Genomic DNA, 56,284 nt, shown 5'->3' on the forward strand with positions numbered 1-56,284 from the left:
GGAAATCGTCTTAGTGAATGCCGCTCCTGCTTTTGTCGCAAGCGGCAAGGCCAAAACGTTGAAGGAGGGGTACGACCGCGCCGCAGAAGTGATTGACAGTGGCGCCGCACAGGAAAAACTGGAAAAACTCGTCGCGTTTACCAATCAGGGCACCGCATGATTCTCGATCGAATCCTCGAACATAAAAAGGCCGAATTGCGTCGTAAAAACAGTCGCGGCTACCTGACGAGCCTGAAGAGTAAAATTGCCGACCGTCCGGGTCCGATAGGGTTTATCAATGCCTTAGAACAAGCCTATACCCCCGATTCCCCAGCCCTCATCGCCGAAGTCAAAAAAGCATCTCCAAGCCAGGGTCTCATGCGTCCGGAGTTTAAACATCGATTTGACCCCGTAAAAATCGCCAAAATTTACAAAGATCATGGAGCAGCAGCAGTCTCGGTCCTCACCGACCAAGAATTTTTCCAGGGATGCTTGGATTACTTGTCTCAAGTAAAGGATGAAGTGGGATTACCCGCGTTGAACAAAGAGTTCATGATTGAAGACGTCCAGTTCTATGAAGCCCGTGCCTATGGCGCCGATGCCATCCTGCTCATTGTCGCGGCCCTCGACCGATGGCAACTCGAAGACTTTTACGCAACGGCACAAGGATTACACTTGGATGTGCTCATCGAAACCCACAATGAACGCGAACTCGATACCGTGCTAGAACGGATTCCGAATGCTCCCCTCATTGGGATCAACAATCGGGATCTAAAAACGTTTACCACGGACTTAGGTATCACCGCTAAACTGGCTGCACGCATGCCCAAGGATAAAGTCATTGTCAGTGAAAGCGGCATCCATAAGCGAGAAGATGTACTCCAGATCCTAGAAGCCGGTGCAAAAGTCATGCTCGTGGGAGAATCACTCGTCCGCGCAGATGATATCGGAGCCAAAATTCAAAGCCTCTTGGCCCCTCCAAAAAGCGACGAAGAAAAGGAGGAAGCCGCCCAAGGCACTCGCTGGATATAAGAATATTCCTGTTCGGCGAAATCCTCCACTCCACTCAACATGAATAGCGTTAAAATTAAAATCTGCGGTATTACCAATCCGATTGATGCCCATCAAGCAGTGGATGCCGGCGCGGATGCCTTGGGCTTTGTCTTCTACAAAAATAGTCCACGGTGCGTAAGTGCGAACGTGGTGAAATCCATCATTGCCAATCTCCCACCCTTTGTATTGCCGGTCGGAGTCTTTGTGAATGAAGACGCAGCAACTGTTCGAACCATCATGGATGATTGCGGCCTGGCATTCGCTCAAATCCACGGAGATGAAACCGCCGATTTTTGCGAAGGCTTGGGACGGCCAGTCCTCCGGGGGATTCGCCTTCGTGACCAAAACACTCTCATGGCCATGGCTGAGTATAAGGGCCGTGCCCGAGTGCGAGCCTTTGTCCTGGACGCCTTTTCGGATACTGCATATGGAGGAACAGGAAAGACCGCAGATTGGACGTTGGCTAAGGAAGCCGCCCAATCCTTTTCGTTTCTCCTCGCCGGCGGGTTAACCCCTGACAATGTCCAAGAGGCCATTCAACAGGTTCAGCCCTACGGAATCGATGTGAGCAGCGGCGTGGAGGCCTCACCAGGCAAGAAAGATCCCGCCAAAGTCCAGGAGTTTATTCAAGCAGCGAAGCTTAATTCCAATTAGGGATATTGAACTATTCTCCCCCGGTATTACTTCTTCCCCCAACAAATCATCTATCCTTCCCCCACTAGAATCGAACAAGAACCATAGCCATGGTTTTTGCGCAGGAAGACATATGCCAGAGAAACGGTTTCCTATTGTGAAGTTCAATACAGTCCAGGAATGTGGGAAAAAAAGAAAGCGAAGGGCCCTTTTTTCTTGATGAGACAATACAAGACCTAAACCATAAGACACTACTCTCATCCAGTAATTGAGTTTAAGTGAATTCACTTTTTTGTTATCAATGAAATACTCCCGGCCCCTTTCTTCTACTTTTTTCTTCCTAGCGATTGGTTAGATTAATACCTTTTTCAAACGATCATATTTAGCCGCAATGAGTGTGACCCCACTCGAGAACAAGAAAACCAGGCCCACGTACACTATCTCCCATGCCGGACTCGATAATTGTTTATCGATATGCATAAGTAAGTCAATGAAAACAAAATGAATACCATATATGCCAAGTGTATACTTCCCAATACTTGAAGCACTTGTAATTTTCAAAAATGGATGACCGGACAATGCCATCCAGGACGCCCCTAAACCAACAAGAACGGTGCCTACAACATAATCATGTGAAGCTGGAGACACCCCGTAGGTAGAATACAAATAATATATTTCGCAAAAATGGATGCCATAGCCAAGGGCCAAAATCATCAAACCATAAGCAAAATATTTTTGCGAATAATTTATGTAAGACAAAACATATCCAAGAACAAAAAATATTGTGCTAAAAAATGGACCATTTCTTGTGTTGAAATCGATGTGAATACCAAGGGGTGTTTCCGAATAAGACTTGGCCAGCAGCCCAAAAATATACAGCGCAACCGAAACAATGATGAGGGGAAGCAGCGGGTTTGCTTTCCAATAACGAAGAAACAATGTGACAATTATTACAGAGTTGGCAAGGCTGACCAAAAACCATAGGTGCCCCTTGGAACCCTCAAAAACCAACCTCACGGGATCGGATATAATGTTTTCCAAATTCCAATAGACCATCTTAACAGGTCCAGCCACCCCATATTCAAAAACTGAAAATAAATCGTATGGCAGAATGTAGACCATACAGAAAAATAGCCATATCAATCCAAGCCGCTTGAGGATTTTTTCTGCCACTGGCAGCACTGAGTCTCTGACACTTGTTTTTTTTGCGAAAAAAAATCCGGAAATTATAAAGAAAAAGGGAACTGCAAAACGAGATCCTTGATTGATAGCAACACAAAAATAGTCGTAGGCATTTTTTAGCTCGTCGCCTTTAAATCGCGTGGTGTGAATGACAATCACCCCGAGTATGGCGAGAAACCGAAACGCATCGATACTTTGAATCCTACGCATCCTCTATACTTTTCCTGTAATAGTTAAGTCTATTGGTCGGTGTAGCTGTACACCATGTTGCAGCAAATTCACCCTAGAACAAGTAAGGTTTTTCACTAATCCATCCTGTTTCCATCAGCTAGGAACATCTTCCCACCATGGAAAAGGACAAACACTGCAAACCTGGCCGGTTTCGCAAAAGGAGTGGGGGAGTCTAGCGGCCTTGCCAGTCCAATGCAAATTTGAAATAAGGGGTCAGGAGTCATTTATGCACCACCCAAAATGTGAAAAATGACGTTCGTCCTCCTTTGAGAAATGCGACTCCTTTCCTTAATAGGCCATCCAACAGGTTCAGCCCTACGGAATCGATGTGAGCAGCGGCGTGGAGGCCTCACCAGGCAAAAAAGATCCTGAAAAAATCCAGGCCTTATCTCAAGCCGCGAAACTTGTTTCCACCGCCACCCAATAGTTATACTCCACTTCTTTCGAAAACGCCGTCATGCCAAATATTTTCGCCGGGATCAGAATTCAGTCTAACCGTTTTTCTATAGAGCCCCATGCCATCCATTCCTGACAAACGCGGTCGATTCGGCAAGTATGGGGGACAATACGTCCCCGAGACTCTCATGCCAGCCATGTTGGAACTTGAGGAAGTCTATGCGCGCGTACGCCGTGATCGGGCTTTTCAAAAAGAACTTCAAGATATTTTAAAACAATACGTCGGACGTCCGACTCCCCTATATTTGGCCAAACAGCTCACCAAAACTCTTGGCGGCGCCAAGGTGTACCTCAAACGCGAAGATCTCTGCCACACCGGCGCGCATAAAATCAACAACGCCGTTGGGCAAATGCTCATGACCAAGTACATGAAAAAGAAACGGATCATTGCCGAAACCGGCGCCGGGCAACATGGGGTCGCCGTGGCCACCGTCGCCGCCAAGCTTGGGCTCGAAGCGGAAATTTACATGGGCACGGAAGACATGGAACGCCAAGCATTGAATGTCTTTCGTATGCGGCTGCTCGGTGCAAAAGTCACCGGGGTCGACGCCGGGAGCCGGACCTTAAAAGATGCCATCAGTGAAGCTATGCGTGATTGGACCACGAATGTTCGCACGACCCATTACTTATTGGGTTCAGTGTTAGGGGCCCACCCCTACCCGATGATGATTCGTGATTTTCAATCCGTCATCGGACGCGAAGCTCGAAAACAAATTCTCGCGGCAGAAGGACGTCTTCCTCACTGCCTCGTCGCCTGCGTCGGGGGAGGTAGTAATAGTATCGGCCTGTTTTATCCTTTTGTGAATGACAAAAAAGTAGAAATGGTCGGGGTCGAAGCTGCTGGACGTGGAGTGGCCAGTGGCAAACATGCGGCTCGTTTTTCAGGGGGAAGCCCAGGGGTATTACACGGCACCATGACCTATCTCCTGCAAGACCCGGACGGACAAGTGAAACTCACCCATTCCGTGTCGGCCGGTCTCGACTATGCAGCGGTTGGACCCGAACATAGCATGCACCATGACTCTGGGCGCATTCGGTACACCTCTGCCACTGACCAAGAAGCCCTTGAAGCCTTTGATTTGTTGTCTCGCGAAGAAGGCATCATTCCAGCCTTGGAAAGTGCCCATGCCGTAGCCGAAGTGATCAAACTCGCACCGACCATGAAGAAAAACCAAATCCTCATCATGAACCTCTCCGGGCGTGGCGACAAAGACGTGAACCAAATTGCCCGCATGCGCGGCATCCCCTTATAACCATGCTTGCTACCGCTAACCGAATATCCGCAACCTTTGAACAGCTCGCGGCCAAGGGAGAAAAAGCCCTGATTCCCTATATCATGGCCGGGGACCCTTCATTAGCGGATACTGAATCGCTCGTGCTGGCTTTGGAAAAGGCCGGGGCGGATCTGATTGAATTGGGAGTTCCCTTCTCCGATCCGATTGCCGATGGTCCGGTGATTCAAAAAGCCGCGGAACGTGCATTGCTATCCGGCACGTCACTCCGCCGTATTCTAGCTATGGTGAAGACCTTACGGACCAAGACGCAAATTCCGCTAATTCTCATGACCTACTACAACACGATCATGGCCATAGGGGAAGAAACATTTTGCCAGGAAGCCGTCGCCGCCGGAGTCGATGGCGTCATCGTTCCCGACATGCCCCCTGAAGAGGCCGACAATTTGCACAAGGCCGCCCAAGCCCACGGGCCTTGCCTCATTTATCTTTTGGCACCCACGAGCACATCCAATCGCAAAACGGAAGTCATCCGCCGAACGCAGGGGTTTATCTATTATGTGTCGATCACCGGCATCACGGGCGCAAAGCTTGAAGGCTTTGCAGACATTGAAAAAAATGTGCGGGCCCTGCAAAAGAAAGCCAAAAAACCCATTGCCGTGGGGTTTGGCATTGCCACCCCGGATGATGCCCGACGTATGGCGGCCTTCGCTGACGGGGTGATCGTCGGAAGCGCCCTAGTCAAAAAAATTGCCGAGTTTCAACAAAGCCCTGAACTCATCCAGGAAGTTTCCCGATTTACCGAGCAACTTAAATCGGCGATTCGACCAAACGATCGTGCAGCCTGATACTGGCATCATCCTGTTCACTTCTCCATTCCTTTCATATCTTGACATTCCCTTGATGGGGAGTTAGTTCTTCACGTCCAGGCCGAAGTATCGAAGCTGGCGATTCTATCTAAGGGAGAGGAGAACCAACATGCCTACACGAAAGACAACACCATCAAAAAAGAAAAAAGTCTCCTCCTCTCAGCGACAAAGAAAATCCACCTCGCCGAAGAAAGCCGCGCCTTTTACCATCCAGAATCATTGTCTGATTGGCCCAAAGGTCAGGCAAAAAGAGACACCCAATAAAAGTGGAGAAATCACGCCAAAATATTTGGTGTTTCACTATACCGCCGGGCGGAGCGCACAGAGCTCCGTCAATTGGCTCACCAACCCCGCATCAAAAGCCTCGGCTCATTTAGTACTTGGACGAGACGGAAGCATCACCCAACTCGCGCCCTTTAATGTCAAAACCTGGCATGCGGGAGTCAGCAATTGGGATGGGGTGAAATTTCTGAACCAATGCTCCATTGGCATTGAAATGGACAATGCCGGTCCACTTCAACAGGTGGGAACCACCTTCAAGGCTTGGTTTGGAAAGGAATATCCTACCTCACAAGCCCTGCATGCCAAACACAAGCTTAATGAAGAACCGTGCTGGTGGCACACCTATACCGAGGCGCAAATTGATGCCGCGCTGGAGTTGGCTCGTTTGCTCACGTCGACGTATGGGTTAAAAGAAATTGTGGGGCATGAAGATATTGCCCCTGAACGAAAACGTGATCCGGGTCCGGCCTTTCCCCTGGCCCACATCCAATCCGCCGGGATGGGACGGAACACCGAAGCCGAAGAAGAACATGATGAATGCTACCGCGTCACGGCCAGCGCCTTAAATATTCGAAAAGGTCCTGGCCGAGATTTCGAAGCCGTCTCCGCCCCTCTGCCCTTGGGAACGATGGTGACATTGTTGGAGAAACGCGACCGATGGTACAAAGTTGAAACCAACGATGAACAGGACATTGAAGGGTGGGTCTTCAACAAATTCCTTGAAGCGGTCTAACACATCTCGTCTTCCTGTTGCGGCAGCATTTATTACCGCCGCCGCTCCTCATAAAAGGTTACTGCCCCTTGGCCATTTCCCTTGAACACCTTTCACAAGTTCTCTCTGAACTCAAGCCAGCCTTGATCAAGGGAAAAATTCAAAAGATCTCGCAACCGTTGCCCGAATCAATCTCTTTTGAAATCCGACGACCTGGCCAGACCGTCACCCTCTATATTTCGACACATCCACAAACCGCACGCATTCATGCCCTAACCCAACGGCTGCCTAATCCAACCACACCACCTCAATTTTGCCAGTATTTACGAAGCCATATTCTTGGCGCTCAGATTGAACACGTCGTACAAGTCCCGGATGATCGAGTGGTGTGGTTTGAACTGTCAGTCAAACACGTCACACAGTATCTGGTCATCGCGTTAACGGGACGCTCGGCAAATCTTTTTCTCGTGAATCACAAACACGAAGTCGTCCGATCATTAAAACCCGACAGCCAGAGCGCACAAAGAATACAGAACTATTTCAATACCGGGCAGAAACAAAACCGAGAAGATCCGGATACTGATTCCCCCTCCGAAGCATCATCACGGTCTTTCCCCATCTCGGCAATGCTCGAACAGACCTTTCATGATCTCGAACAAAACCAAGCACAACGGCAACTTCAAGAGCAACAACTTGCAGCCTTGCGCAAAGCCATGAAAAAGGCACAACGACGAGTGAATTCCCTCACACAGGATCTTGAGAAAGCACAGCGTTACTGCGAATATGGGAGGTATGGAGAACTGCTCAAGGGTCAACTTGGGCAGATCAAAAGAGGACAATCCCACGTTACCCTCATCGACTATTATGACGAGCATCTCCCAGAACTCACACTTCCCCTTGATCCCACGAAAGACCCAACATGGAATCTCAATGACTATTTTCGCAAATACCGAAAGTTCACAGGAGCCCAACGCAAAGTTCTCCCGCGCCTAGAACAAGCCCAGGCTGAACTCGCGAAACTGACCGAAGATTTTCAAGCAGCCGAACGTGGTGAAATGAAACCGCCGGAATTTCCAAAACCCAAGCCGCCCACATCTCCCCGGGCATCAAAAACTCAAAAAACCGCGTTGCCCTACCGGCGCTATATTTCGGAAGATGGATTTTCCATTTTGGTTGGGAAAAGCGCCAAAGACAATGATGCCGTGACCTTCAAAGTATCTAAGCAAGATGATATGTGGCTGCATGCCCGAGGAACACCGGGGTCGCACGTAATCATCGAACTAGAAAAGAAAAAACAGGTCCCGCCAGAAACCTTGAAAGATGCCGCGACACTGGCCCTGTTTTATAGCGATTTAAGAAAAAGCGGAAAAGGCGAGGTCATCTACACGTTGAGAAATAATGTCCGAAAACCCAAAGGCGCAAAACCAGGTTCAGTCACCGTCACGCAAGAGAAAACTACTTGGGTCTATGTCGATGAAGCCCGTCTGAAGCGTTTAAAGGATTCAGTTCCTTCTATGATAACAGACTGACAAATCTGCCAAGATGTCAATACTAATTCTGAATCCTATTAGCGACATGGCACTCCATTAATTGGTGTCGATCCCTAATTATTCCACACAACTAACGCAAACAAGGAAAAGCAAAAATGAACAACATGAAAGCAATGCTTATTCATGCCTATGGCGAAGACGCCGTATTTGAACCGGCAGAAGTTGAAAAACCTGAAGTGAAAGCCGGTCATGTTTTAATTAAGATCGCGGCATCAAGCGTCAACACGGTTGATACCATGATTCGCAAAATGGGGAAGGAGTTACCATTAGCCCCCGAGACACCGGCCATTTTAGGAATGGACGTTGCCGGCACGATTGAGGCAGTCGGCAATGGTGTGAAAGATTTTTCCATTGGGGATGAAGTGTATGGCTGTGCAGGTGGGTTAGCAGACTTACCCGGCACATTGGCTGAATACCTGGTGGCGGACAGCACCTTGATCGCCCAGAAGCCAAAGAATTTGTCGATGCCAGAAGCCGCGGCATTGCCGCTGGTTGCGATTACCGCCTACGAAGGCTTGACTCGTGCGGGCATCAAGCAAGGCCAAAAAGTTCTGGTGCATGGTGGCTCTGGTGGCGTTGGTCATGTCGCGTTACAACTGGCAACACATTTTGGTGCCAACGTGTATTCTACTGGCGGGGGTGAAAAACAAATAGCATTAATCGAACGGCTCGGGGGGATGGCCATCAATTATAAAACCGAAACGGTTGAGCAGTACGTGGCCAAACATACAGGTGGAACAGGATTTGATGTGGTGTTTGATTCTGTTGGCGGTGCAAACATGGCAAACTCCTTTAAGGCGGCTACACTCAATGGCCAAATTGCTTCGACAGTGGCCTTATGTGAGCTGGATTTATCTGTGGCTCACTTTAAGGGATTGTCGCTGCACGTCGTGTTCATGCTGATTCCCATGCTTCATAACGTGAAACGAGAAGAGCATGGGGAGATTTTGCGCAACGTCACTCGGATTGTTGAGTCTGGCGGATTGACACCTGTGCTTGATGAAAGCCGCTTTTCGCTTGACCAAGTTGGACAAGCGCACGCTCGACTGGAGAGTGGACAAGCGATAGGCAAAGTGGTACTGGCGGATTGGGCCTAGCCCGTTCACGAAACGAACCTCAGAAGAGGGTCCCACCTATGCAAAAAATCATTCTTGTAACCGGTTCGACAGATGGCATCGGGTTGGAAACGGCCAAGATGCTGGTCTCGCTGGGTCACTATGTGCTGCTACACGGGCGCAGCGCAGCAAAGCTGGAGGACGTGGAACGAACGCTCTCCGCGTTACCGGATGGCGGTCGTGTTGAACGCTACGTCGCTGATCTGTCGCGCATGGCCGACGTCGAGGCACTTGCAAAGGCAGTGGCGGACAAGCACGCGAAACTTGACGTGCTGATCAATAATGCAGGCGTCTATACAACACCGGATCCTGTCACGCAGGACAGGCTTGATATACGGTTCGCGGTCAATACGATTGCTCCCTATTTGCTGACGCAACGGCTGTTGCCGTTGCTCGGGAAGGCTGGACGGGTAATCAATGTGTCCTCCGCAGCTCAGTCTCCAGTCAATCCGAAATCGCTAGCCGGACAAGTCAGCTTGTCCGACGGCGCGGCGTATGCGCAAAGCAAACTCGCGATTACCATGTGGTCTCGCACTATGGCGCTTTCACTCAAGGATAACGGACCGACGATCATCGCAGTGAATCCCGGATCAATGCTCGGCAGCAAGATGGTGAAAGATGCCTTCGGTGTGGCTGGCGGCGATATCGGCATCGGCGGTGAAATGCTTACGCGCGCGGCACTGTCAAAGGAATTTGAAACGGCTTCAGGGAAGTATTTCGACAACGATTCAGCGCAGTTTGCCTCGCCCCACCCCGATGCACTCGATCCACAAAAGTCCGAAGAGGTTGTCCACGCTATCGAGACGATTTTGGAAAAAGTCACAGCGCAATGAGGGGCAGGTTTCTAATGGGGAATAAAAGAGGGGGAACTGAGGGTCAAGTCTTGCATAAACACATTTATAGTGTTTCAAACTTAAAGGCTACTGTATCCCCAAGAACCAAATCTTTAAATATCAAGAGAAACAGAAACCTATTCCCCTACCCTCACCAACATGCCACGCTCTTTACACACGGAAAATGTGTATTGATAAATGGTAATGATGATCAGGAGATAGAGCGCGTTGAGGCCTGTGGCCCAGCCGAGGTGTTCCCAAGGAACACTTTGATTGAGCAACACCCCCCGCATGCCTTCAAATACATGAGCGGCGGGGTTGGCCAAGGCGACAGGTTGCAGCCAGGTGGGCAACACGGACACTGGATAAAAGACGCAGGATATCGGCTGAAAGAGAAACACCAATCCCCATGCCAGCACTTCGGCTTGCTGGCCAAATCGCATAATCACCGACATCGTCAGAATGCCTATGATCCAGCCTGCGGCAATTAAATTTAACACAAAGGGAATCAGTGTCAGCCCCATGATGAATACGTTGTAGGAATAAAAGAAGAGTGCGGAAAAGGCCATAATGATTGAGACGGCCGCGACTTTGAAGACACTCATCGCCATGGTGGCGGTCAAAAACTCTCCGGCGGTCAGGGGACTCGCAAAGAGGTTCATGAGATTACGAGACCAGATTTCCTCGAGGAACGAAATGGTGACGCCCTGCTGAGCTCGAAATAATATATCCCAAAAAATCAGCGCGCCGAGAAAAAAGGTCACCGCGCCATGCATGCTGTTTCCTTCCTGCGCCAGATACACGGTAATGAATCCCCACACGACTAAGTCCAACAAGGGCCAATAAAAGATCTCCAATAACCGAGGAAAGCTTCTTCGGTAGAGATACATGTGTCTGGCGATGAGGGCGGAGATGCGTCCAATATTCATGGCAGTCTTAATAACTTAGGTTGTGCAAAGAGATACGATGAATAAATCCTAAACTCGAATATCGAAATTCGAAACAAATTAGAATGTTCAAATGGACGAGAATAAAATAAAAATACCCCTGTTTATATAAGTCGGTATACTCTGTTTGGAGCATTCGGGTTTTGGATTTCGGATTTGTTTCGGATTTCGATATTCACATTTCGAGTTTATGGCACGTTCAACCCCTCCGATCCATTCAACATATTCCCTTATCGATCCCGAGCGATTTTCAGAAACACTTGTTCCAGATCATCTTCTCCATACTGGGTGACGACCTCTTGAGCCGTGCCTTGCGCCACGATTTTTCCGCGTTGGAGAAATATAATGCGGTCGGACATTTCTTCCATTTCTCGCATGTTGTGGGAGGTATACAACATGCTCAATCCAGAGGTATCCCGATATTCTTTTAAAAAAGCCTTGATCTTATGGGCAATGTCCGGATCGAGGCTCGCCGTGGGTTCATCCAAAAATAATATTTTCGGTTCAGTCATGACGGCTTTGGCTAACGTGAGCCGAGACATTTGCCCGGAGGACAGCTTCCGAGTGAGCTTGTGTCGAATATCTTCCATTTCAAGTTTTTTCACGACATCATCGATTCGACGGCTAATATCGGGCAAGCCGTATAACTTCCCTGTGACGCGAAGGTTTTCTTCCACGCTTAACGCATAGGGCATGGAAATGTACGTGCTAGAAAAATTGACCTGTCGCAGAATGGTTTCCCGATGTTGCATCAGATCTAAGCCAAACATCTGAATAGACCCTGCCGTTGGCGTGACGACTCCCAACAACATCTGAAACGTCGTGGTTTTTCCTGCGCCATTTGGTCCCAGCAGGCCGACGGTCTCCCCTGGCTGGATCTCAAATGAGACCTGATCCACCGCGGTAAAATCGCCAAACCGTTTGGTCAATTGTTGAACTTGGACAATAGGAGAAGACATAGGCGAACGTGGAGTTAAAACAGAAAGTCCCCAATTTTATCGGGCAGATGACAAGTTTCGCATTCCTTACTCAGCACCTTCCCGGCATGCGTGGATTGCCCATCATGACACCGCGCACAATCGGCCAGGGCTGATTTCCAGAGCACGGAACCCTCTGGATGATCGGGATAATGCGGTTGTAAGTCAACCTCGATATGTCCACGAGGAATGACAATAGGATACCCTTTTACCGGTTTTCCATGGACCACACGACTATGACAGGTCGTACACCCTTCTCCCTGGCCACGGTCCTGAAAGGCTTCCATATGTTTCCGGTGACTCATGACTAACCCCACCTCTTTGACAGGTGACGGCAAATCCCGAGGAGGCTTCTCAGACACTCGGAGGATGGCACGATGACAGGAAAGGCACACGTCTGAATCCACATGGGCTTGGAGATTATGGGGTTCGGTGGGGGTTCCAAAGAATGTGATCGCCACATCGCCTAGCCCCGCCAGCACCTTGTCCTCAATAAATCCATGAAGCCCTGGCCGAACGTGACAATCCACGCAGGTCACATCTTTATGTGAAGAGGTTTTCCAACTTTCCACGGAAGGGCGGATGGTATGACAGGAGCCACAAAATTCAGGATGATTGGTGAGGGGAATGGCAGCGGTCCCAGCGACGGCCAAGACGCCTATAGCCACCACCAGGAAAGTCACGGTCCTTCGATTCATCAGTTATGTTGACGATGGTTTTGGATAGTTTCGTATAATCAGTTGAGCGATTCCTTCGATATCATCACGATCAAAACATGGGACCGGTGCCTCGATGGGCTTCATGGAGACAATGGCGAGCAACCCATCCAACGAGGTATTCAATTCATTCAGTGCTTCACGAACGACGGCGATCTTGGGATAGCCTTCGGACTTCCATCCCTCGGCAATAATCAGATCGATCTGGGAATCTAAAAATCGATCCCGAACCTCCTCCACTTTCATTTCCTCCGACACATCCGCAAACATGGCCATACTACCCTTGGAAAGGACGACCACGGCACTGGCCCCGGCTTGCTTGTGGCGCCAACTATCTTTTCCCTCGGTATCTAATTCAAACCCATGCCCGGCATGCTTGACCGTCGCGACGCGATAGCCTTCACGAACCAAAGCCGGAATCACTCGTTCGATGAGGGTGGTTTTTCCACTATTCGAGCGGCCCGCAAAACTCAAAATCGATGGCGCCATATAACAACACTTTTCTGGAACAGATCAGACTTATGAAATGAATAATCGCTGTACCAACTGTTCTCAAGACACAGCGAAAAGCATCAGCCGGAAGTTAGGTAATACGGCTCAACACCTGTACTTTCACCATATCACCGGGATTCACCTTCTCAATTTCCTCAGCCACATCGATGAGACCGTTGGCTTTGACCATGGAGGTTAAGATGCCCGACCCTTGAGGTCCGGTGGTTTTTACCGTCAGCTGGCCATCTTCATGGGCCACGATCCCTCGTAGAAAATGTCGACGATCTGGGTGTTTGGAAAACTTTTCCTTAAACACGGCATTCACGGTGGGGCGGTACAGCTGCCGATGCCCCCCCATTTTCATCATGGCGACGCGCACGAGTTGCTCAAAGGTCACCATCGAGGAAACCGGATTTCCGGGAAGGCCAAATGCCAACTTCCCCTGAATCTTTCCAAAGGCTAATGGCTGCCCAGGACGGATCGCCAATTTCCAAAAATGCATATCCGCGCCCAATTCCCCAAAGACGACCTTGGTGAAATCATAATCCCCCATGGACACCCCACCCGATAACACAATGATGTCGCATCCTAACCCTTGGGAAATTTTCTCTTTCAAAGATTCTGGAGTATCTTTGGCAATCCCCAACAAGACCGGAATGCCTCCGGCTTCTTGCACACCCGCGGCAATTCCGTAGCTATTGGAATTGACTATTTTGTTCTCGTCGAACTTTTCATCGAGATCGGCCAGCTCGTCACCAGTGGAAAGAATAGCCACTCGCGGGCGTTGATGCACCAACACAAACGACTTGGCTAAAATCGCCAGCATGCCAATCTCGCCAGGCCCAAGTTGCGTACCCTTAGAGATAATGCACTCCCCTTCCTTGACATCTTCACCCTTGGGGCGAATATTCATACCCTTGGGCTCAGGCTGAAAAATCCGCACGCTGGTTTCCGAGGGTTCGGTATATTCCACGCGGACAACGGTATCGGCACCATCAGGAACCGGAGCCCCGGTCATGATCCGAATGGCCTCACCAGGCCCCACGGATTTGGTCGCCACTGCTCCTGCCGCGACATCCTCGATAATTTTCAACTCCGCCGGCTTGGTAATTTCATGTTCCTTCTTGATGTCATCCCAACGAACGGCAAACCCGTCCATGGCCGAATTATTCCACGGTGGATTGTCGCGGGGCGCAATAATATCTTCACCCAAGACACGACCAATAGCCTCCAGCAGACTGACCTTCTCACAGCCAAGGGTCGTGGTGGCATCTAGCACAATTTTCTGAGCGTCACGAAGGAGTGTTAAACCAGACATAAGAATGGAATCTCTTTTAAAAAATTATTTTGTGACTTTTTTAAACGGACTTTTCGTCGCAATTTGAACCAGGGAACCTTTTTTCTTACAGAAATCATCCACTTGATTTGCAATACTGTGAAAAGCTTCTGCGGTCGGCAGATCAGAATTAAACATGGCGTAGGGTTCACCAAAATCACTTTGTTTCACAATATCGGGATCGAGCGGAATTCTTCCTAAAAATGGCACACCCATATCATGGGCAGATGCCTCTCCGCCGCCCTTTCGAAACACCTCTATCTCTTTATGGCAATGCGGACAATCCAAACCACTCATATTTTCGACAATCCCAATAATGGGCAACTCGCTGTCTCTGGCAAAGGTCACGGATTTCCGTGCATCCAAAAGGGCCACTTCCTGGGGTGTCGAGACAATCACGCAGCCTGTTACTTCACCGATCAAATCTATGGTGGTCACCGATTCATTCCCCGTTCCCGGCGGCAAATCCACAATCAGAAAATTCAGGTCTTGCCATTCCACGCCACCAAGCAATTGATTGATAAATTCGAATTTATAGGCGTCTCGCCAAATAATCGGGTCATCGGAGTTCTGAAGCAAAAAGGACATTGACGCAATTTTCATATTGTACGCCTGGAAGGGAATAATCCCGCCACCTGTACTAATCTTGAGTCGTTCGCCTTCCGCGCCCACCATTTTAGGAATATTGGGGCCATGGATATCCATGTCACAAATACCGACTTCATAACCCTTTAATGCCAAGCTCACTGCTAAGTTCGTGGAAACGGTGCTTTTTCCCACTCCTCCTTTATTACTCATGACTAGGATCTTATAATCGATCCGTTCCATGCGCTTGTTCACCAGCCAGCGGCTATGACCTTCTTTGTCTTTTTGACAAGTTTCGTTTTCATCGCAAATGGCACACGCCCACATGTATGTGCAACTGTCTTCCGCACTGGGTGCGGGCTGAAACATTTTCAAATCGCCAGGCATATATCCCTCCGATATCCCAAAAGGCTAATAACGTAAACTATAAATCCAGTCTTGCTTATCTTATCTCCACTTAAGAAATGGGTTGCGTGATCTTCGAAATTTTTTCCACCGTATGCTCAAGGATCGGGATAAAGGTTGCGAGATTCTCTTTCGCCGCCTTGGGGCTTCCAGGAAGATTCACAATGAGTGTCGATCCACGAATACCGGCTGTTCCTCTCGATAACATTGCGGTTTTGACTTTCTTTAGACTTTCAACTCGCATCACCTCGGCGATTCCGGGAATCTCTTTGTCAATGACCTCACGAGTTGCTTCGGGGGTCCAATCCGTAGGACGAACGCCTGTTCCACCTAACGTGAAAATCACTTGAGGGACAATCGTGAGGCAGTTAGACACTAAACACTCGCGAATCTCTTTCCGATCATCGGGGACGATTTCATAGGCCACCACCTGGACATCATGATCACTCAAATATTGTTCAAGATCGGCACGTCCCTTATCCGGTGAATCCCCACTATAAACTTTACTGCTCACAACAATGATCGCGGCTCGAATCATTTACTCATCTCAATTATCTGATGCTACGGGACACCCACATAATCGTCGTCGCCACCTGATGAAGTCCCAGCAGTAGCCGATTGTGGACGTAATCCACCAGACCCACTTTTTGGAGTGGTTGCCGGGGGTTGAGCGCCAACTTCCTCTTCGGGTTTAGGCTTTTTAAAGAATCCCGCGCTTATAATGCCCACTTCATAGAAAAAATACATGGGCAAGGCCATAAGGCATTGATTAAAGGGATCAGGAGTGGGCGTCAAAATGGCCGCGAATAAAAACGCCCCAAGAAATGCCCATTTTCGATAACGCTTCAGAAAAGGTGCATCAACCCACCCTAATTTGGCCATCAGGGTTAAGGCGAGGGGCACTTCAAAGGTCAGCCCAAATACCAACAAAAACCACAGGGCAAACCCTACATAACTTGCAATAGATAGTTGAGGAATGAACCCTGCCTGCACCCCATAGGAAATTAAAAAATTCAGCGCAAAGGGCAGAACAAAAAAGAAACAAAACGCCAATCCCAAATAAAACGCTAGGGCGCTGGTCATCACAAAAGGTGCAACAAAACGTCGTTCTTGAACGTGGAGGCCTGGCATCACGAATGCCCAGACTTCCCACAAAATATATGGCGTCGCAAGAACCAGCGCGAATAACGCCGCGACCTTTAAGTTTTGCCACAACGCTTCAGCAGGAGATAAGAATACAAAGGGAATCTTCGGGAGATCGGTGGGTATCCATTCCAAGGTGCCGGGAACAAACATATTTTGCAACGGAACCCGCAACCATTGCACCAGGGTATCCGCATAAAAGAACGTCCCGACAAAAAACAGGGCGACAACAATGACAACTTTGGTCAGCCGAGCCTGGAACTCATGCAAATGTTCCATGATCGGCATTTTTTTATCCTCGAGAGGATTAAATACCGTATCTTGAAGCCATTTTGAGAATCGAGACTCTTTTGCCATATATCAAAAACTTTTGAGACCATGACAGGATTCCCCTATCATGGTCTCAGGAAAAATGTTCACCGTCATTAGTCAGGATTCACGGCAACGAATAAATTGTTGCCTCGCCGACTTAACAACAAAACCACCAAAGATTTCTTCTCAATTTTGGAAGCTACGCTTTGATAATCGGCAAGGTTGGTAATAACCTCTCGATTGATTTCCTGAATCACATCACCTTGCTGCAATCCTGCGTCGGCAGCTGCACTACCTGCCTGGACATCTTTGACGACCACACCAACGGTTTGTTCCGGAAGTTTCAACTGACTCTTTAATTCGGGAGTGAGAGCCTCCACTGACAATCCAGCCAGAACATTGTCCAATTTTTCCATACTTGGCTGAGGAGCTTCTCCACCATTTCTCGCGAGAAGTTCATCAGTTGGCCGTTCACCAACTTTCACCGTAAGCATGGTTTCCGCCCCATCCCTCAGGACTTTGATTTTCACATCATCGCCCACACGCGTTCTCGCAACAATATGACGCAGATGATTGACGTCCTTAAGTTTCTCGCCATGATATTCAAGAATCACGTCACCCCGTTTGAGTCCACCTTTGGCTGAAGGACCATTTTCATGAACTTCACTAATCAAAACCCCACCGGTGTGAGTTTCCGGGAGTTGAAAGGACTGGGCTAGGGCGGGAGTCATTTCCTGGATGGCAATACCCATCCAACCCCGTACCACTCGCCCGCTTTGAATGAGGCTCGTAGAAATATCTTTGACGATATCCACGGGAATGGCAAATCCAATACCTTCAGAACCACCGGTTCTCGAAAATATGGCAGTATTAATGCCAATGATTTCACCTCTCATATTGATCAGCGGCCCCCCGGAATTCCCGGGGTTAATTGGAGCATCGGTTTGAATAAAGTCTTCATATTCCGTGATGCCTACATTACCTCGCCCTAGGGCACTGATAATTCCCATCGTCACGGAAGACTTCAACCCGAAAGGACTCCCTACCGCCAAAACCAAATCTCCAACCTTGAGGGTTTCATCCGCACTCCAGGAAACGAAGGGTAAATTCGCGCCTTCAATCTTAATCACCGCGAGATCGGTCTTAGGATCAGTCCCAACAATAGTTCCAGGAAATTCCTCCCCTGAAAACGTCGTTACGGTAATTTTACTTGCATCTTCCACCACATGGTTATTCGTCACGATATAGCCTTCTGGGCTAATGATCACCCCAGATCCGGCACTCATGCCTGGAGGTCCAGGCGGTCGGCCTGGAGGTCCGGGCATTGGTGGGGGTCCTCCTCCGGGAGGCCCTCCAAATGGGCCAGGCGGCAATCTCCGAGCCCCAGGATCTTCCCTCCCGCTCACCGCCACATTCACTACCGCAGGCTGAACCCTTTCAACAATTTCAGAAAATCCACGAGTAAAGGCCTCGGGAACACTTCCATTCGCTAGGGATGGGGAGATGAAATCAACACTGCCAAAACATCCTGCGATGGCGATTGCAGTCAACATGCCGAGGCATTTGACTTTGGGACATCCCTGAAAGGTTTTTTTGATCATAAGAAATTATCCTTTAAAGTGAAGGACTTAGACCGATCTACCCTGATGGCCTAAGAGATTAGAAATGAAAAGGTCCACGTAGCAATGGAAGGCCTATCTCACGAGGCACAACCTGCTTGATTCTACACTAAATTCAGTAGGCTCTTCAAAGAAAACCCTGATTATCTGCTTTTAAGCATTTCGTCCAGACTTTTGCACAGTTGCACATACCTGGGCAAGATTAAAAAACCCCAGAATGTACACACAAGTGAGTAGAGGTATCACCTTAGAATTTTGGGAACTAGTGACTAATCTATTTCCACATACTTCCTTGGGAATTTTCTAGGCGAAAAAAGAAGTATAGTGCAGATCAGAATTTTTGAATATTTAGATATTTGATAAAGGAAGATAGACCAAATCTGATGGTGAGTCAGTAATAATCTTTGAAAACTTTCAAAAGTCCGAGTGAGGAAATTGGTTGGCAGAAAGAGGAGGTTTATTCAAGAATATCTAACACACTTCCTAAGGTTTTGTTTTGAACATCTAAGGCTCGAAGATTTGCTTCATAATGCCTTTTTCCAACAAGAAGATTGACAGCTTCTTCGGCAAAATCTACATTTGACTGCTCAAATTGGATCAATCCATTTTCTGTTTCGCGGAAGGCGATGGGTCCTGGAGTATTGACCTGTTCGACGACCGTCTCAACCCCCTGAGGTTTGACCTCCTGATGCAGAACGCGTTGTTTTTTAAACCCATCAGTATTGGCATTGGCGGTATTATGCGCCGCGGTCGTAATCCGCTTTTGAGCCGCCGTCAACCCAGACAATGAACTGTAAATGCCTGAAACCATAAGAAGTTCCTTTATGCAATTTCCAGGATCAAAGAAAAGTCTCTGTGACCTCTTTATACCGTATCGACCAGGCTTTTATTTAACTTGCGAGAACACGATTTCGTTCTATCAAAATCATAAAGTATTGTGATCAAAAGGCGAATCAAGTTTCGCCATCCAGCAACAAAAAATCATCATTGAAACAATTGACCAACATTGCACATTAAAAGCCAATATTCTTAATTTTGGGACATGAGAGCAATACAACTCGCACCTGCACTCCAATTCACCACCAAATGCCCTAAGCCAACGCCTCCAGCTGGAGAAGCTCTCGTACGCGTGCACCAAGCCGGTATTTGTGCCACAGACCTTCAGCTAATAAAGGGTTATATGGAATTCCAAGGCAACTTAGGCCATGAGTTTGTTGGGACGGTTGAAGAAGCCGAAGGCAACGATCATCTCAAGGGTAAAAGAGTGGTCGGAGAAATTAACGCCGCTTGCCGATCTTGCCCAACCTGCAAAGCCGGGCGTCTCACACATTGCCCAAACCGGACAACATTAGGAATTGACCGGCGAGATGGTGCCTTCGCCGATTATCTTTGTCTTCCCATTGCAAATCTTTATTCCTTGCCAGAAGAAATCTCAAATGACCAGGCGGTGTTCATCGAACCTTTGGCAGCTGCCTGCCGAATTCTTGAACAAATTTCCATTGTACCTAGCGACCGTGTGATTATTATCGGAGATGGAAGACTGGGACTACTCTGTGCTCAGGTATTACACACAACAAATTGCAAACTCACGGTCCTCGGACGACACGAAGAAAAACTGAACTTACTCAGGCAACAAGGTATTGAAACGACCATGCAACCCGAGGAAGTAACGCCTGGTGTTGACATCGTCATCGAGGCCACCGGTTCCCCAGATGGCCTCAAGCTTGCTAATCAACTGATCCGTCCACAAGGTACTCTGGTACTGAAATCCACCTATCATGGCCAAACCACTTTCGATTTTACTTCTTTGGTAGTGAATGAAGTTAATTTGGTCGGTTCTCGGTGTGGCCCGTTCCCAAAAGCCATCGAACTCCTGAAACGAACCCGTGTTTCGGTCGAACCACTTATACATGCTCGATATTCACTCGATGAAGGGATGAAAGCCATTCAACATGCCGAAGCACGAGGAACGCTTAAAGTTCTCCTTACCATGGACTAATTATTTTTGGAAATCGTTAATGAATCTTCACTCTTCAAGTAATTTTCCATTCTCAATTTCCTCAACGACTGTACCGACTAATTTCACTGTGGTATGATTTCAACTCCAAAGCGGGCTGGCGTAGCTCAATCGGCAGAGCATCGGTTTTGTAAACCGGCGGTTGGAGGTTCGATTCCTCTCGCCAGCTCCACTTCTTTTCCCAAGAAGTTTTCCGCTCCCCTTATTTCCCCTCCGGCGACAAACATCTAACAACTATTGGCTTCAGGAGAATTCTCCATTTGTTGATAGAATTTTTTCCAAATATTTCTATGCCATGCCTAAATGCAAGCAAATAAATGACAAAGTCTGATTTGAGCCTTGATTGTGGGACCAAAAAGTATTGGGCCCTGGTGACAGGTTTGGAAACTAGCAAAAGAAATGAAGACGTTTTAATTGGGAATGGGACAGGAAGGAGATATGATTTACACAAAAGACAGGATGGGAATCACTATGAATTTCCGTACTGTTCTTTGCGTCGCCACCATGCATGTCCTTGCATCCAGCCAAAACAGGCCAGGATACCGACAACTACAGCAATAAACACCATCGCGGTCACAAATGCGAGTTTACTTGTCATCTTACTCCCTACTCTTGAGGTGGAAGGGATGTGATGCTCTTTGAATGTTTATCGGCCAAAACCTAGAAACCCTTTACATCCAGAAATAAATAGAATACCCCTTTTCCCTGAAAAACCGACAACTCAAATTATGGAGAAATATTGTTTTTTCACGATCCTGGTTTGGGGGAACTTTTGACCGGCTCGTCACGATCCTCGGGTTTGGAACTCAAGGGACGAGGATCTTTCTCCAATTTCGTTCGCCGCCCACAATTAATGCAACGATACACTATGAGAGACATCCCTGTCAGCAGGTCCACTTCCTGGTCTGGAACGAGGGTCCCCTGGCATTTCTTACAAACTGATTTTGGTGAAACATTCAGCATTTATTAATATCTTACCATTAAAAAGGAATAACCGAAGAATCCAATCTTTATAGAACTCAATTTCGCCTCTGGGCTGTTGTTTTCCCTACAAATTCGCCAGGCTTTCAGCACATATAGCAATGCGCTCCACATCGGGGTGATAGGCGGACCGTTCCATCAACGAAGACCACACCTCCCCTACATTCCACTCGGACAAGGGGATATCCCAGGTCAGAGTTTCTCCATCCCACTCCATCCACACGTTCCCTACATGCACAAATCCCGGGTGACCATTCAGTATGGCTTTGACCATTTCCTCGATCATGACATGAGCTCGAGATTGATTCATGACGCAATTCTCATTGTGATCATCGGAAAATGGAAATTTTGGCATTCTGGGCTTGCCGAGTTGATCATTGTGCTACCCTATTACTTGCTAAGCACCATTTATTTAATTCAGAGACCGCTACCTCTACATCCTGGAAAAGTGACTTTAGTTCTTCTACTGTTTGAGCCGCTTGATCCTTCACCATGGAATCCTTCACTTGATCGGAAAAGAAACTGGCAGGAATGGTTGAGGCCACTCGGGCATGATCAACTTCTTGCTTTTTCTCGGCAATTTGTTTCTGTAAAAATTGCAATTCCTCAATCGCGAACTGACAAGGACGATCCCAAAAAGCTGCAAAAGCCGAACCTGTTCCCGTAAGGAGGAAAACTCCAACAAAGAAACTCAGTAGCATTTTTTTCTTACCCATAGTGTTCCTCCTTCCCTAATTTCATTTTATCCGAATTCGACCACAAAACCCCTCTTCCCTCGAAGTGTTTGCAGAATACTGCCACTTAACCCTTAGGGTAAATTCGCCATGCTGCGTATCCTTTTCGTCTCACCATTGGAGGTTGTCGGGTTTTTATCCCAATTGCCAAGATTTAATAGACCTAAACCTATCAATACCATCCAAATTTACTCCATAAATTTAGGGAAAAAGGCAGATTCACGACGATGAGGAAGGACCCGCGCCTGCAAATCAGATTCAAAACTTTCGAAATAAAAGAGGGAAAAACGGAAAGAACAAATTATTCAAAGGAAGGATTACAAACAATAGAAACAATGCTACTCCAGGATATTCTACTGCTGCTATCCACCACCTTCACCCCAGGTTTCCTTTCAGTCGAATAGCCTGGACAGTTGCCAGTCCAAACAAATGATAGGCTGTTAATTGACCGTCACCGTCATTTCAATACGGTCAAACGGATTATCATTCCCATCCCGCTTTGCACTCACCACACGATCCACCACATCCATGCCGCTTTCCACTTCACCGAATGCGGTATATTGTCCATTTAAAAATGCCGCATCGGCGACACAAATAAAAAACTGGGACCCAGCACTATTGGGATCTTGAGCACGCGCCATGGAAAGCACGCCCCGAGTGTGAGGCTTATTGTTAAACTCTGCATTTACACGATACCCCGGTCCACCCATCCCATGCGTTGACCGATCGGGATTTTTGCTATTGGGATCGCCCCCCTGGATCATAAACCCAGGAATCACGCGGTGAAAAGTCACGCCATCATAAAACTTCTCCCGAGCCAATTTACAAAAATTACCCACGTGATTGGGAGCCACGTCTGGATAAAATTTCAACGTAATATCACCCCAGGTTTCCCCTTTGGAAGACACCGTGATCGTCGCTGTTGGTTGACTCGCATCACTCATACCGACTCCTTATCACCGCAAAAATAATGTTCAAAAATAGGGGCGAGGCATTGAGAACTGAGAACCCATCCCCTCACTCACATTCACCCAATGTTCACCTCGATCTTGACTACGAAACGCTCCGGCACTTGTTCCTGCAAACAATGCGCCCTGCGGAGTCACCACCATGACCTGAATGGCACGCTCAGTCAGCCCAGTATTCACGGCCGTCCATTTGGATTTAGGTAAGGTCGTGGTATACACCCCTCGTCCAGTGGCCACAAATACTCCGGAATTCATGGAGACGATTCCTCGGATAGAATCATTCGGCAAGGATCGACCAAAAGTCTTCCATGACATTCCGTGATCAACACTATGAAAAATTCCACCATTTTGGGTACCCACAAACATTGTTTCATCCTCACTTTTCGCAAGAATACGAATATGGGTATGTTGAAGGCGTTCGCTCGCATCAACAAACTGATCATCCACTTTTTGCCACGTGGCCGTTCCCGGTTTGGTCGTATCAAGCCACTGCACACCTTTTCCCGCGGTCCCTGCATATAAGCGCTGGTTTTTCAGCATAATCAAGCTCGAAACCAAAGTTTGATCCAACCCCTTGGCACTTTCAACCCACAAATGATCCGCTTCATGCCACTGATACACCCCCCGTCCGGTACCGGCATACACACTTCGTTGATGAGCCAACAAGGATTTCACTTCCACACGCTTGAGTCCTTGACTGATCGACTCCCAAGACACACCATCTTTGTTTGTTCGAAATACTCCGCCCCGTACAGTTCCGGCGTACACGGCCCCTTGCTGATCAATCGCTAAACAAAGAATAAACCGATCATCCAGGCCGGCATTCATGGCAGTCCAGGAATCGCCTTGGTCGTGGCTCACAAACACCCCATGGCCAAACGATCCCGCGTAAATCGTTCCTGCATCCGTCGAAGCTAATGCTTGGATACTAGGCGCGACAAGCCCTCGGTTTTCAAAGGGATTGAAATGACCTTGAGGCATATCGCCAGAAAAACCCGGGTTGGCCTGAAAAAGAACGACCTGCACTACAAAAAAAACTAACAAGGACCCCAATTTTTTTCCGGGCCAACGATTTTCAATCATGAGGACAATACATACCTTAAGACTGTGTAGGAGGAGAGGTTTCATCATTTTCAAGAGTCTCATCTTCGGACTCCTCAGAAGTCGGAGGTTTACGACGACCAAACCATCTGGCACCCCAAATGCCAGCCTCATACAATACTATCAGGGGTACCGCCATCAACATCATGGTAAATAAGGTCGCATCCGGGGTAATCACAGCAGAGATAATCAGGGCCATCATGGCGGCATGACGACGATACTTGGCTAATTGTTCAGGGTTAACCATTCCAGCTCGCGATAACAGGGTCAACGTCAGTGGCAACTCAAAGGCAAAACCAAACGCCAAAAGAAATTTGACGTTGAAATCCACATACGTCCCCACCGCCAATTCCGGTTTTAATTCACGCTCCAACCCGAAACTCACAAAGAAGTTGATGACCAAAGGAAGAATGACGAGGTTGCAAAAAGCCAAACCAAGGACAAAAAACCCCGAGGCCAATAAAAACAAGGGAATGCCCCAACGTTGCTCCCCAGGCAATAGCGCTGGTTGGAGAAAGCGCCAAAACTGATTAAGAATGATCGGCATACTCGCCACAATGGAAGCAAGAAAAGAGATTTTAACCGAAGCAAATAAAGCTTCGGCCGGACCATAGAAAATTAAATCATCCGCAAAGGGACGCTTAAACCAATCAATCAGTTCAGCAGACACTGAAAACATGATGACAAAAGCCACCAGGATCGTCCCGCCAATAATGAGCAGTCGACGTTTCAGATCCGAAATATGTCGTGATAAAGGATGTGCAACTGAGGCCATAAAGATTGATGCCCTGTGTAGAAAAAATAAGACGGCGGCCTTGAACCCCTAGGAGGTGGGCTGTTCCTGGGATTTCCGATACTCTCGTATCATTTCCGCCATGCGATCCTTTTTCCCAAGTTTTTCTTTTTGAATTTGTTTTTTCATGGATTCTTCTTGAGGAGTCAGGGTATGGTTTTTTAATAACGTTTGAAGCTCTTCATCCAGACGATGATGGGATTCTTCCATCTCCCGAAAATCTGCGTTCGTGGAACGGAGGTGCTCGGCAATTTGATCGTCAGTCAGCATACGGTTCCTCCCTTCTGTGCCCTGGAATGGGCGTTTGATAATTTGGATAGAATTATGAGTTCAACCCTTATGGTCACGACGCACATCATAAAAGATCATAAAACTCTAGAGGTTCAAGACGCATCAGAATAGCATCCTCCTCGGGGTTCGTATAGTACGCAGCCCGACTCCCATATTCATGAAACCCAAATCCATCATACAAGGACCGCGCCGCCAAATTTGACGCGCGGACTTCCAACAACGCCCGCTCCACGTTCTGGCCCTGGGCCTCATGAAGAGCAAATTGCACAAAGCGACGCGCTACGCCTTGCCGCCGCCAAGTTTGACTCACAGCAAGGTTCAGGAGTCGCAATTCTTCAAACACAATCCAATAGCAAAGATAGCCGACAATCGCTTCAGGCTGACCCCGATCATCAATGGGGATCGCGACGAATAATCGGCTAAAAGGATTCCCGACCACCTCCGCATCGAACATCGAACGAGTCCAGGGAGCAGAAAAGGCCGCTTGTTCAATTTCTAAAATCTGGTCGAGATGAGTGGAATCAGCAGGTTTGATGGCCAGACACAGAGGAGAGGAAGGTTGCACATCCATATTATTGAGCAGTTTCAGGAAATTACAGGATTTTTCTGAAATTTGGCCTCCCATTGCACTTCGGCTTCCGCCCGTTGAATATACCGTGGGGAAAGATGCTCTCCAGCATACTGCCTTAAATGGAAGGATGACAAGCTAGAAAATGCCACACTAATGGCGGATGGATGCATCGCTTTATCTGGCCCAGGAATGGCTTTTTCACCCAATAATTCTTTTAATTCAGAAGCGTGGAATTCCCACCCCTCGCCAAATAACACGGTGAAATGTTCAATAGATTCAACAAGTTGAATCAGAGGTCCATGGCAATCATCAGATACGCGCATAAGATTGTCCCCCTGCCACTGAAACATTGCCCAATAGACCTCACCACGACTCGCTTTTAGGATAGGGCAAATTGGCCGTGGCTCACCTTTCACATTCCACGCCATAGCTTCCAGAGTCGGAACGGTAACCAAAGGAAGTTGGGTCGCTAGACGGAACCCCATCATCGTGGAAAGCCCAACACGCAATCCGGTAAATGAACCTGGTCCCAAAGATACAGCCAACCCATCGAGTTGAGCCAAGGAGAGTCCAAGCGTCTGAAGCAACCGATCGATAGTCGGCACTAGCACACTCGCATGCGAAGCACAATCACGCTGTGTTTCCTCGGCCAACACCTGATGATCGTCAACGATCGCCACACTGTGACAACGTGTCGCGGTTTCAACTGCCAAAATTTTCATACGATTACGCTCGTTCCACAGTCATACACAACCCTAAAAGGATCTTAAAAGTTCGTCAGCATAAACAAGCGTTCATTTAATGGTTCATTGGCAATAATTTCGCGAAATTCCAAAGTAATACTTCCCGCCTCTTTCCGATCCTCCGCTTTCACATCAAACGGCAGCAGAATCGTTGCGGACTCATTAGGTGACCGGTCACGCACCCGCCGAAAATCCGAAGTCTGGATTGAAGCCACCGGCAACCCTTGGGAATCAAGATACTCCAACTGTCGAACCCGCAACGAATCTCGATCGATCATAATACGCCGGGAGAACGAAACTGTGTTGGTTTTCTGATCGGGGGGAAGATCAATTTGATACATATCTTCGCCTTCTTGCATCGATTCGATGCCATCTGCAGGAAGAGGCAGTTTCCCTAATAATACCTCGGCTGCTCGCAAACTCAGCAACACAGGAAGGCGCAGCTCGCCCAACCCCTGAAAATTATCCATTCCACCAAAAATGGGCTGCGGCTGATCCTGCACCCGAAGCGCATAAAATTCTCCAGACAACGCAAAATCAAACACCAATCCGCCAAACCGGGTAAATCCTTTGATACGAAAACGATCTGGACGTTGATAGAAAATGCTCCCGTCCAGAGAATGCGCAAAGACCATTCCCTGGCCATCAATCTCCGCATGAAACAGGCCTTTAAGACTACTTACCTCGGCCTCCCGAGCATGTAAAATTTCAATGATCTGCGCAGAAGTCAGAGACGGGGTAGAACTAGGAGTCGGTTCTGGGACGGTTGTACAGCTAGACAGTAATATTAAGCACAGTAGGAAACACCCAAAGCCGGGAAATATTGGAGCGTCAGAAGGATGTTCCGCAAGTTCAAACCTGGGAAAGGAAATCTTACCCACGGGCCATCACCTGGTCTAACACCTCGCCGATTTCCCGAACGCCAATCACTTCCAAACCAGGCACTCCAGACCATTTCACAAGGTTTCCCTCTGGCAACACGCACCGCTTGAATCCTAGTTTCATAGCTTCCCGCGTTCGGATATCCACTTGTGAGACCGGACGAATTTCTCCTCCCAACCCCACTTCGCCTAAAAAGAGCGTATGTGCATCCAGTACCTGATCACGAAAACTCGACACCACAGCGGCCACGATTCCTAAATCAATAGCGGGCTCATCAATACGCAGTCCGCCTACAACATTGAAATAGACATCCTGCCCAGACAAATGCAGCCCAAGCCGTTTTTCCATGACTGCCAATAGCAAGGAAACGCGATTCACTTCAACGCCATTGGCCATGCGCTTAGGCATCGCATACCCTGTTGACGTCACCAGCGCTTGCAACTCAACCAAGATTGGCCGGCTCCCTTCGAGCGTGGAAACCACCACCGACCCTGTACTCTGTTCTGGACGTCCCGCCAAAAACAACTCGGAGGGATTGGCCACTTCTTCCAAGCCCCCATCTTTCATCTCGAACACACCTATTTCATTCGTGGCCCCAAATCGATTTTTGACGGCACGTAAAATGCGATAGGTGTGCCCTTTATCCCCCTCAAAGTACAGTACCGTATCCACAATGTGTTCTAACAATTTTGGTCCGGCAATCATCCCCTCTTTTGTCACATGCCCAATGATAAACACCGGCACGGAGGTGCGCTTGGCATACCACATCAACTGACACGCGACTTCCTGTACCTGGCTCACACTGCCAGGGGCCGAGGTAATCTGATCGGTAAAGACCGTTTGAATAGAATCGACCACTAAGGCCGCAGGTTTCATCGCCTGAGTGGTTTTTAAAATCTCCTCCAACGACGTTTCCGCCAAAATATAGAGAGACGGACTCGACACCCCTAACCGATCTCCACGCATTTTCAACTGACGAGGTGACTCTTCCCCAGAAACATAGAGCAGGGCTTGGCCACCCTGCCCAAGCCCTTGTAACGCCTGAAGCAGGAGCGTGGTTTTCCCAATGCCCGGATCACCTCCCACCAGAATCACCGACCCCGGAACCACACCTCCACCCAGCACACGATCCAATTCCCCAAGTTGCGTCGTGAGCCGAGGTTCGGGATCTATCGCAATTTCTGTAATCGGCGTAGGCTTATCTGCAGCTCCTTGCAAAACTTTTTGGGCAACAGTCGCGCCTCGTCCGGCAGTGACTTCCTCCTTTAACGAATTCCACTGAGAACAGTCAGGACAGCGCCCTACCCATCGTGGGCTTTGAAATCCACAGTCCTGACATACAAAAATCGTTTTGGATTTTGGAATTTTCACGATAACAATCTCACTCGAAACGGACTTTCCTTGTTAATACAGGGAAAACGAGTATGCCCCAAATTGGTCACCGACTGTGTATGCAGGCTTTCCATGCTACAGATGTTTCCGTATATCCTTCCATTCAGAAATAATTTTGGCACGATGCGGAAACTTTTCATTTTTTAAAGAGTCGGGAAAGATAACTGCCTTGATCCGATTTTTCACCAAGGTATCGGCAAACCCTTTGGTCTGACCAATGCCAGCTTCCACATGATCCCACCCACCCTCTTTCAGGTTGTCAATGAAGGCAAGCAGCAAGGAAGGCTCAGGCGGGACGGTGCGCGTAATTCCCGGAGGAAATTTATGGGCGGTAAGCCAATCACGAAGAAGAAGGATATGCTCCTCTGCTCCAGGCCATAGGTAGATGATGTTGTAATAAAACTCTCCGAGTTTGGTGAGTTCTCGTGGAGCATCCTCATCAGCTTCGCCCAAAGTCCTGGCATCAGGAGGTGACCCCACTGATGAGGCTCTACGCCCCTTTAGAAGCGTGGAAACGTCAACCAAAAGAATGGGCTTACGCCGTTCCCAGGAAGCAAAGTTTCCAAGTCCGGAAACGGGATTGACTCTGGAACTAGTCTCAACTTCTCCCACGATCTTTTGATTCCCACGCATGTGCGTTTCAAACTCGAGAATTGCCCGGCCATCTTTATCGGTGACCGCAGATCCCGCTTTCTGCCCATGAACACGAAAGGTTATGGTTTCCCCTCCCAATCCAACGAAACCCTTCGGGCCATCCCGAACGAGCCGAGCCTGCAGCTTCACTGGTGTACTCGGCCGGGCCAGGACATCTTCCACGATTAATCGCCCAGCGACCTTTTCATCCACAGCAACAAGCACCGAAGGCATGAAAAGACCGAACAAGAGGCCCAGGAGTACAAGCCCCAAAAACCCACCGAAGAGATTTTGGAAAAATCGACAAACTGTGAGCATGATAGTCATAGCATAGAAAGGCAAAGGGTGATCATCTTGTAAAAATGGCGGGGGAGGCCCATACGAGCCCTCCACTTTTATGGTTGTGGAAAGTTTCTCAAGCAAGTTTGCGTTTGCGAAGTTCCTCCGCAAAAGTTTTTTGATACATCACTTCCCATTCCGACGTACCTTCGTGAATCTTCTTGGAATAGGACTGGAGACGAGCCTGAACGACTTTATCGATTTCTTGCTCCAAGGCCATTTGATCGGCCAACACTCGCTTGATCTCCCGTAAGGGAAGTGTTGAGGAACCAACAAAACGGCCTTCGGCAGTTTTCTCCAACACCTGGAGAATCACATGCGACAAGTGCATTTGCTTTTCATCGGATAAGACAGTCGCCATATTTGTTCACCGTGAGAATATAGCCAGAGGTTCCTTACAGAACAATCCCTCGTTCCTTCACCAGTTTACTTTTCACCATCAAAAACATCTTTTGATAATCAGCACGACCGCTGTCGAATTCAGCTTCATATTGTTTAAGCATGCCGCGGACTTCGGCATTCAGTCGATCCTCCAGAGACAATTCATTATCAATCGCTTTTTCTAGGGAATCAATCAGTCGATCTTTGGAACCCGTGACCTCGAACAAGTGGTCATCTTTTAACTTTTCGAGGATCGCGGTCGCAATAAACCGAATGCGCTCTTTACTCATCCGCATCATACGTTCACGAAGCCTTTTCCACTTTCATCATGGTCGCGCCTACGACCTGCCGTAATATTTGAGGATCATCGATTAACCGCCCCACCACATTCACGCGATCCGCAGGGACCGGATCTTCCCCAATACTCATGGGAGTCCGACCAAAAAATACCGCGAACATCCCGCCAAGACCCCAAAATGCCACATCACCAACTTTGACATTCGTCGTTGCAGTTTCCCGATGATCTTTTACCCCCGGGATATTGCAATAAAATTCCTCCCCCCATTGATTTAAAGCCGCCTCAATGGGAAGGGCCTCGTAGATGCCAATAGCCGTCCGTGTGGCCTTTAACTCCGCTTCAACCGTAATCCCACCAATAGAAATTTTTACCCGCTTTTTCTCTAATTCCATGATCCCAACAGCTCCTCTGCCCCACAAAAATAATCTCGTTATCTTGATAAATCCATGGTTTGACTGTAGCTTGTTCCTACACGCCAAATCAAGAATTCACCACGATTCTCCCAGCGACACGCATGCTCGAATCCTCCTTCATTTTCCTCAACGGCATCGGCGAAACCACAGAAAAACGACTCTGGGAACAAGGTATTACTCATTGGAACGACTTTTTACAATCGACAGATCTGCCGGGAGTATCCCCATCGAGAAAACCAATGTATGATGACGAGATTGAAGAAATTTCCAAGGAATTCACTCACGGTCAATGGCGAAATCTCGCTAAGCGATTTAAGTCAAAAGATCATTGGCGGTTTCTCGAAGCGTACCGTTCACGAACGGCTTTTGTAGATATTGAAACAACTGGCGAACCAGCCGGATATGGAGCCATTACTGTTGTAGGATTCTTTGCGAACGGAACAACGACGACCTTGGTCAAAGATGATTCCCTGACTGAGCAACGGCTACAGGAAGAGTTCGACAAATATGATTTGCTCGTGACTTTTTTTGGAACCGGCTTTGACGTCCCGTATCTGCGAACGACATATCCCAACCTTATTTTGGATCATGCCCATTTTGATTTGTGCTTTGCGGCCAGACGCCTTGGCCTTCGTGGAGGATTAAAACATATTGAACGTGAATTAGGATTCGAGCGTGACCAAGGCATTCAAGGCCTGGATGGTTGGGATGCCGTTCGTCTTTGGCATGCGTGGCAGGCCGGAGACACGGACGCGAGAATTACCCTGTGTCAATATAATGAAGCGGATGTTCGGAATTTAGAACCGCTGGCAGATCATATTTATGAAGAATTTTCTCAAAGATACGGACCTGTGAGTGTCACCGCATGCCGATGAAACCGGAATGGACTGGATTCGGCCTCACCGACGTGGGCCGAACGCGCACCGCCAATCAAGACACCCTACTGCTCGATGACGATCTTGGCCTTTGGATCGTAGCCGACGGCATGGGAGGCCATGCGGGGGGCGATGTGGCCAGCCAATTGGCAGTGGAAACCATTCGTAAATTTTTACTTCACCAACCACCCACGACCGTAGAAAAGTGGGCTCCGGTATTGGAAACCTCCATCGCTCAGGCCAACATGGAAATTCGCAAACAAGCAAAAGCCCAACCCGAGTTGCAGGGAATGGGAACGACTATCGTGCTCGCCTTTATGCCGAATCCTCAATGGAAAAAAACCTTTATCCTCCATGCGGGAGATAGCCGGGCATATCTCATCCGAGCTCAATTCATCACGGCCTTGACCAGAGACCACACCTTGCTGGAAGAACGCATACAAGTCGGCCTCCTGCCACGATCCACCTCCTCAAGCCACCCCTTGGGACATGTGCTCACCCGCGCCGTCGGCGTAGAGTCAACCGTCGAACCTGAGATCTTCCTTCAGGAGCTTGAAGAAAAAGATGCAATTCTTTTGTGTAGCGACGGCCTTGTCAAAATGATGAGCGACAACAACATACTTGAAGTCTTGCAGGAGAATTCCACAAAGACGGCCCAGGAACAATGCCAGGCGCTCGTCGATCGCGCCAATCAATTAGGAGGAAAAGATAACATCACCGTGGTACTCATCCGTGAAGATTAAGCACCACCTATCCCTAAATATATTTCCTCTCTTAAATTCTCTCATGAAGCCTAGACATTAAGGACCTCCTTCAAACAGGCCACGGCCATTCATTGCCGCTTTAAAGACCCTCTTGCAAATCTTTCAGTAATTTTTGAAATTCAGGAGATTCTCGGAGCAAGGTTTGGCCCATCCCCACAATCTTGTCTACCTGATCCTTGGGCAAGGTCAAGGTCGTCGGAAGCGTCAGAAAATATTCGCGCTGTTTCGGATCGGCAATGGCTTCAAAGTTAACATGGATTCGATATTGCGCAGGATATGGAGGCGGTGCAATACCCAGATCTGCATTGCAGGCATCTTTCAATTTTTTCGCACAGGCACGGACATTTTGAGCCGCCTTCTTTCGTTCTTGAAATCCGTCTCTCAGCAAGTCAATCGTATCAAAGGAAAAATTATCCATTGGCACCGTCGCGGCTTTTTCCAATACGGTCGCAACCCCAGGGGGATCTGCCTCCTGATCCAAGGTTGTCGGCGGCATGGTCTTGGCATCGACGATAATTACCACCAACCGTTCAATCGCTCCAGAATTGATGCGCTCTTGAATCGACCACGAACTGTCCGACGAGGACATGGCTTCAAGCGGGGCTCTCAGACCGATATTGTCCCCAATGCCGCCATCCACCAAATGAATAAACGGTCGATCCTCACCTAAATAGGACATTAAATTTTGGGCCTGCCGATATCGCCGAGGATTGAGGGAAAAGTCTTTCAAGGCAAATTTCACCCATTTGGGTGGTGTATACTGACAACGATTGATAGGAAAATTTCGAAGGGTCAGGGGAGGAAAGGCTATCGGAAACGCCGACGAAGAAGTTACGGCTCGTGCCACGGGCAGCGAGCTTAAATCCGAACAGAGCCAATCAAAGCCATCTTGGCTAAAACGAAACGACGCCCCCAAGGATACATCCGTCGCATTTAAAAGAATAAAGGGACGACGACCATCAGCCACCAATGCTGCGAACGTCTTGCCTTGAAAAATATGCTCATCATAGTACTCCGCAGCCATATCCGAGCGGCTATACGTCGGCGAAAGGAGTTTGCCCCAGTTTCCAGGATTCAACAATCCCGACAACAGATCACCTTCGATGTCGCGATAGAGCATAGTCTCCGTAAAATCGACGAAAATTTTCTCACGGAACAACGCATAATAAGCTGAGGTAAAACTGCCCCCCGACACGGAAGAAATCACATCCACTTCATCGAGTAGACGCCGCGTCTCTCCATCCACTGCAATGGTCGTATCTCGCAAGGTTTCCAGCACACCGTAGGAAAGAGCTGCTGCGCGGGTCCCACCTCCAGAAAACGTTAAAATTACAAATAGTTTGTCTGAATTCGAAGGCGCCGATAAATTGCCAAAACGATAGCCAGCCTGTGGATCGTATTTCGACAATGGCGTATTTTCGGGGAAGGTGGCGCAACCCGACGAGGCAAAACATAAGGCCACGAGGACAATCCATCGGTTAACCATTGGAAGCCTCGGGACTGGAAGGAAAGCGTGAGGGGTCATCGGTGCCGGTTCGGTGCGACATGTGAGGCGTCAAAGGCGTGAAGGTCAGGACGAGGGGATCTAAAACGGAAGTATCAGTAACCGCCGTCTCAATCGATGTTGGGGTAAAGTCAGGAGTCCCTTCCAGAGAGAAGGAATGATGCCCTTCATCAACTTCGAGGGTATCCTCGGTAGAACCTAACGGGACATCATCCACAAGTACTTGCCGAGGCTCTACAAAATGCACCACCACATATTCCATAACGCACCTCCTATGCGAGAGGAAAGAAGAATCAGGGTTTCAGGCAATTCAAGGCAGTAACTTCAAGACGAGAAAAGGGTCGGACTAACTCCTTACTCACGCGAGCAATTATCAAGGCCTCCTATCATTAACCAAGTATACGCCCTCCTCAGATACCCCGTTTTGAGATCCCTGTCAATGCGAGTGCTCTCCAAAATCTCTCTTGCTTTCACCAGGCCAAGATACCCCGATATTAGGTTTCCCGTCGCACAAATCCAATATTCAAAAATAAGGCAAAATCTTAGCCATGCTTATATAGAAGATAATTTTGGTGTGAGAGTGGAACGAGTAAGGGACTAAAACAGGGGAGCATACAGAATTGTGGAGGATAATGAGGTTTTCCTTGCAAGAAAAATTACTACATCGAATACTCTTCTTCGTATCCATTCAGATACACGTTCGTATCTCTTTGGATACAATTATCTTGTTTCGGAGGCCAACAAGGATGGACTCCGTGAAAGTAGCATGACCATCACATACCAATAACGGCTTTCTCCTGGCCACATTCGTATTCCATCAATAATAAGTGCACCATTTCAAAATACCCACTTACTCCAACCATGATCATGTCGTCGCAGAACTGATAATCCGGTTGATGGAGACCCGAGGCCTGCTCGCCAATTCCAAGACCAAAATGGAGAATTGGACAAATGCGGGCAAAATGCCCAAAGTCCTCGGACCACCGAAACGGTTTGGGAATCTCGGTGGATGCAATATTGTTTTCAAGGCAGACCCGCTCCAATATATCAATTAGAAGATCGTGGCTTTCGGTCGCTGGAAACTCCTCAACCCACTCGACTTCCACACCGAGCAAATCCGCGGCGGCGCAATGACGCACACATTGTTCAGCTTCCCATCGTAAGATTTGAAGGGCCGAGACCGACCCTGCACGCAGCGTGGCACATACGGTCGCTTCTCCCGGTGTCAGCCCAAACGAGAGGAGCCCCAACTGCGCATGAGTCAGCGTAAGCATACAATAGGGGTTGTTCGTCACTTTGCTCAATGCAGGAAGTTCCACAAGAAGCTGGCGAACCGCATTCGCCGGCGAGCGAGCCTGATCCGGCTCAGCCGCGTGAGACGCCTGACCAAGCAGGCGAACCTTCATGCCAACCGAAGCACTGGCAAACGTGCCACGGCGATACACAATATGCCCCCTGGGAAAACCAGGGAGATTGTGCAGGGTCATGGCATAGTCTGGCCGAACCTTTTCGAAGTTCGGATCATCAATAATCGCCAGTGCGCCTTTTCCTGTTTCCTCCGCCGGCTGAAACAATAACACCACACGCCCACAACGGGGCCTCTCTCGGCAAAGCAGCGGCGCCAGGCCTGCCACAATGGCCATATGCCCATCATGACCGCATCGGTGGGCAATATTCGATTCTGGGGCGAGCCAGTGGGTTTTGTCGGCATCCTCTACAGAAAGCCCGTCCAATTCACACCGGATCATGATGGTCGGCCCAGGGTTTCGACCTTCATAGACCGCGGCGACTCCACAGCCACCAAGATGAGTCAATAGCTGATCTGGTTCGTAGGATTCCAGAAAACTCGTGATGATGGTTGAAGTAACAAATTCGGAACCTGCCACTTCTGGAGAAGCCGCAAGAGAACTCCGCAGGGTCCTTAAGATTCCATCAAGTAGGTAGTCTCGACGAATGCTCTGAAAATCTCTGTAGTTTCTTGGCATCATTGTCTTGTCTCCGATCGCCAATCAGTTGCGCCGGCAACTCTAATACATCCAGGATCGTCGAGTCCATGGTGTGATACCTTCTTCGGTGAAAATATTCCCCAACTTATGCTTTTGTTCTTCATTATTTTAATGACCAGGTCCTAGCCAACCAGAACCTTTTCTTCAGGAAAGGTCCTATCGACAACCAAAATTGATGGGGCATTGAACCACAACGCGAGAAAGGGATCAGGGGTAAGGTGTGCCTACAGTTCCTTTTGTAAAGAGAAAACCCCTGAAAGTTGTAATCTGCAAATCAAATAATCAAAATGGGGTGTGGGGACAATCATCGTCTCGTCAAAATTCGATGAGACAAACTATATTGAGGAATGAAAACATATGGCACGTGCATTGGTTCTGACCGTCATCGGCAAAGATAAACTGGGTTTGGTAGAAGCATTGGCAGATCTCGTCACTCAACACGACGGAAGCTGGGATGAAAGCCGCATGGCACGCCTGGCCGGCCACTTTGCAGGAGTGGTCCAAATCCACCTCCCCGAGGACCGTGCAGAGGGGCTGCTCGGGTCGCTTCCCACACTCGCCGACCGAGGCCTTGCCGTAAATGTAGTGGATAGCGACTGGGCGCTTGCGGTCGTAGACCATCGAGAAACATTACGACTCGAGCTGATAGGCCAAGACCGACCTGGAATCGTCCGAGAGATTTCTCGGGCATTGGCCGCACTGGGTGTCAGTGTTCAAGAACTTCGAACCGTTGTCGAGAGTGCACCCATGTCCGGAGAGCGCCTCTTTCGCGCCGAGGCGGAACTCGTTCCCCCAGCCAGAGTCGAGTTTGACCAAATCCGCGCCGCCCTCGAACAACTCGCCAATGACATGATGATCGACATCACCCTAAAAACGGGAAAGGGATAGGGAGGGAGCATTCCAACACCTGCCCCACATTTCTTTTAGATGCCAGTCTTTTTTCAACATCAATATTCCGTCAAACAAATCCATACTCATGCCGGATCCCAAATCTTCCCCGGATGCCTTTCGGCTAGCACTCAGGGGCCAGATTAAGCTGAAATATGCAGCGCTATAAAATTCTTCATCGTACCTATTATAATTATTCCGGTGAGGTGAAACTCGGACCCCATACCCTACGTCTGCGTCCCAGAGAAGACCATGAACTACGGATTGAGTCTTCAACCCTCAACATCACCCCGCCGGCTATTCTGCATTGGTGTAGGGATGTGGAAGGGAATTCGGTGGCCACCGCGACTTTCGATGTGCCTGCCTCCCAGCTTGTATTTGAGAGCGAAGTCATCATCCAGCATTTTAACGAGGCACCACTCGAATTTCTGGTAGCCAACTACGCCATTGAGTACCCGTTTGCCTATCAACCCGACGACAAGATTTTGCTGGAACCCTATATCACGTTGGCCGAGTCCACTTCCGAAGACGTGCTGAGGAAATGGGTAGCAAATATATGGCAGGCAGGAGATCAGGTTCAGACCTACGTTTTATTGCAGCGCCTAAACACTCACATTCATCAATCGCTGACCTATCAATTACGCGAAGAATTTGGTGTGCAAACCGTCGCCGAAACGCTGTCTCTGGGGACTGGCTCTTGCCGTGATTTCGCGTATCTCTTTATGGAAGCTGCACGGCGTTTGGGCCTCGCTTCACGTTTTGTGAGCGGGTACCTTCATGCTCCGCCATCAACAGTTGATTACGGGGCAACTCATGCCTGGGCCGAAGTGTACTTGCCAGGTGCAGGTTGGAAGGGGTTCGATCCTTCCTGTGGAGAAATTGTTGGAACCAAACACATTGCTGTGGCGGTGGCAAGGTTGCCGGAATCAGTGCCGCCAATCGCCGGCTCCTTCGTTGGGCCTCCTGGGTCGGAACTGTATGTCGGCGTCTGGGTGACTGAGTTGGTGTAACGATCGATCCTGAACTGGCGGGCCGAAAAGGCGAAATAGAAAGGGTCGGGAGTCTTTTTGTCGGCGGAGCTGTTTGGACAGGACCGACCTGGAATCGTTCGAGAAATTTCTCGGGCGTTGAGTGACAGCGTTCAAAAACTTCAAACTATCGTTGAGAGTACACCCATGTCCGGAGAGCGCCTCTTTCGCGCCGAGGCAGACCTTGTTCCACCCGCCAGGATCGAGTTCGACCAAATCCGTGCTGCCTTCGAACAACTCGCCAACGACATGATGATCGACATCACATTAAAGGCAGGCAAGGAATAGGTAGGTGGTCTTGCAAGACGTGACCTTTTTTTCTTAAGGTTCTTAAGGTTTATTTCTTTGTTTTACCGGTATCTAGTCAATTAGGAATTAGCCGTTTTGGAAACGGATTTCCCCAATATTTCGACAACAGGGTTTATGGTTTGCATTTCTTTTTCCTGGGTCTCATATCCTGTTGACCGATTAACAAATGCCGCCTGGGCAGCTTGTAAAAGGATGGCTTCTTTTATTTGTTGATCGCCACTACCTTCAACAAATGCTCTAAATGTCATGAGTGCGTTTGCCCTATGCTTATTCAAGGTTTCGTTGTGTTTGCAAGACCTATAATTCCGAGAACACCAGAAAACGCTAAATGATAACGCCGAAAGTAAAATTAACTTACTGACTACATATTGAATCGCAATTGCGGTTGATTCTGGTTTGTAATCAAAACTAAGGAAGAAAAACTTGCCGGCCACAAGCAGAGTAATTATTGACACAATGATAGTTGCTACAAGCCATTTTCTGCCCGTATTTCCATGGCTTTCTGAGTCCGTTAAAAATATTTGCGCATTTGTTGCAACACCAGCTTCTGCGGCTTGGGCCTTAACAGCTTGAAGTGCTTTTTCTGCGTCTTTTTTGTAGGTCTCCAAGGATTTCCTAAAACCTTCCGCTTCTTCCTTCATTGTTGCGTGGTAACCTTTAGCCTCCCTTTCAATTTTTGCATAATCTGTTGACTGGGTAGCCGTATAGGCGAGAGGAAGGGTCAAAGGTTCCATAATTGCGTCATAGGAATTTTTGACTTCTTGAATTATTGCTTTGCAGACATCTGCTGGTGTATTTTGGTTTAACGTGAAATCGTTTACTTTTTAAATCAGGTTTTTCAGACTTGTGCAAGCGCTTATAATTTGATTGATTTGAGTTAGGGCTAGTCTTTCAATACTTCTTTGATTTAATTGTTTCACGATGTCGAGCATTTCCTCGAAAAAAGGAACTGCTTCCAAAAAATTTATATCTCTTGAAAGCTCCTCTGTTCTCGCTTGAGATGTCGCTTTCTTATCGGCTAACTCCTTAATTAAATCTTTTGCTTCTGCTATTTTTTCCTTTCGTGCTTCTGGAGTAGCCATAAATCCCCCCTAAGTCATTCCAAAAAATTTTAAGGAAATTGTGCCGATTTACGCACTTTCTTAAGCCGACGTATTTTAACAATTTGCAACGGTCATTTCAGAGTGCGCAGAACATCTCCCCCAAACTAAAAACATTCCAGACTCATTTGTGAAATGCAAATACAGCAAGCCAGTTAGTCTAGCAAGGCTAGAAAGGGGTCGGGAGGCTTTAAATTCGGCTTTTTGTAAAGATTTCTCCACTTACAGCCTTAGGTTTTTAGGCCTTCATTCCAGGCTGACGAAGGAGGGCAGGCAACCCGAAGTAGGAAAAGGCATCTTTGAGGTTGGAGAACCAGCGCTTGCCACGGCTCATGGTGGGGTCTGTCACGTATTCGAGAGTAAGGACAATGCGTTCTTCGCCTTCTGCCGACGGAGTGACGGCATGGTGGAGTTTGTCGCCATTAAAAAAGATGAGCAAGCCGGGATCGGTGGTGAGGCTAAGTTCCTTGACCTCTCGACCCGGTTCTTTGGTGTGGAGCCGGCACTCCAACCGGCTGGTGGATCGATCGACGAGTCCTAGCAGCACGGTATATCGCTCCCCGTTGTAGTAGGAAGTATCGTAATGCCAGCCAATGTGATCTCCGGCCTCGGTATAAAAATACAACGCGCACGCATGGGGGTCATCATCGGGACAGAGGAGTAAAGGTACTCCGGCAATGTGGCTGAGCCATGCGATAAACGCCGGTGAGTGATAAAAGGCCAAAATGGATGGGGCAGATTCGCGCAGCAGATAATGACTGACGCTGCCGCCTTTTTTATGTGTGGGGATATAGTTGCGATTGAGCTTGGGACGCACAATCTCCACTTCCGCCATGAATTGATCGATGACTTCCTGCGGAAAAAACTGTTCGATTGAGAAAAATTCGCCTTGATCTTGATAGATTTTGGTGATGGTTTCTTGCGGAAACCGGGCAATGGCTTGGTTCACTTCTTCTGACACGCTGTCCAGCAGTTCGGTGTGCATGAGTTTCTCTACTCCTAGTTCTTGATCAATGTATTGGTGTGATCCGAAATGTGCCGATCGTTGCCCTACACCATGAAATGCTCAACCGTTTCCTTTGGCGCCGACCTGACCACCAATCCTTGACCCAGAGAGAAGGCCCTGATTATTCTGCCATTCTGACAATTCAGTTTAAAACAGGCAAATCCTTTTTTCACACCAGCATAGATCGGAGCACATGATGGCAGTGGATCTTTCGTTTCGCGAGCCACAGCTTGGAACTGACTATTGGGTTGAAGATAACGTACTACCCAACGCCTTGGAAATTGCGCAGCGTTGCATTGCAAATAGCACCTGGACTCTTGGTTCTCCCTGGCGCCCCGAACCCTGGCCGGGCATGCGCGCACCTCACGCATTAACCGACGATGAATTAAGCCAGATTGAACACTGTGTCAAAAAAGGACTGGGCGTCTCATCACTGAAACCACAAAGCCCTGCCGATATGGGCATCTCCGGCCATAATCATATTCAAATTTGTGGAGGATCGGAAGGTGTAGCCCGCCCGCATGTGGATTCCGCCAGCATGTGTGATTATGCGGCAGTGCTGTATTTGCATCCCAGCCCGCCAACCACGCATTGCGGCACTTCGTTTTACCGACTGCATCTCCCTGGCGAAGAGCCCGGCGGCAATGCTTGTCCTCGAACCTATGAGAGCTTGAGCCAAGTACCTGGGCTCCCTGCGCAGATGGACCCGACGATGTTCGAGGAAATTTTGGAAGTACCGTATGTCTTTAATCGCTTACTAGCCTATAAGTCAGATCTCATTCATTCGGCAAGTTCGTATTTTGGCTGGGAACACGAGCTGGCCTCTAAACGCATGGCCGTGGTCTTTTTTTGGAAGGTGTAGCGAACCAATCACGTTTTAGTGGTTTAACCTCACTATCCAAGGTGCAATGATCTTGGCTTTTCCATGACATGAAATTTGTAACTGGGGCATCTCATGCCGCCCCTTCTTTTCCTTCACGGTTATTGTAAATATTCGAAGAGGACACCATAAGATCGTGCAGCTACAAAAATTATTTGGGGGATTCACCTGGATAGGGTCCCTACTCTCACTTCCCGGTTTTTGATCGAGGCCCCTTTGCTGACGCCTGAAGCATTTCGGCGGCGGCTTTTTTGACGGTGGTAGTGAGTTGTTCCCCACCCAACATGCGAGCGATTTCATCTTTTCGCTCTGATGGATTTAGAAGTTTCACGCTTGTCGTGGTGCGGTTCTCCTTCACGACCTTTTCCACAACAAAATGCTGTGACCCCTGTGAGGCAATTTGCGGAAGATGTGTCAGACAAAACACCTGATGGGACTGGCCGAGACCCCTAAGCCGCTGCCCCATAACTGAGGCCACATCCCCCCCCACGCCGGTGTCAATCTCATCGAAGACCAACACTGGGACTTGATCGACTTTGGCTAAGACCGTTTTGATGGCCAACATCAAACGAGACAGTTCTCCGCCAGACGCTACACGCCCCAGCGGTTGAAGTGATTCTCCGGGATTGGCGCAGAATAAATATTCCACGCGGTCCATCCCAGTCGGCCCCATGGGCACTTCACCAGTTAACGTTTCAAACTGCACCTGAAATCGTGTGTGCGCCATTTTCAAATCGGCCAATCCAGCCATTACTCGTTCTTGGAGATCCTTCACCACGCCTTTTCGAGATTTTGATAAGGTTTGGGCTTTCTTGACGGCTTCCTTCTGAGCTTGGCTCACGGCCTGTTCTAAAGTCTGAAGGCGGTGATCTAAATCGGACAACTCCGACAATTCGTGTTGGAGGGTTTCTCGTCTCGCGATGAGCCCATCAAGCGTTTCATGGTATTTTTTCCGGAGGCGTTGCAGGAGGGCCAACCGTTCGTCAATCTGTCCGAGACGATCGGGATCGTGATCAATACCTTCACGATAATCCCGGCAGGCATGAGCCAATTCTTCCAACTGCGCACTAGTCTCGGCCACCGTATCGGTCCAGGGCTTGGCCGTAGGATCTATCTGCCCTAGTTCGAGGACTGCACGATGGAGGCGTTGAAGGTGAGAGAGGATTGACGTGTCCTCTTCATATAACAGTAAATAGGCTTCGGAGGACAGCTCGGATAATTTTCCACTATTTTGCAGACGGCGATGTTCAAGGAGCAGCGATTCTTCTTCACCAGGTTGCAAGTCGGCTTTGGTGAGTTCCTCAAATTCGTGTTGCAGAAACTCCTCACGCCGGACCCGATCTTTGGATTGCTCATTCAGTCGGTCCCATTCTCGCTGTTGCGTTTGCCACTGCGCATAGTCCGCCTCAAAAGCAGTTCGTTGTGTTTCAAGCCTACCAAAAGCATCCACCAACTCCAGCTGTACCTGGACAGAAAGCAATGATTGTTGGTCATGCTGTCCATGAATATCGATCAGCAACCCGCCAAGTTCTTGTAATTGATGCATGGGCGAAGCCGTCCCATTAATATAGGCACGATTCCTGCCAGACCGGGAGAGGACGCGGCGGAGCAACAACTCTTCTGAGTCGGAGCCAGCAAGATCGACATTTGCCAACCACTGCTGAACCGCTGGGAGAGAGGACACCGAGAATGTGGCTTCCAGACTGGCTTCTTCCGCCCCACTCCGAATTTGATCCCCAACGGCCCGGCCACCAAGTAGCAACGCCAGGGCATCGACCAAAAGAGATTTCCCGGCGCCGGTTTCGCCGGTTAGCACGTTAAATCCAGGAAGGAATTCGAGCTGAAGTTGGTCAAACAGGGCAAAATTGGAAATGCGCAGCTCAATGAGCATGGCATATCACATGGGTCGAAACAGCACTCTAGGCCGTTGCCGAGTGCTGCGAGAGGAGGGCATCGATAATTTGCTTAAACTGAGGTTTAGGCCGGGCCCCAACAAGTTTTTCTACGGGCTCGCCATTTTTAAAAAAGAGGATCGTCGGGATACTCATAATCTGGTAACGCCCCGCGACTTCTGGGGCTTCATCGGTGTTGAGCTTCATGACTTTCAACTTCCCTTCATATTCCTTGGCTAATTCCTCGACGACTGGAGCCACCATCTGACAAGGCCCACACCAGACCGCCCAAAAATCCACCATTACCAATTCAGGAGATTGAAGCACTTCACTTTCCCAGTTTGCATCACCAGCTTGCGCTACGAGATCCGACACAGCACCCTCCTTCACAAGATTATTTAGCCACATTATCAGCAGAAAACCTGGATCAGCATCGTACAGCCCTCCCTACAGAGTGTCAACTCGCGCTGACCTCACGCAAGCCTTACCAACTTCACATAATTCATAGGATGGCTTAGGGATATCCGCATACTTCAAAAAAAATGTTCAAGTCTTCTCACGTTTGCCGAAATATTAGTAAACACCTTACGAAAAATCTATCCGCAATACCTTACTATGGCACGCATTGTTGATTGAGATGATCCCAAGGAAATCACCCATATTTTCCCACTGGCTCAACTGGATGCTGACAGGGCTTTTCCTTCTTGCCAGTATGCCATCTCCCATCCAGGCGCAGACGCTATTTCCGAGAACCCAGCTCTCGGTATTTGACTCGAACGATGTCAAAGTCGGAAGCGTCTTAGGAATGTTCAATGACAAAGCCAACCCGTTATGGGTGGCCTTTACCATCGAAGGGCATTTGATCGCCCTGAGAGTAACGAAGAATCAACTGAAGGGGCCCGATGGCGTAGAAGCTTACTATTTATCGCAAGAATGTGCCGGTGAGCCCCATTTTAAATTTTCACAAATTCAGGGAGGGCAGGGGATGCTTCCCACGGCGCTGATTGGGCCTCCAGGGCAGACTGTCTATGTGGTTGATGACGATGACTTATCCTTAATTTTTTATCCGCAATCTCGTCGTTTATCTACGGGGCCCTGTGAAAAAGTCAATTTCACCCAGCCCATCAAATTGCGGCCAGGCAAAGGGATAATTAATTTGGAGGAAGTTTTCACTCCGCCCTATCATATTCGTTAACGTTCCTAGCCCCTCACCACTTCCAGGATTCGGGAATACCTGCCCACCAATTCTCGGGATGGGCCTCTTTCCATTTCGTTCGTTCCAACCACATTTCATCCGAGCGGGATTTGTTCAGACGGTTGGCCATCCCTGCTGTAACATCAAATTGTTGCCGCAACCCCTCTTGTAGAATTTCCTTCGCCATTCGGGACAGCATATCTGGAGGATCCACCAAGTCCATCGTTCCTCGATTGACCATCGACAACGATAAACGCCCCACCTCGCCCCAATTATCCTGCTTGGCCAGCGACTCGAGGTATCCATCAATCGCATCATACACATAGATGAGATAGACATAACTCTCTACCGCGGGATTTTCATCAATATTACGTTGACAGGCTTCTACCGCCCTTCGGTAATCCCCAGCCGCCAAATACACTTTGGCTCGAGACAAATGCGAGGAAGCCGGCTCATGATTCTCACGAGCCTGGGACACGCCTTCGCTCCCAAAAATCAAAATCATCAATGAGAATACTACTGCTTTAATCAAGATGTTCTTTTTTTGATGTAGGCCGCTCATCGAAATTTCCTCCCCATTCAACCACGATGTCACTAAATCTTACTATCAGCTTACCATCTCTCACTTCCAAGAAAGTAGACGAAACCTGTGTGAACAACAAAAAACGCCACAAAGAACATGAGATAATAAGCGCGCTCACCTAACAGCCTGTCGGGAATTTTTCTTTATTCATTTGGTTGAAGAACTCTTTGATATTAAAACTGAATAAATGATTACACCTCTTAAATACTGAACAGACTTGTCAGATTTTTTTCCGATTTAAAATTTTTCCCTATGTATTACCCCTCATCTCTCAATCAATAGCGACATTATAAAAAACTTCGAACAAACAATACGTTCGATAAGCCAAAGCCTTTTTGCCACAACAATAAACCGACTTGGCACAATCATTGCGGAAGCGATGGTTACCGTAAGTGTTTTGCTGGATTATTTTCTAAAGATTGAAAAGTTTTGCTGAATAGAGTGACAACGACAAAAAAGATTCAGTATAGTGGAGAAACTTCCTATGAACACTACGATATTAACTTCCCCCCACGTGAGAACACTCATCACTGGCCTGATCGTGGGCACCTTGATTCTTGGTGTTTTTCCTTCGACCACAGCACCAGGACTTAAAGCCCAAGGGCTCCTCATGGATTGGAGCCCGCGAACTTCTCTAGCCTCAATGTTGAGAAAAGAAGATTTGCGACAACATTACCCCTCCCCCGACGACCTCGCCGCATTGACCATTTATCTCGAGGCACGGGGGGAAAGTTTTGCAGGAAAGATGGCTGTCGCGGCTGTTATTCGAAACCGGATGAAAATGAAATATCAAAGTGATGGGACGGTAAAAGGAACGGTTTTGAAACGTAAACAATTTCAACCATGGAATCGTCAACAACCTCACCAAGTCCTAGCAAAATTTAATAAACAGCGAATGAAGGACAGCCTTTTGGCCTGGCGCCTTGTCCAAGATGGGCGGAATATCGTCCATGGGGCTCTCCTGTTTTATAATCCTCGCATTGCTCGAACCCCTAAATGGGCTAAAGTCGGTCATAAGGTCGCCACGATTGGTGGACATGAATTTTATCTTCCCTCTAGAAATCAGACATAACCCTCCCTTACGTAGACAATCCACGCCTTTACATTTTTCTTAAGATTCGGATTTTTAATTTTTAAAACGAAGGCCCACCAAACCGGGGAGGTTCAGAAAACAAGGAACTCAGGGATTGTCCGAAAGGTGGCTTTAACGGAATAAATGGACGGTTTTTGCAAGAAGGGCATCGACCTTGAACGGAGTGTTGATCATTGGAACCCTTTCCTAAAATCTTGATGGCAAAAAAGGTGTTTCGAAAAAATCCTTGTGAAGGCATTCCAACAAAACCACAACTTGGACAGACGCACCGTAATTCGTGATTCCACTCCATATTGACCTTTATTTGCCTATTGAGAAAACGAAGGAGGCGCTAGGCCTCCCAATTTAAGAAAGTTCTTGAAGGAATGGCTTGTTCATGGACTAAGAATGCTCTTCGCCTTGAATATCTGCTCCCATGGTCAATAATTCTTCACGTAGTCGATTTAAGGCATCTGCATGGACCCGACAGATCCCAGATTCCGTAAGGCCTTGAGTTTCCCCGATCGCCTTCATCGTCATTCCCGAAAAATAGTATTGTCGAACGATCGCTTGTTGGCGTTGCGGCAGACGAACAATCGCAGCCTGGAGAAGATCTCCAACTTGACTAGAAATACAGGCCGCGAGTGGATCGAGTTGATCTTTGGCTGGCAGCATATCTTTGAGGGTGCAGGTTTCATCTTCTTCACCCACATTTTCATCAAGACTTAATACCGTTGCTTCTTTCATGAGATTATCCCCCATTTCTTCTGGAGGAATGCCCAACAACTCGGCAATTTCATCCTGGGTGGGTGGACGCCCCTCCTTACGTACAAATTCCTCCGAAGCTTGTTGGAATTTTTCGATTCGGGCACGGACGGACCTGGGCACCCAATCCATAGACCGAATTTCATCAAGCATGGCCCCGCGAATGCGATACTCGGCAAAAGTACGAAATTTAATCTCACGAGTCGGATCAAAACGTGTCATCGCTGACAATAGGCCCATAACTCCAGCGCTAGTCAGGTCTTCAACATCGAGGGCTGCGGGATTACGAAGTACAAGTTCCGTGGCAATCCTACGAACGATAGGAAGAAAATCACGAACCAATTGGTCGGCATCTTTTCCGCAGAATGCCGGATCAAAGGTTGGACCCTGTTCTCCAGGAGTTTCCTTTACCGATACAGGAGGGACTGTTCGTTCAGCCCGCTTTCCTTTGAGTTTGAGGCCACCTACTCGATGTCGATACATCCTGTAATACCCTTTATAGATAAAAAAAATGCCCACCCCTCGAACGAGGATGGGCATACTTCAAATCCAGAATCTGCCGTCTCCAGTTCGGTAACCAGACGTACCCTTGGGTGACGTACACCCAAACCCAGGTCTCTTGGCTTTGCGCCCTACCCTCTCGAGCAGTTTGCCTTTGTCACCTGTGCGGTTCTTTATTTCATGAAGGGGAGACTCTCACTTTTTCCAAACAAATGATTCATTGCTTTTGTGTTCACATGATGGTCATCATGTTCCATTCACCATAACCATCAAGCCTATTGCGGCTCACTGTTGCATTGTCGGAGAAATTTAAAAAACCATTAGCTTTTTAATCCCCTGACACCATCCGCCAAAAGGACAACACAAAAAGAAGGGCCAAGACCTTGATTAAGCAAAAATAGGAGGCAAAAAAATCTACTATGATCGAAAAACATGGTTCTATCCGGGAATGGACCATTGAGTGGAATGAGAGCTCCTTTGGATTGGCCTCTGTTTCTGTTACACTTTTCCTTAAAGACCGAAGGCCACAACGATAAATTCGTCTTACCGCCAAACTAGGATTTCATGAACAATGACTGATTGGCGACAACGGACACCAACCATCGTGACCCCTTACTTTCTAAGATTGATTTTTCTCCTGCTCATGTTTTATCCCGCGCCGGGGATAGCTGAAACAGAAAGTTGGGAAACCCTCAATACCGCCGGGATGCTGGCCTACCAGGAAAAAGATTTCATTACAGCCAAAGAACTTTTTGAACGTGCACTCCAAACCCTCGAACGAGGAGAGCGTCCGGACCCACATGCCGCCACCACCTTCAATAATCTTGGCGCCGTCCATGAACGCCTGGGAGAATACGAACAAGCCGAACTGCGTTATAGAAATTCCTTGGCCGTGATAGAAATCATCCAAGGCCCAGACCATCCGGATATTGCTATGGGATTGAACAACCTCGCATCCATGTATTTTTCACTACAAGCATTTGAAAAGGCAGAGCCTCTCTGGCAAAGAGCTCTTACCATTAGCGAAAAGATTTTAGGCGACCGTCATCCACATTTGGTTCAGCCGCTGGTGACCTTAGGCATGGTCACGCAAGCACAAGGCAAATTTGACCAAGCCGAGCCCTTGTATCTTCGTGCCATTCGCATTACCGAGCATGCACTCAACCCTCAACATCCGAGACTCATCCCTTTATATGAACGGTATGCCACGTTACTTCACCAAGCGGGACGACCTGAAGAAGCGGGGGTCATTGGTCAAAAAATTGAGTCGCTTCGTACTGCGAATGCAAACACTTCTGACCACCAGTAATTTGGAATGAGATCGTTCTAGAGTTTTTTTGAAATCATACGGAAGCATCGATGGGAATACCCACAATTGGCAACGTTCCTCGGTCACCTAAGGGCACCGCCAAAGGGCCACTGACAGATTTTCATCCCATCATTGCCGACTGGTTCCAAGAAAAAATTGGGGAACCCACGGACGTTCAAGCCGCAAGTTGGCCTGCGATTTGTTCTGGAGAACATGCCCTTATCGCAGCCCCCACGGGATCGGGAAAAACGTTGGCCGCATTTCTGGCCTCACTGGATTCATTATTTCATCAAGCCCTTTCAAAAGATCTCACCGACCAAACTCAAATCCTTTACGTCTCTCCACTCAAGGCCCTCAGCAATGACGTCCAAAAAAATTTGCGTCAGCCTCTTGCTGAAATCTCGGAAAAATCCTTAGAGGCCGGGCTGCTTCTCCCAGAAATTAGAGTGGAAGTGCGTACCGGCGACACCCCCACAAAAACACGGCAAGACATTTTACAGCGACCACCACACATTCTTATCACCACACCCGAATCATTCTTCCTTTTACTCACGGCGCGGAAAAGTCGTGAAATTCTTCGCACCGTACGAACGGTCATTATCGACGAAATACATGCGCTGGCCGGAAATAAGCGCGGGTCTCATTTAGCGCTTTCGTTGGAACGTCTCGATGCCCTCACACAATCAAAAGCCAATCGCATCGGGCTATCGGCCACACAGAAACCACTCGATGAGATCGCGCAATTCTTAGTGGGCGGGACCACACAGATCAGCAACCAAGGACAAGCGGAGTGGGCGGCAAATCCTTGCCACATCGTCAACATGGGTCAACGACAAGATATGGACCTCGCAATCGAAACGCCAAAGGACGAACTCGGGGCGATTGCAACAAATGCGATTTGGGCTGACATTTATGATCGTCTCATGGAGTTAGTGCAGGAACACCGTTCAACCTTAGTGTTCGTGAACACGAGGAGATTGGCGGAGCGGATTGCTCATCACCTGACGGAACGATTAGGGGAAGAGGTAGTCGCGACCCATCATGGCAGTCTCTCGCGCAAGATACGATTGTCTGCCGAAGAGCGGCTAAAAACTGGTAAAACACGCGTTGTCATCGCCACAGCATCATTGGAGCTTGGGATTGATATTGGTTTTGTGGATCTCGTGTGTCAAATCGGTTCGCCCAGAGCCATTGCCACGTGTTTGCAGCGAATCGGGCGGGCAGGCCATTGGGTAGGTGCCACTCCCAAAGGCCGCCTTTTTTGCACGACCCGTGATGAACTCATGGAATGTGCAGCACTGGTTCGCGCCATTCACCGGAGCAACCTAGATCGCATCATTATCCCCGAACATCCCAAGGATATTTTGGCCCAACAACTGGTTGCTGAAGTTGCCGCACAAGAGTGGTCAGAGGAGGCACTCTATCAACTCATCACCCAAGCTTATCCTTATCGAAATATTTCAAAAAAAGAATTTGATGAAGTGCTTTCCATGCTGGCTCACGGCTTTATCCCCAATGGTGGCAGACAACACGCGTATCTTTTTCATGATCGCATGCAAGGACAATTAAGGCCCCGAAGAGGAGCACGGCTGGCTGCGATTACCTCCGGTGGGGCTATTCCGGATACAGCAACGTATGCGGTCGTAGCAGAACCTCAGGGCATTACCATTGGAACCGTCGATGAAGATTTCGCAGTGGAAAGCCTAGCTGGCGACATCATTCTGTTGGGCAACACGTCCTGGCGTATTCGAGGGGTAGAAACCGGGGTCATGCGTGTGGAAGATGCACAAGGAGCCCCACCCACCATACCTTTTTGGCGTGGAGAAGCCCCATCCCGAACCTTCGAGCTTTCTCAAGAAGTCGGAGATTTACGGCAAGCTATAATCGACCAACTCAATCTAACGACAACCACGCCCCCCTCTGAACTCTACCCGAATCTCGACAACATAGCCTGGCTGGCTTCCGAATGCGGGGCGGATAACCGTGCAGCCTCTCAAATCATCGCCTATCAACAATCGGGCCTGAAGATGCTCGGAGCCGTCCCAACTCAACAAAGATTAATTGCCGAACGTTTTTTTGATGAAGCCGGTGGCATGCAGCTTGTTATTCATTCCCCCTTTGGCGGACGAATCAATCGCGCATGGGGCATAGCCTTGCGAAAACGTTTTTGTGTAAGTTTTGACTTTGAGCTTCAAGCCGCAGCCACTGACGAAGGCCTGGTGCTCTCCTTGGGAGAAAAACACAGCTTCCCCTTGGAAACGGTGTGGTCCTTACTCCATTCCAATACCGTGCGTGAAGTCCTCACCCAAGCCGTGCTGCAAGCCCCTATGTTTCTCGCTCGCTGGCGCTGGAATGCCTCTCGGGCCTTAGCCCTCCTACGTTTTCGAAATGGCACACGCGTTCCCCTTCACCTGCAACGCATGCGCGCGGAAGATTTGCTGACCGCTGTCTTTCCCATGGCTACCGCATGTCAAGACAATCGTCCCCCAGGCAATATCGAAGTACCCAATCACCCCCTAGTTCAAGAAACGATTCGGGATTGCTTGGAAGAAGCCATGGACATCGATGGACTAATAACCATCTTGGAAAAGATTGAAACCGGGACCATACGATGCATATCCGTGGAATCGCCTGTACCGTCCCCGTTTTCTCATGAAATTTTGAACGCCAATCCCTACGCGTTTTTGGATGATGCGCCTCTGGAAGAAAGGCGCTCCCGTGCCGTAAACATGCGGCAAATGTTGTCACCGGAAGAAGCAGCCACAGTCGGCGCCTTGGATGCAAACGCCATTGAGTCAGTCTGCAAAGAGGCATGGCCTATTGTTCGAGATCCTGATGAATTACAAGAAGCACTCCACCTATTGATGTGGGTTCCGGAAGACCTTGTCCAACCTTGGAAGGAATTTCTTCCTGCGTTACTCGACTCTGGCCGCGCTCATATTCTTTGCTATTCCAGCCTTCAAGGAGAGTCCCAAAGCCCCACCACATTCTGGGCCATTCCCGATCACCTTCCTCTCATCACCAGAGCCTGCCCTGGGGGCATCACTTCTGAAACAATTACGGAATATGCAACTGATACATTTTCTGGTGATCAACTGGAAGCACAAACCGCCATCGTCCGAAGTTGGATGGAAGTGATTGGTCCAATCACGGCAACGGAGCTCGGCACCAAGCTACGATGGCCAACCCAGACCATCCACACGGCCTTCCAACAGCTTGAGGCTCAAGGCCAAATCCTCCAAGGAACTTTTAGAGGTTCAAGCGAGAAACCCGTTGGGGAGGTTGAGTGGTGTGACCGCCGATTACTTGCCCGCATTCATCGGCGAACCGTGGTTTCCCTCCGTCGCGAGATCGAAGCCGTTTCCGCGTCAGACTTTATGCGGTTTCTGTTTCGGTGGCAGCACGTAGCTCCAACCGCCAGACTTCATGGAGAAAACGGTTTGCGTGAGATCTTGCAACAACTTTCGGGATTTGAAGCAGCAGCTTCTGCCTGGGAACCCTATCTACTTGCCAGCCGCATGGGTCGTTATAACCCAGAATTATTAGATTACCATTGCTTACGTGGCAACGTGACTTGGGGGCGCCTCACTCCACCAACAATGGACAATGACCTGACCAGCATCAAACACAAAAAGCGGATCATCCCCACGAGCCTTGCCCCGATTAACGTTTTTCCTCGCGAGGATGCCGAATGGCTACTCACGCTGGCCCGGCATACCCCGAAAGGCACGCAAGCCCTTCTTCCAGGGAAACTTTCTGCGCTCGCGCAAGCGGTCTATTCCTTTCTCTCACAAAGAGGCGCCAGCTTCTTTGGCGACCTCACCCGAGGAACGGGACACCTTCAGGCTGAAATCGAACAGGGTTTGTGGGAATTGGCCAGTGTTGGCATCGTAACAGCAGACGGCTTTGACAATCTCCGTGCTCTTATCGACCCCAAACGTCGTCGTGGAATTGGCCGTCAACAGAAACAACGCCCTCGGAATACTATTGGACGTTGGTCTTTACTCACAATTCATCCTGATGAAAGGGAAAAGGATGAACCAGTGCTCAACCCCACCGAGTCCTGGGCCCGTCAACTTTTGAAACGCTACGGCATTGTGTTCCGAGATTTATTGAAACGTGAATCCCTATCCGTCGCATGGCGGGATTTACTCATGATTTATCGACAATTAGAATTACGTGGAGAAATTAGGGGCGGACGGTTTGTGGCAGGTTTTACGGGTGAACAATTTGGATTACCCGAGGCCGTCGAAGCTCTTCGTGCCGTTCGCAAAGACCCACAAGTAGGCGCCCAGGAAATTCACCTTTCTGGATCGGATCCTCTCAACCTGGTCGGAATTATTCTTCCGGGAGATCGCATCCCCGCCCATCCTTCTCAACAGGTCGTCTACCACAATGGGGTGCCTATTGTTTCCCAAGCACTCTCAGTCGCCTTGGCCTAGAAAGACATGACCGGAAGTTTTTGGCTATAGCCGATGGTTTTCGGCACAAATTTTCCTAAAACTCTGTTTGTATAATTGCTTTTGTTTTTCAAAATGCGTCTCGGCCGTTCGTCCGACATCAGCTCTCCCTGATTGCGTTGACAATGCCGCCGGAAAATTGATAGATACGCAGGTCGGTGTCTATGAATGAATTTTAGCTCGTCAGGGAGGGTTTCTCATGGCTGAAGGGAAAGAACCAGCCAAACGGCAATTCGTCAATTTTAGCTACCATAAGGTCGATCCGGCCTGGCGAAGACTCCCGCAGGATGAACGTGAGGCGGGCAAGCAGGAATTTATTCGTGCCGTTGAGGAGTTTACCGGAAAGGTCATTATCGTCCCCTATACCACGGTTGGCATTCGCGGCGATTGCGATTTCCTTCTGTGGAGAATTTCTTATGACCTAGAACTGTTCCAAGAGCAAATGACCAAGATCCTCTCCAGCGGACTTGGCAAATATCTCACCACCCCCTATTCCTACCTTTCAATGACCAAGCGGTCGGTATATGTTGATAACCATGTCCATGAAGGCCAGGATAGTCGACGTTTAAAAATCACCCCTGGGCGAAGCAAGTATATTTTCGTCTACCCCTTCGAGAAGACACGGGAATGGTATTTGCTCACCAAGGCTGCCCGACAAGGGATGATGGATGAACATATCGAGATTGGACACAAATACCCCTCGGTAAAATTGAATACCACCTATTCCTTTGGCTTGGACGACCAAGAATTCGTGGTCGCATTTGAAACTGACCATCCTGAAGATTTTCTTGACCTGGTGATGCATCTCCGTGAAGCTGAAGGAAGCCGCTATACCAAACGGGACATTCCGATCTTCACTTGCATCATGAAGAGCCTAAAAGAAATGGTTGATACTCTGGGCTAACCCCATTCGACACTCTTAGGCCAGCAAGATCCTTTGTCTCTTTGATCCTGTCTTCTAGTTTCTTTGTTCGAGGGAATCGGCAAGTCTTTTTCCACTTGCTCGAGTCCTATTCCCTCGATATCTTTCAATTCGACATGACTTCCCCCTCGAATTCCTTACCCTCAGACCTTCCACGCCCATCTCCAATGGGAGCCACATTATCCGCCTTCCTACCCGGACTCGGACAACTTTATCGAGGACATACCACTCACACGGCCTGGGTCTTTTTGGCGGGAGGACTTTTAATATGCATGACCTGGGGATTGGGATTTGTCGGGGGCCTTGGGAGCCAAATATTTTTCGCGATGTTGATCATCCTGCCTTGGTGGTGCAACCAAGCCTATGCAGCCTATCTGCCTCACCCCTCAAGCCAATTCCGAGCATTCCGCACCGCTTGGGAACGTGCCCATGACATTCGATATCTCGGTGGACTTTTTCTCGTCACCGCCATCACCGATCTCTACATCATTTTGGTGAATCCTGATTACCAGTTGTCGGTGTTTTGCGAAAAACCTTCTGGAGTTCCTGGTTTTTTCGCGAAAGCTCAATCTCCGGCGCTTCATGTGGCCATCGGCTACGGATTTCTTAATCTTCGACGTTGGTCATTTTTTGTCTACTTAGTCTATGCCGGTTTTGGGCTTCTCAATGCGACGACCAATTTTGCTTGCTTTGGATTTGGCCGAATTCGAACCGTTTTCTTCATTTCATTGGTAGTCTTTACGGCCTACGTGATTTGGCGTAGACATTGTTTTCCCGTAACCCATTGATGCTTCTCAAAAAACCTCTCCTGAGACCCACACTTTTTTTGACAGACTCGCTGCAGGTATGCTATCCCCAAAATGGTCTAGGAATGGGAATCACCATGGAACAAACGCCAGAACAAGAAAAGGATATTTTGTTTGCCACCAGGGATAAAGATGGTGCCGTAACCCTCTATGCCGATGAAGAATGGGCCATTGAACGAGGTGCCGATCCATCAAATCTCCATATGGTCGAAATCCCTCGAGAGTTATATGCCAAAGGGACTATCCAAGAAGTTCGGGAGTTTGTCGCTTCCTATCTGGAAGAACAGCAAGAACAATCCTCTTAACAATACCGAGCACTGTAGATAATGACCACTACGACACAAACCTTCTCTATTCCCAAAGAAGACATCCAAGCAGCTATTGATTCGCTCAGCGTTCAAAATCGAACGATGATTCGGTTATTGCTCCTCCAGTACCAAAATTTGGAAAAAGAGGATATTGAATATATGGCCACAGACCAACCGGATTCCCGGTTCATGGCCGGCGGTCAGCCCACGGTTAAACCCTCCATTGGGGAGGCCATTCGGGAAGTGGGTGCCCGTGCAGAACAATACAGAAAGCTCTTTCGTCAAAAACGAGAACGTCCATCCCTACAGATTGAATGTCTCAAGAAACAGATGGCACTGACGGATTCAGCCATTCGGGCAGCAGAAGGGTTACTCACAGATAGATTTCACGTGGACCCGGTGACAATCAAAGAACGGAAAAAGGCCGCAATTTCCGCCCTGCCAAAACCGGAGATTCGCCGACTCAACAAAGCCTGGGATCTTGATGAAATTTCCGAAGAAGATTATCAAACCACCAGACTCCTGATTGAATATCAGACCTTACTCCGCCGTAAAGAACGTCAACAACGGCGCCTGAATTTCGCCCAGAACGAATTTGAACATTCGGGACTCAGCCCTTTACAAGACCATGAAATTGCTCATATCTGGGGCATTCCACTTGGAAGTTTATCTGGACGAAAAGTGAAGGCCATGCATAATTATTTAACGACCCTGCAGAGCCGCCTCGAAGCAGCCAATGCTATGCCAGACCCCATTGAGGGCCGTCCCGATTTGTGGCGTGAGACCATTCGAACGCTATCTCAACAACCCGTAGAACGGTCAGTGGTCAGTTTTATTGCAGGAATTGAACGAACAGAAGAACTGCTCCTTGAAAAACTCAAGACCCTCGCCGAAGGGGAAATGCCGGAAGAATTG

Annotated in this window: 60 protein-coding genes, 1 tRNA gene, 1 pseudogene and 1 riboswitch (2 of these 63 only partly in view); of the genes and pseudogenes, 26 read left to right on the forward strand and 36 right to left on the reverse strand. The window is 48.6% G+C overall.

Annotated features, from left to right (window positions below; translation table 11 throughout):
- The 3 genes in view from trpD to PPG34_RS03215 are tightly spaced (at most 39 nt apart) and all read left to right on the forward strand, a layout consistent with a single transcriptional unit that may run on beyond the window.
- Positions 1–160, forward strand: the 3' end of a protein-coding gene (trpD, locus tag PPG34_RS03205) for an anthranilate phosphoribosyltransferase (RefSeq protein ID WP_313831695.1). Its footprint begins 860 nt before the window's first position; the window shows 160 of its 1,020 coding nt (coding positions 861–1,020); its start codon lies off the left edge, out of view; its stop codon occupies positions 158–160.
- The gene (gene trpC, locus PPG34_RS03210) at positions 157–1,011 is read left to right on the forward strand and encodes an indole-3-glycerol phosphate synthase TrpC (RefSeq protein WP_313831696.1); all 855 of its coding nucleotides are present in this window, start codon (positions 157–159) and stop codon (positions 1,009–1,011) included. The genes trpD and trpC overlap by 4 nt, the downstream gene beginning before the upstream one ends.
- A gap of 39 nt (positions 1,012–1,050) precedes the next feature.
- Complete coding sequence (locus PPG34_RS03215) at positions 1,051–1,686, forward strand: phosphoribosylanthranilate isomerase (RefSeq protein ID WP_313831697.1); 636 nt, start codon at positions 1,051–1,053, stop codon at positions 1,684–1,686.
- Positions 1,687–2,016: 330 nt separating this feature from the next.
- On the opposite strand, the gene PPG34_RS03220 is transcribed toward PPG34_RS03215, so the two are convergent.
- Positions 2,017–3,057 (reverse strand): acyltransferase family protein, encoded by a 1,041-nt coding sequence (locus tag PPG34_RS03220; protein WP_313831698.1) that lies wholly within the window; start codon positions 3,055–3,057, stop codon positions 2,017–2,019.
- Between the two features lie 316 nt (positions 3,058–3,373).
- Here PPG34_RS03220 and trpF point away from each other — a divergent pair.
- From trpF to PPG34_RS03255, 7 genes and pseudogenes are all read left to right on the forward strand, one after another.
- Positions 3,374–3,505, forward strand: a pseudogene (gene trpF, locus PPG34_RS03225) (phosphoribosylanthranilate isomerase); the annotation flags it as partial.
- A gap of 88 nt (positions 3,506–3,593) precedes the next feature.
- Positions 3,594–4,787, forward strand: coding sequence for a tryptophan synthase subunit beta (trpB, locus tag PPG34_RS03230; protein ID WP_313831699.1), 1,194 nt, complete (start codon positions 3,594–3,596; stop codon positions 4,785–4,787).
- A gap of 2 nt (positions 4,788–4,789) precedes the next feature.
- Positions 4,790–5,614, forward strand: coding sequence for a tryptophan synthase subunit alpha (trpA, locus tag PPG34_RS03235; RefSeq protein WP_313831700.1), 825 nt, complete (start codon positions 4,790–4,792; stop codon positions 5,612–5,614).
- A 130-nt stretch (positions 5,615–5,744) separates the two neighbouring features.
- Positions 5,745–6,650 carry an N-acetylmuramoyl-L-alanine amidase gene (locus PPG34_RS03240; RefSeq protein WP_313831701.1) on the forward strand — a complete coding sequence of 302 codons (906 nt, stop codon included), beginning with the start codon at positions 5,745–5,747 and terminating at the stop codon, positions 6,648–6,650.
- A gap of 68 nt (positions 6,651–6,718) precedes the next feature.
- Positions 6,719–8,158, forward strand: coding sequence for an Rqc2 family fibronectin-binding protein (locus PPG34_RS03245; protein WP_313831702.1), 1,440 nt, complete (start codon positions 6,719–6,721; stop codon positions 8,156–8,158).
- Between the two features lie 125 nt (positions 8,159–8,283).
- Positions 8,284–9,276: a zinc-dependent alcohol dehydrogenase family protein gene (locus PPG34_RS03250; RefSeq protein ID WP_420888079.1), complete on the forward strand. Its 993-nt coding sequence runs from the start codon at positions 8,284–8,286 to the stop codon at positions 9,274–9,276.
- A gap of 38 nt (positions 9,277–9,314) precedes the next feature.
- A complete protein-coding gene (locus PPG34_RS03255; protein ID WP_313831704.1) occupies positions 9,315–10,127 on the forward strand; it encodes an SDR family NAD(P)-dependent oxidoreductase in 813 nt (270 codons plus the stop codon).
- Positions 10,128–10,264: 137 nt separating this feature from the next.
- Here PPG34_RS03255 and PPG34_RS03260 read toward each other — a convergent pair whose 3' ends face one another.
- From PPG34_RS03260 to PPG34_RS03305, 10 genes are all read right to left on the reverse strand, one after another.
- Positions 10,265–11,056 (reverse strand): ABC transporter permease, encoded by a 792-nt coding sequence (locus PPG34_RS03260; RefSeq protein WP_313831705.1) that lies wholly within the window; start codon positions 11,054–11,056, stop codon positions 10,265–10,267.
- Positions 11,057–11,304: 248 nt separating this feature from the next.
- Positions 11,305–12,033, reverse strand: coding sequence for an ABC transporter ATP-binding protein (locus PPG34_RS03265; protein WP_313831706.1), 729 nt, complete (start codon positions 12,031–12,033; stop codon positions 11,305–11,307).
- 14 nt (positions 12,034–12,047) lie between these two features.
- A complete protein-coding gene (locus tag PPG34_RS03270) occupies positions 12,048–12,749 on the reverse strand; it encodes a cytochrome c3 family protein (RefSeq protein ID WP_313831707.1) in 702 nt (233 codons plus the stop codon).
- 3 nt (positions 12,750–12,752) lie between these two features.
- Complete coding sequence (gene mobB / locus PPG34_RS03275; RefSeq protein ID WP_313831708.1) at positions 12,753–13,256, reverse strand: molybdopterin-guanine dinucleotide biosynthesis protein B; 504 nt, start codon at positions 13,254–13,256, stop codon at positions 12,753–12,755.
- Positions 13,257–13,350: 94 nt separating this feature from the next.
- Positions 13,351–14,577: a molybdopterin molybdotransferase MoeA gene (locus PPG34_RS03280; RefSeq protein WP_313831709.1), complete on the reverse strand. Its 1,227-nt coding sequence runs from the start codon at positions 14,575–14,577 to the stop codon at positions 13,351–13,353.
- 24 nt (positions 14,578–14,601) lie between these two features.
- Positions 14,602–15,567 carry an Mrp/NBP35 family ATP-binding protein gene (locus PPG34_RS03285; RefSeq protein ID WP_313831710.1) on the reverse strand — a complete coding sequence of 322 codons (966 nt, stop codon included), beginning with the start codon at positions 15,565–15,567 and terminating at the stop codon, positions 14,602–14,604.
- Positions 15,568–15,637: 70 nt separating this feature from the next.
- Entirely contained in the window at positions 15,638–16,123 is a 486-nt protein-coding gene (locus PPG34_RS03290) for a MogA/MoaB family molybdenum cofactor biosynthesis protein (RefSeq protein ID WP_313831711.1), read from the reverse strand.
- 23 nt (positions 16,124–16,146) lie between these two features.
- Positions 16,147–17,085, reverse strand: a complete 939-nt coding sequence (tatC, locus tag PPG34_RS03295; RefSeq protein WP_313831712.1) for a twin-arginine translocase subunit TatC — start codon at positions 17,083–17,085, stop codon at positions 16,147–16,149.
- A 68-nt stretch (positions 17,086–17,153) separates the two neighbouring features.
- A complete protein-coding gene (locus PPG34_RS03300; protein ID WP_313831713.1) occupies positions 17,154–18,641 on the reverse strand; it encodes a Do family serine endopeptidase in 1,488 nt (495 codons plus the stop codon).
- A gap of 475 nt (positions 18,642–19,116) precedes the next feature.
- Positions 19,117–19,470, reverse strand: coding sequence for a flagellar basal body rod C-terminal domain-containing protein (locus PPG34_RS03305; RefSeq protein WP_313831714.1), 354 nt, complete (start codon positions 19,468–19,470; stop codon positions 19,117–19,119).
- Between the two features lie 231 nt (positions 19,471–19,701).
- Between PPG34_RS03305 and PPG34_RS03310 the strand changes: the two genes are divergently transcribed.
- Both PPG34_RS03310 and PPG34_RS03315 read left to right on the forward strand, forming a co-directional pair.
- Positions 19,702–20,658: an MDR/zinc-dependent alcohol dehydrogenase-like family protein gene (locus PPG34_RS03310; RefSeq protein WP_313831715.1), complete on the forward strand. Its 957-nt coding sequence runs from the start codon at positions 19,702–19,704 to the stop codon at positions 20,656–20,658.
- Positions 20,659–20,772: 114 nt separating this feature from the next.
- A tRNA-Thr gene (locus PPG34_RS03315) sits at positions 20,773–20,848 on the forward strand.
- Between the two features lie 297 nt (positions 20,849–21,145).
- Here the strand turns inward: PPG34_RS03315 and PPG34_RS03320 are convergent.
- From PPG34_RS03320 to PPG34_RS03390, 15 genes are all read right to left on the reverse strand, one after another.
- Complete coding sequence (locus tag PPG34_RS03320) at positions 21,146–21,274, reverse strand: hypothetical protein (RefSeq protein ID WP_313831716.1); 129 nt, start codon at positions 21,272–21,274, stop codon at positions 21,146–21,148.
- Positions 21,275–21,724: 450 nt separating this feature from the next.
- The gene (locus PPG34_RS03325) at positions 21,725–21,967 is read right to left on the reverse strand and encodes a hypothetical protein (protein WP_313831717.1); all 243 of its coding nucleotides are present in this window, start codon (positions 21,965–21,967) and stop codon (positions 21,725–21,727) included.
- A 64-nt stretch (positions 21,968–22,031) separates the two neighbouring features.
- On the reverse strand, positions 22,032–22,373 hold the full coding sequence (locus PPG34_RS03330) for a hypothetical protein (RefSeq protein WP_313831718.1): 342 nt from the start codon (positions 22,371–22,373) through the stop codon (positions 22,032–22,034).
- A gap of 458 nt (positions 22,374–22,831) precedes the next feature.
- On the reverse strand, positions 22,832–23,335 hold the full coding sequence (locus PPG34_RS03335; RefSeq protein ID WP_313831719.1) for a peptidylprolyl isomerase: 504 nt from the start codon (positions 23,333–23,335) through the stop codon (positions 22,832–22,834).
- A gap of 30 nt (positions 23,336–23,365) precedes the next feature.
- Positions 23,366–24,505 carry a ligand-binding sensor domain-containing protein gene (locus PPG34_RS03340; protein ID WP_313831720.1) on the reverse strand — a complete coding sequence of 380 codons (1,140 nt, stop codon included), beginning with the start codon at positions 24,503–24,505 and terminating at the stop codon, positions 23,366–23,368.
- Positions 24,459–25,235, reverse strand: coding sequence for a twin-arginine translocase subunit TatC (tatC, locus tag PPG34_RS03345; RefSeq protein ID WP_313831721.1), 777 nt, complete (start codon positions 25,233–25,235; stop codon positions 24,459–24,461). The genes PPG34_RS03340 and tatC (PPG34_RS03345) overlap by 47 nt, the downstream gene beginning before the upstream one ends.
- 48 nt (positions 25,236–25,283) lie before the next feature.
- The gene (locus tag PPG34_RS03350) at positions 25,284–25,523 is read right to left on the reverse strand and encodes a DUF465 domain-containing protein (protein WP_313831722.1); all 240 of its coding nucleotides are present in this window, start codon (positions 25,521–25,523) and stop codon (positions 25,284–25,286) included.
- 85 nt (positions 25,524–25,608) lie between these two features.
- Positions 25,609–26,169 carry a ribosomal protein S18-alanine N-acetyltransferase gene (rimI, locus tag PPG34_RS03355; RefSeq protein WP_313831723.1) on the reverse strand — a complete coding sequence of 187 codons (561 nt, stop codon included), beginning with the start codon at positions 26,167–26,169 and terminating at the stop codon, positions 25,609–25,611.
- Positions 26,130–26,837 carry a tRNA (adenosine(37)-N6)-threonylcarbamoyltransferase complex dimerization subunit type 1 TsaB gene (tsaB, locus tag PPG34_RS03360; RefSeq protein WP_313831724.1) on the reverse strand — a complete coding sequence of 236 codons (708 nt, stop codon included), beginning with the start codon at positions 26,835–26,837 and terminating at the stop codon, positions 26,130–26,132. The genes rimI and tsaB overlap by 40 nt, the downstream gene beginning before the upstream one ends.
- A 44-nt stretch (positions 26,838–26,881) precedes the next feature.
- On the reverse strand, positions 26,882–27,739 hold the full coding sequence (locus PPG34_RS03365; RefSeq protein ID WP_313831725.1) for a LolA-like protein: 858 nt from the start codon (positions 27,737–27,739) through the stop codon (positions 26,882–26,884).
- The gene (gene radA, locus PPG34_RS03370; RefSeq protein ID WP_420888080.1) at positions 27,732–29,105 is read right to left on the reverse strand and encodes a DNA repair protein RadA; all 1,374 of its coding nucleotides are present in this window, start codon (positions 29,103–29,105) and stop codon (positions 27,732–27,734) included. Before radA ends, PPG34_RS03365 begins: the two co-directional genes overlap by 8 nt.
- Before the next feature lie 102 nt (positions 29,106–29,207).
- Positions 29,208–29,999, reverse strand: coding sequence for a hypothetical protein (locus PPG34_RS03375; protein WP_313831727.1), 792 nt, complete (start codon positions 29,997–29,999; stop codon positions 29,208–29,210).
- 181 nt (positions 30,000–30,180) lie between these two features.
- The gene (locus PPG34_RS03380) at positions 30,181–30,465 is read right to left on the reverse strand and encodes a DUF507 family protein (protein ID WP_313831728.1); all 285 of its coding nucleotides are present in this window, start codon (positions 30,463–30,465) and stop codon (positions 30,181–30,183) included.
- Between the two features lie 34 nt (positions 30,466–30,499).
- Positions 30,500–30,784: a DUF507 family protein gene (locus PPG34_RS03385; protein WP_313831729.1), complete on the reverse strand. Its 285-nt coding sequence runs from the start codon at positions 30,782–30,784 to the stop codon at positions 30,500–30,502.
- 4 nt (positions 30,785–30,788) lie between these two features.
- Positions 30,789–31,175 (reverse strand): cyclophilin-like fold protein, encoded by a 387-nt coding sequence (locus PPG34_RS03390; protein ID WP_313831730.1) that lies wholly within the window; start codon positions 31,173–31,175, stop codon positions 30,789–30,791.
- A gap of 59 nt (positions 31,176–31,234) precedes the next feature.
- Between PPG34_RS03390 and PPG34_RS03395 the strand changes: the two genes are divergently transcribed.
- Both PPG34_RS03395 and PPG34_RS03400 read left to right on the forward strand, forming a co-directional pair.
- Positions 31,235–32,071: a ribonuclease H-like domain-containing protein gene (locus PPG34_RS03395; protein ID WP_313831731.1), complete on the forward strand. Its 837-nt coding sequence runs from the start codon at positions 31,235–31,237 to the stop codon at positions 32,069–32,071.
- Complete coding sequence (locus tag PPG34_RS03400; protein WP_313831732.1) at positions 32,062–32,814, forward strand: Stp1/IreP family PP2C-type Ser/Thr phosphatase; 753 nt, start codon at positions 32,062–32,064, stop codon at positions 32,812–32,814. The genes PPG34_RS03395 and PPG34_RS03400 overlap by 10 nt, the downstream gene beginning before the upstream one ends.
- 100 nt (positions 32,815–32,914) lie before the next feature.
- Here the strand turns inward: PPG34_RS03400 and PPG34_RS03405 are convergent, their stop codons facing one another.
- The 3 genes from PPG34_RS03405 to PPG34_RS03415 all read right to left on the reverse strand — a co-directional run bounded on the left by PPG34_RS03405 (position 32,915) and on the right by PPG34_RS03415 (position 36,327).
- Positions 32,915–34,321 carry a patatin-like phospholipase family protein gene (locus PPG34_RS03405; protein WP_313831733.1) on the reverse strand — a complete coding sequence of 469 codons (1,407 nt, stop codon included), beginning with the start codon at positions 34,319–34,321 and terminating at the stop codon, positions 32,915–32,917.
- Positions 34,314–34,601: a hypothetical protein gene (locus PPG34_RS03410; protein WP_313831734.1), complete on the reverse strand. Its 288-nt coding sequence runs from the start codon at positions 34,599–34,601 to the stop codon at positions 34,314–34,316. Before PPG34_RS03410 ends, PPG34_RS03405 begins: the two co-directional genes overlap by 8 nt.
- A gap of 511 nt (positions 34,602–35,112) precedes the next feature.
- Complete coding sequence (locus tag PPG34_RS03415) at positions 35,113–36,327, reverse strand: amidohydrolase (protein WP_313831735.1); 1,215 nt, start codon at positions 36,325–36,327, stop codon at positions 35,113–35,115.
- A gap of 375 nt (positions 36,328–36,702) precedes the next feature.
- On the opposite strand from PPG34_RS03415, the gene PPG34_RS03420 reads away from it, so the two are divergent.
- The 3 genes from PPG34_RS03420 (at position 36,703) to PPG34_RS03430 (ending at position 38,549) form a co-directional block, all read left to right on the forward strand.
- Complete coding sequence (locus tag PPG34_RS03420; protein ID WP_313831736.1) at positions 36,703–37,233, forward strand: glycine cleavage system transcriptional repressor; 531 nt, start codon at positions 36,703–36,705, stop codon at positions 37,231–37,233.
- Between the two features lie 155 nt (positions 37,234–37,388).
- Positions 37,389–38,243 carry a transglutaminase family protein gene (locus PPG34_RS03425; protein ID WP_313831737.1) on the forward strand — a complete coding sequence of 285 codons (855 nt, stop codon included), beginning with the start codon at positions 37,389–37,391 and terminating at the stop codon, positions 38,241–38,243.
- A 57-nt stretch (positions 38,244–38,300) separates the two neighbouring features.
- Entirely contained in the window at positions 38,301–38,549 is a 249-nt protein-coding gene (locus PPG34_RS03430; protein ID WP_313831738.1) for an ACT domain-containing protein, read from the forward strand.
- Between the two features lie 80 nt (positions 38,550–38,629).
- Here PPG34_RS03430 and PPG34_RS03435 read toward each other — a convergent pair whose 3' ends face one another.
- The 3 genes from PPG34_RS03435 to PPG34_RS03445 all read right to left on the reverse strand — a co-directional run bounded on the left by PPG34_RS03435 (position 38,630) and on the right by PPG34_RS03445 (position 40,655).
- Complete coding sequence (locus PPG34_RS03435) at positions 38,630–39,304, reverse strand: hypothetical protein (RefSeq protein ID WP_313831739.1); 675 nt, start codon at positions 39,302–39,304, stop codon at positions 38,630–38,632.
- A 90-nt stretch (positions 39,305–39,394) separates the two neighbouring features.
- Entirely contained in the window at positions 39,395–39,652 is a 258-nt protein-coding gene (locus PPG34_RS03440; RefSeq protein ID WP_313831740.1) for a hypothetical protein, read from the reverse strand.
- A 256-nt stretch (positions 39,653–39,908) separates the two neighbouring features.
- Positions 39,909–40,655 (reverse strand): HalD/BesD family halogenase, encoded by a 747-nt coding sequence (locus PPG34_RS03445; protein ID WP_313831741.1) that lies wholly within the window; start codon positions 40,653–40,655, stop codon positions 39,909–39,911.
- A gap of 217 nt (positions 40,656–40,872) precedes the next feature.
- On the opposite strand from PPG34_RS03445, the gene PPG34_RS03450 reads away from it, so the two are divergent.
- Positions 40,873–41,538, forward strand: coding sequence for a DUF6445 family protein (locus tag PPG34_RS03450; RefSeq protein WP_313831742.1), 666 nt, complete (start codon positions 40,873–40,875; stop codon positions 41,536–41,538).
- A 205-nt stretch (positions 41,539–41,743) separates the two neighbouring features.
- Here PPG34_RS03450 and recN read toward each other — a convergent pair whose 3' ends face one another.
- Positions 41,744–43,447, reverse strand: coding sequence for a DNA repair protein RecN (recN, locus tag PPG34_RS03455; protein ID WP_313831743.1), 1,704 nt, complete (start codon positions 43,445–43,447; stop codon positions 41,744–41,746).
- A 28-nt stretch (positions 43,448–43,475) separates the two neighbouring features.
- The gene (gene trxA / locus PPG34_RS03460; RefSeq protein WP_313831744.1) at positions 43,476–43,823 is read right to left on the reverse strand and encodes a thioredoxin; all 348 of its coding nucleotides are present in this window, start codon (positions 43,821–43,823) and stop codon (positions 43,476–43,478) included.
- Between the two features lie 307 nt (positions 43,824–44,130).
- Between trxA and PPG34_RS03465 the strand changes: the two genes are divergently transcribed.
- Positions 44,131–44,643 (forward strand): hypothetical protein, encoded by a 513-nt coding sequence (locus tag PPG34_RS03465; RefSeq protein WP_313831745.1) that lies wholly within the window; start codon positions 44,131–44,133, stop codon positions 44,641–44,643.
- A gap of 13 nt (positions 44,644–44,656) precedes the next feature.
- Here PPG34_RS03465 and PPG34_RS03470 read toward each other — a convergent pair whose 3' ends face one another.
- On the reverse strand, positions 44,657–45,205 hold the full coding sequence (locus tag PPG34_RS03470) for a hypothetical protein (RefSeq protein ID WP_313831746.1): 549 nt from the start codon (positions 45,203–45,205) through the stop codon (positions 44,657–44,659).
- 505 nt (positions 45,206–45,710) lie between these two features.
- On the opposite strand from PPG34_RS03470, the gene PPG34_RS03475 reads away from it, so the two are divergent.
- Positions 45,711–46,298: a cell wall hydrolase gene (locus PPG34_RS03475; RefSeq protein ID WP_313831747.1), complete on the forward strand. Its 588-nt coding sequence runs from the start codon at positions 45,711–45,713 to the stop codon at positions 46,296–46,298.
- Positions 46,299–46,700: 402 nt separating this feature from the next.
- Here PPG34_RS03475 and PPG34_RS03480 read toward each other — a convergent pair whose 3' ends face one another.
- Complete coding sequence (locus PPG34_RS03480) at positions 46,701–47,603, reverse strand: sigma-70 family RNA polymerase sigma factor (protein WP_313831748.1); 903 nt, start codon at positions 47,601–47,603, stop codon at positions 46,701–46,703.
- Between the two features lie 29 nt (positions 47,604–47,632).
- Positions 47,633–47,727: riboswitch (cyclic di-GMP riboswitch) on the reverse strand.
- A gap of 408 nt (positions 47,728–48,135) precedes the next feature.
- Between PPG34_RS03480 and PPG34_RS03485 the strand changes: the two genes are divergently transcribed.
- From PPG34_RS03485 to PPG34_RS03510, 6 genes are all read left to right on the forward strand, one after another.
- A complete protein-coding gene (locus PPG34_RS03485) occupies positions 48,136–48,873 on the forward strand; it encodes a tetratricopeptide repeat protein (protein ID WP_313831749.1) in 738 nt (245 codons plus the stop codon).
- Positions 48,874–48,923: 50 nt separating this feature from the next.
- The gene (locus PPG34_RS03490) at positions 48,924–53,315 is read left to right on the forward strand and encodes a DEAD/DEAH box helicase (protein WP_313831750.1); all 4,392 of its coding nucleotides are present in this window, start codon (positions 48,924–48,926) and stop codon (positions 53,313–53,315) included.
- A 217-nt stretch (positions 53,316–53,532) separates the two neighbouring features.
- The gene (locus PPG34_RS03495) at positions 53,533–54,237 is read left to right on the forward strand and encodes a chlorite dismutase family protein (RefSeq protein ID WP_313831751.1); all 705 of its coding nucleotides are present in this window, start codon (positions 53,533–53,535) and stop codon (positions 54,235–54,237) included.
- A gap of 290 nt (positions 54,238–54,527) precedes the next feature.
- Complete coding sequence (locus tag PPG34_RS03500) at positions 54,528–55,043, forward strand: hypothetical protein (protein WP_313831752.1); 516 nt, start codon at positions 54,528–54,530, stop codon at positions 55,041–55,043.
- A gap of 95 nt (positions 55,044–55,138) precedes the next feature.
- Positions 55,139–55,366 (forward strand): hypothetical protein, encoded by a 228-nt coding sequence (locus PPG34_RS03505; RefSeq protein ID WP_313831753.1) that lies wholly within the window; start codon positions 55,139–55,141, stop codon positions 55,364–55,366.
- A gap of 21 nt (positions 55,367–55,387) precedes the next feature.
- A protein-coding gene (locus PPG34_RS03510; protein ID WP_313831754.1) for a hypothetical protein crosses the window boundary here: on the forward strand, positions 55,388–56,284 show its 5' portion. 294 nt of this gene lie beyond the right edge of the window; the window shows 897 of its 1,191 coding nt (coding positions 1–897); it begins with the start codon at positions 55,388–55,390; its stop codon lies off the right edge, out of view.

Source organism: Candidatus Nitronereus thalassa (assembly GCF_032191465.1).
GTDB lineage: Bacteria > Nitrospirota > Nitrospiria > Nitrospirales > UBA8639 > Nitronereus > Nitronereus thalassa.

What these genes read in the sequence shown, in the direction of transcription:
- PPG34_RS03350 (WP_313831722.1), bottom strand. Translation starts at nt 25,523, where the DNA reads ATGCTGACTGACGATCAAATTGCCGAGCACCTCCGTTCCACGAACGCA.
- PPG34_RS03400 (WP_313831732.1), top strand. Translation starts at nt 32,062, where the DNA reads ATGCCGATGAAACCGGAATGGACTGGATTCGGCCTCACCGACGTGGGC.
- PPG34_RS03410 (WP_313831734.1), bottom strand. Translation starts at nt 34,601, where the DNA reads ATGGAATATGTGGTGGTGCATTTTGTAGAGCCTCGGCAAGTACTTGTG.
- PPG34_RS03475 (WP_313831747.1), top strand. Translation starts at nt 45,711, where the DNA reads ATGAACACTACGATATTAACTTCCCCCCACGTGAGAACACTCATCACT.
- PPG34_RS03270 (WP_313831707.1), bottom strand. Translation starts at nt 12,749, where the DNA reads ATGAATCGAAGGACCGTGACTTTCCTGGTGGTGGCTATAGGCGTCTTG.
- PPG34_RS03485 (WP_313831749.1), top strand. Translation starts at nt 48,136, where the DNA reads ATGACTGATTGGCGACAACGGACACCAACCATCGTGACCCCTTACTTT.
- PPG34_RS03500 (WP_313831752.1), top strand. Translation starts at nt 54,528, where the DNA reads ATGACCTGGGGATTGGGATTTGTCGGGGGCCTTGGGAGCCAAATATTT.
- PPG34_RS03310 (WP_313831715.1), top strand. Translation starts at nt 19,702, where the DNA reads ATGAGAGCAATACAACTCGCACCTGCACTCCAATTCACCACCAAATGC.
- PPG34_RS03305 (WP_313831714.1), bottom strand. Translation starts at nt 19,470, where the DNA reads ATGGTTTCAGGCATTTACAGTTCATTGTCTGGGTTGACGGCGGCTCAA.
- PPG34_RS03390 (WP_313831730.1), bottom strand. Translation starts at nt 31,175, where the DNA reads ATGGAATTAGAGAAAAAGCGGGTAAAAATTTCTATTGGTGGGATTACG.
- PPG34_RS03385 (WP_313831729.1), bottom strand. Translation starts at nt 30,784, where the DNA reads ATGATGCGGATGAGTAAAGAGCGCATTCGGTTTATTGCGACCGCGATC.
- PPG34_RS03445 (WP_313831741.1), bottom strand. Translation starts at nt 40,655, where the DNA reads ATGCACACCGAACTGCTGGACAGCGTGTCAGAAGAAGTGAACCAAGCC.
- tatC (WP_313831721.1), bottom strand. Translation starts at nt 25,235, where the DNA reads ATGGCCTCAGTTGCACATCCTTTATCACGACATATTTCGGATCTGAAA.
- PPG34_RS03280 (WP_313831709.1), bottom strand. Translation starts at nt 14,577, where the DNA reads ATGTCTGGTTTAACACTCCTTCGTGACGCTCAGAAAATTGTGCTAGAT.
- PPG34_RS03380 (WP_313831728.1), bottom strand. Translation starts at nt 30,465, where the DNA reads ATGGCGACTGTCTTATCCGATGAAAAGCAAATGCACTTGTCGCATGTG.
- PPG34_RS03320 (WP_313831716.1), bottom strand. Translation starts at nt 21,274, where the DNA reads ATGACAAGTAAACTCGCATTTGTGACCGCGATGGTGTTTATTGCTGTA.
- tsaB (WP_313831724.1), bottom strand. Translation starts at nt 26,837, where the DNA reads ATGAAAATTTTGGCAGTTGAAACCGCGACACGTTGTCACAGTGTGGCG.
- PPG34_RS03260 (WP_313831705.1), bottom strand. Translation starts at nt 11,056, where the DNA reads ATGAATATTGGACGCATCTCCGCCCTCATCGCCAGACACATGTATCTC.
- PPG34_RS03290 (WP_313831711.1), bottom strand. Translation starts at nt 16,123, where the DNA reads ATGATTCGAGCCGCGATCATTGTTGTGAGCAGTAAAGTTTATAGTGGG.
- PPG34_RS03440 (WP_313831740.1), bottom strand. Translation starts at nt 39,652, where the DNA reads ATGGCTACTCCAGAAGCACGAAAGGAAAAAATAGCAGAAGCAAAAGAT.
- trpA (WP_313831700.1), top strand. Translation starts at nt 4,790, where the DNA reads ATGCTTGCTACCGCTAACCGAATATCCGCAACCTTTGAACAGCTCGCG.
- tatC (WP_313831712.1), bottom strand. Translation starts at nt 17,085, where the DNA reads ATGGCAAAAGAGTCTCGATTCTCAAAATGGCTTCAAGATACGGTATTT.
- PPG34_RS03240 (WP_313831701.1), top strand. Translation starts at nt 5,745, where the DNA reads ATGCCTACACGAAAGACAACACCATCAAAAAAGAAAAAAGTCTCCTCC.
- PPG34_RS03255 (WP_313831704.1), top strand. Translation starts at nt 9,315, where the DNA reads ATGCAAAAAATCATTCTTGTAACCGGTTCGACAGATGGCATCGGGTTG.
- PPG34_RS03215 (WP_313831697.1), top strand. Translation starts at nt 1,051, where the DNA reads ATGAATAGCGTTAAAATTAAAATCTGCGGTATTACCAATCCGATTGAT.
- PPG34_RS03450 (WP_313831742.1), top strand. Translation starts at nt 40,873, where the DNA reads ATGGCAGTGGATCTTTCGTTTCGCGAGCCACAGCTTGGAACTGACTAT.
- rimI (WP_313831723.1), bottom strand. Translation starts at nt 26,169, where the DNA reads ATGGGAGGCCAAATTTCAGAAAAATCCTGTAATTTCCTGAAACTGCTC.
- PPG34_RS03330 (WP_313831718.1), bottom strand. Translation starts at nt 22,373, where the DNA reads ATGGGTAAGAAAAAAATGCTACTGAGTTTCTTTGTTGGAGTTTTCCTC.
- PPG34_RS03490 (WP_313831750.1), top strand. Translation starts at nt 48,924, where the DNA reads ATGGGAATACCCACAATTGGCAACGTTCCTCGGTCACCTAAGGGCACC.
- PPG34_RS03265 (WP_313831706.1), bottom strand. Translation starts at nt 12,033, where the DNA reads ATGTCTTCTCCTATTGTCCAAGTTCAACAATTGACCAAACGGTTTGGC.
- PPG34_RS03480 (WP_313831748.1), bottom strand. Translation starts at nt 47,603, where the DNA reads ATGCCCATCCTCGTTCGAGGGGTGGGCATTTTTTTTATCTATAAAGGG.
- PPG34_RS03495 (WP_313831751.1), top strand. Translation starts at nt 53,533, where the DNA reads ATGGCTGAAGGGAAAGAACCAGCCAAACGGCAATTCGTCAATTTTAGC.
- mobB (WP_313831708.1), bottom strand. Translation starts at nt 13,256, where the DNA reads ATGGCGCCATCGATTTTGAGTTTTGCGGGCCGCTCGAATAGTGGAAAA.
- recN (WP_313831743.1), bottom strand. Translation starts at nt 43,447, where the DNA reads ATGCTCATTGAGCTGCGCATTTCCAATTTTGCCCTGTTTGACCAACTT.
- PPG34_RS03435 (WP_313831739.1), bottom strand. Translation starts at nt 39,304, where the DNA reads ATGGAACCTTTGACCCTTCCTCTCGCCTATACGGCTACCCAGTCAACA.
- PPG34_RS03420 (WP_313831736.1), top strand. Translation starts at nt 36,703, where the DNA reads ATGGCACGTGCATTGGTTCTGACCGTCATCGGCAAAGATAAACTGGGT.
- PPG34_RS03505 (WP_313831753.1), top strand. Translation starts at nt 55,139, where the DNA reads ATGGAACAAACGCCAGAACAAGAAAAGGATATTTTGTTTGCCACCAGG.
- PPG34_RS03300 (WP_313831713.1), bottom strand. Translation starts at nt 18,641, where the DNA reads ATGATCAAAAAAACCTTTCAGGGATGTCCCAAAGTCAAATGCCTCGGC.
- PPG34_RS03465 (WP_313831745.1), top strand. Translation starts at nt 44,131, where the DNA reads ATGCTGACAGGGCTTTTCCTTCTTGCCAGTATGCCATCTCCCATCCAG.
- PPG34_RS03425 (WP_313831737.1), top strand. Translation starts at nt 37,389, where the DNA reads ATGCAGCGCTATAAAATTCTTCATCGTACCTATTATAATTATTCCGGT.
- PPG34_RS03470 (WP_313831746.1), bottom strand. Translation starts at nt 45,205, where the DNA reads ATGAGCGGCCTACATCAAAAAAAGAACATCTTGATTAAAGCAGTAGTA.
- PPG34_RS03340 (WP_313831720.1), bottom strand. Translation starts at nt 24,505, where the DNA reads ATGAGACTCTTGAAAATGATGAAACCTCTCCTCCTACACAGTCTTAAG.
- PPG34_RS03250 (WP_420888079.1), top strand. Translation starts at nt 8,284, where the DNA reads ATGAAAGCAATGCTTATTCATGCCTATGGCGAAGACGCCGTATTTGAA.
- PPG34_RS03415 (WP_313831735.1), bottom strand. Translation starts at nt 36,327, where the DNA reads ATGATGCCAAGAAACTACAGAGATTTTCAGAGCATTCGTCGAGACTAC.
- PPG34_RS03285 (WP_313831710.1), bottom strand. Translation starts at nt 15,567, where the DNA reads ATGCCTGGCGATTTGAAAATGTTTCAGCCCGCACCCAGTGCGGAAGAC.
- PPG34_RS03220 (WP_313831698.1), bottom strand. Translation starts at nt 3,057, where the DNA reads ATGCGTAGGATTCAAAGTATCGATGCGTTTCGGTTTCTCGCCATACTC.
- PPG34_RS03405 (WP_313831733.1), bottom strand. Translation starts at nt 34,321, where the DNA reads ATGGTTAACCGATGGATTGTCCTCGTGGCCTTATGTTTTGCCTCGTCG.
- PPG34_RS03335 (WP_313831719.1), bottom strand. Translation starts at nt 23,335, where the DNA reads ATGAGTGATGCGAGTCAACCAACAGCGACGATCACGGTGTCTTCCAAA.
- trpB (WP_313831699.1), top strand. Translation starts at nt 3,594, where the DNA reads ATGCCATCCATTCCTGACAAACGCGGTCGATTCGGCAAGTATGGGGGA.
- trpC (WP_313831696.1), top strand. Translation starts at nt 157, where the DNA reads ATGATTCTCGATCGAATCCTCGAACATAAAAAGGCCGAATTGCGTCGT.
- PPG34_RS03325 (WP_313831717.1), bottom strand. Translation starts at nt 21,967, where the DNA reads ATGAATCAATCTCGAGCTCATGTCATGATCGAGGAAATGGTCAAAGCC.
- PPG34_RS03375 (WP_313831727.1), bottom strand. Translation starts at nt 29,999, where the DNA reads ATGCCTTCGGTGCTTGTTGCTGTGGATGAAAAGGTCGCTGGGCGATTA.